This window comes from Shewanella halifaxensis HAW-EB4 (genome assembly GCF_000019185.1).
Lineage (GTDB): Bacteria > Pseudomonadota > Gammaproteobacteria > Enterobacterales > Shewanellaceae > Shewanella > Shewanella halifaxensis.
This window is the reverse complement of the sequence record NC_010334.1, coordinates 1,959,739-2,017,409: the sequence shown is the minus strand read 5'-3', so window position 1 is coordinate 2,017,409 and position 57,671 is coordinate 1,959,739. Positions and strand designations below refer to the sequence as shown.

49 protein-coding genes (1 of these 49 running past the window's edge) are annotated in these 57,671 nt (G+C 44.8%); 24 read left to right on the top strand and 25 right to left on the bottom strand.

Annotation, left to right across the window (positions count from 1 at the left end):
- Positions 1–749, top strand: the 3' portion of a protein-coding gene (locus tag SHAL_RS08705) for a Na+/H+ antiporter family protein (RefSeq protein WP_012276785.1). Its footprint begins 571 nt before the window's first position; 749 of the gene's 1,320 nt are visible here — the last part of the coding sequence; its start codon lies beyond the left edge, outside the window; the stop codon is at positions 747–749.
- A gap of 111 nt (positions 750–860) precedes the next feature.
- Here the strand turns inward: SHAL_RS08705 and upp are convergent, their stop codons facing one another.
- On the bottom strand, positions 861–1,487 hold the full coding sequence (gene upp, locus SHAL_RS08700; RefSeq protein ID WP_012155802.1) for a uracil phosphoribosyltransferase: 627 nt from the start codon (positions 1,485–1,487) through the stop codon (positions 861–863).
- Positions 1,488–1,708: 221 nt separating this feature from the next.
- On the opposite strand from upp, the gene purM reads away from it, so the two are divergent.
- The 3 genes from purM to kch all read left to right on the top strand — a co-directional run bounded on the left by purM (position 1,709) and on the right by kch (position 5,279).
- Positions 1,709–2,749, top strand: a complete 1,041-nt coding sequence (gene purM, locus SHAL_RS08695) for a phosphoribosylformylglycinamidine cyclo-ligase (RefSeq protein WP_012276784.1) — start codon at positions 1,709–1,711, stop codon at positions 2,747–2,749.
- Positions 2,749–3,393 (top strand): phosphoribosylglycinamide formyltransferase, encoded by a 645-nt coding sequence (purN, locus tag SHAL_RS08690; RefSeq protein ID WP_012276783.1) that lies wholly within the window; start codon positions 2,749–2,751, stop codon positions 3,391–3,393. Before purM ends, purN begins: the two co-directional genes overlap by 1 nt.
- A 671-nt stretch (positions 3,394–4,064) precedes the next feature.
- On the top strand, positions 4,065–5,279 hold the full coding sequence (gene kch / locus SHAL_RS08685; RefSeq protein WP_049763872.1) for a voltage-gated potassium channel protein: 1,215 nt from the start codon (positions 4,065–4,067) through the stop codon (positions 5,277–5,279).
- A gap of 215 nt (positions 5,280–5,494) precedes the next feature.
- Here the strand turns inward: kch and SHAL_RS08680 are convergent, their stop codons facing one another.
- Positions 5,495–7,033, bottom strand: a complete 1,539-nt coding sequence (locus tag SHAL_RS08680) for a DUF1254 domain-containing protein (protein WP_012276781.1) — start codon at positions 7,031–7,033, stop codon at positions 5,495–5,497.
- A gap of 135 nt (positions 7,034–7,168) precedes the next feature.
- Entirely contained in the window at positions 7,169–9,010 is a 1,842-nt protein-coding gene (locus SHAL_RS08675) for a tetratricopeptide repeat-containing diguanylate cyclase (protein ID WP_012276780.1), read from the bottom strand.
- A 500-nt stretch (positions 9,011–9,510) separates the two neighbouring features.
- Here SHAL_RS08675 and SHAL_RS08670 point away from each other — a divergent pair, with 500 nt between their 5' ends.
- From SHAL_RS08670 to asnB, 3 genes are all read left to right on the top strand, one after another.
- Positions 9,511–10,257: an HAD-IIA family hydrolase gene (locus SHAL_RS08670; RefSeq protein ID WP_012276779.1), complete on the top strand. Its 747-nt coding sequence runs from the start codon at positions 9,511–9,513 to the stop codon at positions 10,255–10,257.
- Positions 10,258–10,549: 292 nt separating this feature from the next.
- The gene (locus SHAL_RS08665) at positions 10,550–12,208 is read left to right on the top strand and encodes a M28 family metallopeptidase (RefSeq protein ID WP_012276778.1); all 1,659 of its coding nucleotides are present in this window, start codon (positions 10,550–10,552) and stop codon (positions 12,206–12,208) included.
- A gap of 540 nt (positions 12,209–12,748) precedes the next feature.
- Positions 12,749–14,413, top strand: coding sequence for an asparagine synthase B (gene asnB / locus SHAL_RS08660; RefSeq protein WP_012276777.1), 1,665 nt, complete (start codon positions 12,749–12,751; stop codon positions 14,411–14,413).
- A 134-nt stretch (positions 14,414–14,547) separates the two neighbouring features.
- Here the strand turns inward: asnB and SHAL_RS08655 are convergent, their stop codons facing one another.
- From SHAL_RS08655 to SHAL_RS08640, 4 genes are all read right to left on the bottom strand, one after another.
- Positions 14,548–14,892, bottom strand: a complete 345-nt coding sequence (locus tag SHAL_RS08655) for a 5-carboxymethyl-2-hydroxymuconate Delta-isomerase (protein WP_012276776.1) — start codon at positions 14,890–14,892, stop codon at positions 14,548–14,550.
- Between the two features lie 40 nt (positions 14,893–14,932).
- A complete protein-coding gene (locus SHAL_RS08650; RefSeq protein WP_012276775.1) occupies positions 14,933–15,283 on the bottom strand; it encodes a VOC family protein in 351 nt (116 codons plus the stop codon).
- A 160-nt stretch (positions 15,284–15,443) separates the two neighbouring features.
- Positions 15,444–16,151, bottom strand: a complete 708-nt coding sequence (locus SHAL_RS08645; protein WP_012276774.1) for a DUF445 domain-containing protein — start codon at positions 16,149–16,151, stop codon at positions 15,444–15,446.
- Positions 16,152–16,277: 126 nt separating this feature from the next.
- Positions 16,278–17,288: a 2Fe-2S iron-sulfur cluster-binding protein gene (locus SHAL_RS08640; RefSeq protein WP_012276773.1), complete on the bottom strand. Its 1,011-nt coding sequence runs from the start codon at positions 17,286–17,288 to the stop codon at positions 16,278–16,280.
- A gap of 171 nt (positions 17,289–17,459) precedes the next feature.
- Here SHAL_RS08640 and SHAL_RS08635 point away from each other — a divergent pair, with 171 nt between their 5' ends.
- From SHAL_RS08635 to SHAL_RS08625, 3 genes are all read left to right on the top strand, one after another.
- Positions 17,460–20,573, top strand: a complete 3,114-nt coding sequence (locus SHAL_RS08635; protein WP_012276772.1) for a DUF748 domain-containing protein — start codon at positions 17,460–17,462, stop codon at positions 20,571–20,573.
- Positions 20,574–20,768: 195 nt separating this feature from the next.
- A complete protein-coding gene (locus SHAL_RS08630; RefSeq protein ID WP_012276771.1) occupies positions 20,769–21,413 on the top strand; it encodes a Type 1 glutamine amidotransferase-like domain-containing protein in 645 nt (214 codons plus the stop codon).
- 88 nt (positions 21,414–21,501) lie between these two features.
- The gene (locus SHAL_RS08625) at positions 21,502–21,858 is read left to right on the top strand and encodes a glutathione S-transferase N-terminal domain-containing protein (protein WP_012276770.1); all 357 of its coding nucleotides are present in this window, start codon (positions 21,502–21,504) and stop codon (positions 21,856–21,858) included.
- Positions 21,859–21,955: 97 nt separating this feature from the next.
- Here the strand turns inward: SHAL_RS08625 and SHAL_RS08620 are convergent, their stop codons facing one another.
- Positions 21,956–22,507, bottom strand: coding sequence for a YbhB/YbcL family Raf kinase inhibitor-like protein (locus SHAL_RS08620; protein WP_012276769.1), 552 nt, complete (start codon positions 22,505–22,507; stop codon positions 21,956–21,958).
- A 288-nt stretch (positions 22,508–22,795) separates the two neighbouring features.
- On the opposite strand from SHAL_RS08620, the gene SHAL_RS08615 reads away from it, so the two are divergent.
- A complete protein-coding gene (locus SHAL_RS08615) occupies positions 22,796–23,476 on the top strand; it encodes a hypothetical protein (protein ID WP_223296259.1) in 681 nt (226 codons plus the stop codon).
- 32 nt (positions 23,477–23,508) lie between these two features.
- Here the strand turns inward: SHAL_RS08615 and SHAL_RS08610 are convergent, their stop codons facing one another.
- The 5 genes from SHAL_RS08610 to SHAL_RS08590 form a co-directional block, all read right to left on the bottom strand.
- The gene (locus tag SHAL_RS08610) at positions 23,509–24,318 is read right to left on the bottom strand and encodes a RecX family transcriptional regulator (RefSeq protein WP_012276767.1); all 810 of its coding nucleotides are present in this window, start codon (positions 24,316–24,318) and stop codon (positions 23,509–23,511) included.
- Between the two features lie 164 nt (positions 24,319–24,482).
- On the bottom strand, positions 24,483–24,890 hold the full coding sequence (locus SHAL_RS08605; RefSeq protein WP_012276766.1) for a CBS domain-containing protein: 408 nt from the start codon (positions 24,888–24,890) through the stop codon (positions 24,483–24,485).
- The gene (locus tag SHAL_RS08600; protein ID WP_012276765.1) at positions 24,887–25,237 is read right to left on the bottom strand and encodes a P-II family nitrogen regulator; all 351 of its coding nucleotides are present in this window, start codon (positions 25,235–25,237) and stop codon (positions 24,887–24,889) included. The genes SHAL_RS08605 and SHAL_RS08600 overlap by 4 nt, the downstream gene beginning before the upstream one ends.
- Positions 25,227–26,012, bottom strand: coding sequence for a DUF1538 domain-containing protein (locus SHAL_RS08595; RefSeq protein ID WP_012276764.1), 786 nt, complete (start codon positions 26,010–26,012; stop codon positions 25,227–25,229). Before SHAL_RS08595 ends, SHAL_RS08600 begins: the two co-directional genes overlap by 11 nt.
- 56 nt (positions 26,013–26,068) lie before the next feature.
- The gene (locus SHAL_RS08590) at positions 26,069–26,803 is read right to left on the bottom strand and encodes a DUF1538 domain-containing protein (RefSeq protein ID WP_012276763.1); all 735 of its coding nucleotides are present in this window, start codon (positions 26,801–26,803) and stop codon (positions 26,069–26,071) included.
- Between the two features lie 697 nt (positions 26,804–27,500).
- Here SHAL_RS08590 and SHAL_RS08585 point away from each other — a divergent pair.
- From SHAL_RS08585 to trpA, 6 genes are all read left to right on the top strand, one after another.
- Complete coding sequence (locus tag SHAL_RS08585) at positions 27,501–29,093, top strand: anthranilate synthase component 1 (RefSeq protein ID WP_012276762.1); 1,593 nt, start codon at positions 27,501–27,503, stop codon at positions 29,091–29,093.
- On the top strand, positions 29,090–29,704 hold the full coding sequence (locus tag SHAL_RS08580) for an aminodeoxychorismate/anthranilate synthase component II (RefSeq protein WP_012276761.1): 615 nt from the start codon (positions 29,090–29,092) through the stop codon (positions 29,702–29,704). The genes SHAL_RS08585 and SHAL_RS08580 overlap by 4 nt, the downstream gene beginning before the upstream one ends.
- A gap of 1 nt (position 29,705) precedes the next feature.
- Positions 29,706–30,782 carry an anthranilate phosphoribosyltransferase gene (trpD, locus tag SHAL_RS08575; RefSeq protein WP_012276760.1) on the top strand — a complete coding sequence of 359 codons (1,077 nt, stop codon included), beginning with the start codon at positions 29,706–29,708 and terminating at the stop codon, positions 30,780–30,782.
- Position 30,783: 1 nt separating this feature from the next.
- Complete coding sequence (gene trpCF, locus SHAL_RS08570) at positions 30,784–32,223, top strand: bifunctional indole-3-glycerol-phosphate synthase TrpC/phosphoribosylanthranilate isomerase TrpF (RefSeq protein WP_012276759.1); 1,440 nt, start codon at positions 30,784–30,786, stop codon at positions 32,221–32,223.
- Between the two features lie 104 nt (positions 32,224–32,327).
- Positions 32,328–33,587, top strand: coding sequence for a tryptophan synthase subunit beta (gene trpB, locus SHAL_RS08565; protein WP_012276758.1), 1,260 nt, complete (start codon positions 32,328–32,330; stop codon positions 33,585–33,587).
- Positions 33,580–34,389 carry a tryptophan synthase subunit alpha gene (gene trpA, locus SHAL_RS08560; protein ID WP_012276757.1) on the top strand — a complete coding sequence of 270 codons (810 nt, stop codon included), beginning with the start codon at positions 33,580–33,582 and terminating at the stop codon, positions 34,387–34,389. Before trpB ends, trpA begins: the two co-directional genes overlap by 8 nt.
- A 90-nt stretch (positions 34,390–34,479) precedes the next feature.
- On the opposite strand, the gene SHAL_RS08555 is transcribed toward trpA, so the two are convergent.
- The 8 genes from SHAL_RS08555 to SHAL_RS08520 form a co-directional block, all read right to left on the bottom strand.
- Positions 34,480–36,285, bottom strand: coding sequence for an aryl-sulfate sulfotransferase (locus tag SHAL_RS08555; protein ID WP_012276756.1), 1,806 nt, complete (start codon positions 36,283–36,285; stop codon positions 34,480–34,482).
- Between the two features lie 196 nt (positions 36,286–36,481).
- On the bottom strand, positions 36,482–36,790 hold the full coding sequence (locus SHAL_RS08550) for a hypothetical protein (protein WP_012276755.1): 309 nt from the start codon (positions 36,788–36,790) through the stop codon (positions 36,482–36,484).
- A 761-nt stretch (positions 36,791–37,551) separates the two neighbouring features.
- Positions 37,552–38,769, bottom strand: a complete 1,218-nt coding sequence (gene nqrF, locus SHAL_RS08545; protein WP_012276753.1) for an NADH:ubiquinone reductase (Na(+)-transporting) subunit F — start codon at positions 38,767–38,769, stop codon at positions 37,552–37,554.
- Positions 38,770–38,827: 58 nt separating this feature from the next.
- Positions 38,828–39,436, bottom strand: a complete 609-nt coding sequence (gene nqrE / locus SHAL_RS08540; protein ID WP_012276752.1) for an NADH:ubiquinone reductase (Na(+)-transporting) subunit E — start codon at positions 39,434–39,436, stop codon at positions 38,828–38,830.
- Positions 39,437–39,444: 8 nt separating this feature from the next.
- The gene (locus SHAL_RS08535; protein ID WP_012276751.1) at positions 39,445–40,068 is read right to left on the bottom strand and encodes an NADH:ubiquinone reductase (Na(+)-transporting) subunit D; all 624 of its coding nucleotides are present in this window, start codon (positions 40,066–40,068) and stop codon (positions 39,445–39,447) included.
- A 3-nt stretch (positions 40,069–40,071) separates the two neighbouring features.
- The gene (locus SHAL_RS08530) at positions 40,072–40,842 is read right to left on the bottom strand and encodes a Na(+)-translocating NADH-quinone reductase subunit C (RefSeq protein ID WP_012276750.1); all 771 of its coding nucleotides are present in this window, start codon (positions 40,840–40,842) and stop codon (positions 40,072–40,074) included.
- A 143-nt stretch (positions 40,843–40,985) separates the two neighbouring features.
- Positions 40,986–42,200 (bottom strand): NADH:ubiquinone reductase (Na(+)-transporting) subunit B, encoded by a 1,215-nt coding sequence (locus SHAL_RS08525; protein ID WP_012276749.1) that lies wholly within the window; start codon positions 42,198–42,200, stop codon positions 40,986–40,988.
- Positions 42,200–43,561: a Na(+)-translocating NADH-quinone reductase subunit A gene (locus SHAL_RS08520; RefSeq protein WP_012276748.1), complete on the bottom strand. Its 1,362-nt coding sequence runs from the start codon at positions 43,559–43,561 to the stop codon at positions 42,200–42,202. Before SHAL_RS08520 ends, SHAL_RS08525 begins: the two co-directional genes overlap by 1 nt.
- A 586-nt stretch (positions 43,562–44,147) precedes the next feature.
- Here SHAL_RS08520 and SHAL_RS08515 point away from each other — a divergent pair.
- Together SHAL_RS08515 and SHAL_RS08510 are read left to right on the top strand one after the other, a co-directional pair.
- On the top strand, positions 44,148–45,659 hold the full coding sequence (locus tag SHAL_RS08515; protein WP_012276747.1) for an NfeD family protein: 1,512 nt from the start codon (positions 44,148–44,150) through the stop codon (positions 45,657–45,659).
- 18 nt (positions 45,660–45,677) lie between these two features.
- A complete protein-coding gene (locus SHAL_RS08510) occupies positions 45,678–46,454 on the top strand; it encodes a slipin family protein (RefSeq protein ID WP_012276746.1) in 777 nt (258 codons plus the stop codon).
- A 135-nt stretch (positions 46,455–46,589) separates the two neighbouring features.
- Here SHAL_RS08510 and SHAL_RS08505 read toward each other — a convergent pair whose 3' ends face one another.
- The gene (locus SHAL_RS08505; protein WP_012276745.1) at positions 46,590–47,852 is read right to left on the bottom strand and encodes a dicarboxylate/amino acid:cation symporter; all 1,263 of its coding nucleotides are present in this window, start codon (positions 47,850–47,852) and stop codon (positions 46,590–46,592) included.
- A gap of 580 nt (positions 47,853–48,432) precedes the next feature.
- On the opposite strand from SHAL_RS08505, the gene SHAL_RS08500 reads away from it, so the two are divergent.
- The 3 genes from SHAL_RS08500 (at position 48,433) to SHAL_RS08490 (ending at position 50,422) form a co-directional block, all read left to right on the top strand.
- A complete protein-coding gene (locus SHAL_RS08500; RefSeq protein ID WP_012276744.1) occupies positions 48,433–48,876 on the top strand; it encodes a universal stress protein in 444 nt (147 codons plus the stop codon).
- A 326-nt stretch (positions 48,877–49,202) separates the two neighbouring features.
- Complete coding sequence (locus tag SHAL_RS08495) at positions 49,203–49,634, top strand: GFA family protein (RefSeq protein ID WP_012276743.1); 432 nt, start codon at positions 49,203–49,205, stop codon at positions 49,632–49,634.
- 362 nt (positions 49,635–49,996) lie between these two features.
- On the top strand, positions 49,997–50,422 hold the full coding sequence (locus SHAL_RS08490) for a hypothetical protein (protein WP_223296257.1): 426 nt from the start codon (positions 49,997–49,999) through the stop codon (positions 50,420–50,422).
- 188 nt (positions 50,423–50,610) lie between these two features.
- On the opposite strand, the gene SHAL_RS08485 is transcribed toward SHAL_RS08490, so the two are convergent.
- From SHAL_RS08485 to SHAL_RS08475, 3 genes are all read right to left on the bottom strand, one after another.
- Entirely contained in the window at positions 50,611–51,414 is an 804-nt protein-coding gene (locus SHAL_RS08485) for an ATP adenylyltransferase family protein (protein WP_012276741.1), read from the bottom strand.
- Between the two features lie 399 nt (positions 51,415–51,813).
- A complete protein-coding gene (locus SHAL_RS08480; protein ID WP_012276740.1) occupies positions 51,814–52,542 on the bottom strand; it encodes a DUF2971 domain-containing protein in 729 nt (242 codons plus the stop codon).
- 152 nt (positions 52,543–52,694) lie between these two features.
- The gene (locus SHAL_RS08475) at positions 52,695–54,044 is read right to left on the bottom strand and encodes a DUF6602 domain-containing protein (RefSeq protein WP_012276739.1); all 1,350 of its coding nucleotides are present in this window, start codon (positions 54,042–54,044) and stop codon (positions 52,695–52,697) included.
- Between the two features lie 322 nt (positions 54,045–54,366).
- On the opposite strand from SHAL_RS08475, the gene SHAL_RS08470 reads away from it, so the two are divergent.
- Together SHAL_RS08470 and SHAL_RS08465 are read left to right on the top strand one after the other, a co-directional pair.
- Positions 54,367–55,329 (top strand): integron integrase, encoded by a 963-nt coding sequence (locus SHAL_RS08470; RefSeq protein WP_012276738.1) that lies wholly within the window; start codon positions 54,367–54,369, stop codon positions 55,327–55,329.
- Between the two features lie 1,141 nt (positions 55,330–56,470).
- Positions 56,471–57,433: a TerC/Alx family metal homeostasis membrane protein gene (locus tag SHAL_RS08465; RefSeq protein WP_012276737.1), complete on the top strand. Its 963-nt coding sequence runs from the start codon at positions 56,471–56,473 to the stop codon at positions 57,431–57,433.
- Positions 57,434–57,671: the final 238 nt, after the last annotated feature.

Here is a 57,671-nt window from a genome sequence, read left to right as displayed (position 1 = left end):
TCCCTCCTGCGATGCTGCTACCGGCTTTGGGGATGATTACAGGTCTGCTTTTCGCGGTATTTGTCACTTACCGCAAACCACGAGAGTATAAAGAAGAGTTAATCCTGCAAGCGGAGCCTGAAGAAGGGCTCAACAAGCGTAATATCGTTATCGCTGTCATTGCAGTGCTTTCAACCTTAGCGACGCAGCTTTTTACTGGCTCGATGATCTTTGGTGCATTAATTGGTTTTATTATCTTTAGCTTCTCTGGTGCGCTAAAGCATGTCGCCGATCAGGATGTATTTAACCAAGGCGTGCGCATGATGGCTAATATCGGTTTTATCATGATCTCAGCAGCCGGCTTTGCTGCCGTGGTAAAAGAAACTGGTGACGTGATGAACTTAGTTACTTCCCTAAGCGATATTATTGGAGATAATAAAGCGCTTGCGGCCTTCTTGATGCTGATTGTTGGACTGTTAATCACCATGGGAATTGGATCATCATTTTCAACAATTCCAATTATTGCCACTATCTATGTGCCATTAGCACTGAGTTTTGGCTTCTCTGTACCAGCCACAATAGCATTAGTGGGCACAGCTGCAGCATTAGGTGATGCGGGCTCGCCAGCATCAGACTCAACTTTAGGTCCAACCGCGGGTCTTAATGCCGATGGTCAGCATGACCATATGAAAGACAGCGTTATCCCAACCTTTATCCACTACAACATTCCACTGCTGGTATTTGGCTGGGCTGCAGCCATGGTGCTTTAAGTTCTTAACTAGAAGTTCTTAACTAGTTTCTAGGCTAAGCGCTAGGAAAGATGAAAACAAAAAAAAGGAGCCATTTGGCTCCTTTTTTTACAATACGATTTTGACTAAAGTTTATTTAGTACCGAAAATCTTATCACCCGCATCACCAAGACCTGGCAAGATATAACCTTGCTCATTTAGGCAGTCATCGATAGACGCAGTATAAAGCTCAATGTCTGGATGCGCTTTCTCTAGAGCTGCAACACCTTCTGGCGCAGCAACAAGTACTAGCGCTTTAATCGCTGTACAGCCGCGCTCTTTTAGCAGGTCGATTGTAGAGATCATCGAACCACCCGTCGCAAGCATTGGGTCAACCACTAACGCAATACGTGAAGGCATGTCACTGGCTAGCTTTTCAAAGTATGGAACTGGCTCAAGAGTCTCTTCGTCACGGTAAATACCAACAACAGAGATACGCGCACTAGGAACGTGCTCTAAAACGCCATCCATCATACCAAGACCGGCACGTAAGATAGGCACTACAGTGACCTTCTTACCCTTGATCTGTTCAATTTCAACAGGACCATTCCAACCATCGATAGTGACCTTTTCAGTTTCAAAGTCAGCCGTTGCTTCATATGTTAGTAAACTGCCCACTTCTGCCGCTAATTCGCGAAAACGTTTGGTACTGATGTTACCTTCGCGCATTAATCCAATTTTATGACGGACTAAAGGATGTTTAACTTCAACGACTTTCATCTTGTTCTCCTGATTTTCTAACGTATTTTTCACGGTAAATTTTAACGATTTTAGTAGATTTGTCCGCGCAGGCAAACTTAAAGTTTCAAAAAGGCGGTAAATCGTGAGCTCTGTCGCTAAGTTTATTGAAAAACTTAGCTTTCGACGCTACCCACAAGCTGATAGAATGACGCCGCATAAAATCCTATAACAATCTATACCCGTACCCGAAGAGGATCTCCGTGAGCACTCCTACTACCCCACTAAGCTATAAAGATGCAGGCGTTGATATTGATGCCGGAAATGCACTAGTTAACAACATCAAGTCAGCAGTAAAACGTACCCGCCGTCCAGAAGTTATGGGCAACTTAGGTGGTTTTGGTGCCCTTTGTGAGCTACCAACTAAGTATAAGCATCCAGTACTGGTTTCTGGTACTGATGGTGTTGGCACTAAGCTACGCCTTGCTATCGACTTTAAAAAGCACGATAACGTTGGTATCGACCTAGTCGCCATGTGTTCAAATGATCTCATCGTTTCTGGTGCAGAGCCTCTGTTCTTCCTTGACTACTACGCGACAGGCAAACTCGATGTTGAAGTTGCTACTGCCGTTGTTAAAGGGATCGCTGAAGGCTGTGTGCAATCAGGCTGTGCACTTATCGGCGGTGAAACGGCTGAAATGCCAGGCATGTATGAAGGCGACGACTATGACCTAGCAGGATTCTGCGTCGGCGTAGTAGAAAAAGAAGAGATCATCGACGGCACTAAGGTGCAAGACGGTGATGCACTTATCGCGCTTGCTTCAAGCGGTCCTCATTCAAATGGTTTCTCACTTATCCGTAAGGTATTAGAAGTGAGCAAGGCAGACCCTGAACTCGAACTTGCTGGTAAGCCACTAATAGATCATCTATTAGAACCTACAAAAATTTATGTAAAGTCACTGCTTAAATTGCTTGAACAACATGATGTTCACGCAATGTCGCATATTACAGGTGGTGGATTCTGGGAGAATATCCCACGCGTACTACCTGAAGATTGCAAAGCGGTGGTTAACAGCGACTCTTGGCAGTGGCCTGTTGTATTTAACTGGTTGATGGAAAACGGCAACATTTCTGAATTTGAAATGTACCGCACCTTCAACTGCGGCGTTGGTATGGTTATCGCCCTACCAGCAGATAAAGTCGATTCAGCCTTAGCGTTGCTAAAAACAGAAGGCGAGAACGCATGGTTAATCGGAAACATTGCCAAGCGTAACGGCGAAGAAGAGCAAGTGGAGATCCTGTAATGCCCCAGAGTTGTCGCGTTTTAGTATTAATTTCAGGTAATGGCAGTAATTTACAAGCCATTATCGATGGCTGTGATGATAACCTGCAAGCCGATGTGGTTGGAGTGATCAGTAATAAGCCCGATGCCTATGGATTGGTTCGCGCCCACCAAAATGAGATTGATACCAGCTGCGTGATAGCTCACACAGGCGAAACAAGACAAGAGTACGACGCAAGACTACTGAATGCGATTGAAAAGTACCAACCCGATCTTATCGTGTTGGCTGGCTTTATGCGTATTTTAAGTGATGAATTCGTTCAGCGTTTTGAAGGCAAGATGGTTAACATCCACCCTTCTCTCTTGCCTAAATACACAGGATTACACACTCATCAGCGTGCTATTGACGCAAAAGATACAGAGCACGGCGCAAGCGTGCACTTTGTGACGCCTGAGCTCGATGCTGGCCCTGTCATCTTACAAGCTAAAGTGCCAGTTTATGAAGACGACACCGCAGATACATTAGCTGAACGTGTTCATGAGCAAGAGCATGCCATTTACCCACTAGTAGTTAAATGGTTCAGTCAAAACCGACTCGAAATGGTTGATGGCGTTGCCCAGCTTGATGGCCAAGTATTAGCAATCAATGGTTACGCTGCGGACTAATCTGTTTCAGAAAATGTAGCTTCGTAAGAAAGGCACCTATGGGTGCCTTTCTTGTTCCAGATTTTTAAATCTGCGCGAGACTAATACCAATCAGTATAAGAAGTTGATCTACTCAGAGCGTTTTTGGCAAACTAATTCAAGGCGAATAACTGAAAGAATGGTTATTCCCTTGTGAAGCTATTCAACGCAGAAGTAGGTAGCCAAAAGCGCTCCAGAATGGCGAGTTTTAGCGGCTCTGATGCTGTGACTCTTAAGGAACAAGAGGGAGCTTAACCGTAGAACAACTATGCTCTTCACTCGTTGCAAGCAACATGGATGTTGTGAATGTCATTAATGCACGACTATATGGATATAGGAGGTAGAGTAACGCAGGAGCAGTTACCGAGGAGCAATTAATGACCTTGCCTCATAACCGCTAAACTCTCGCTGAGCGACCAAATCTTTATATTGATTGGTATAAGGCTTACCAGCTTTTGATTAAGTATGACCGCTCCATTTTAAACGGTGAAAACATCTGTTAATCTGGTAAGATTAATCTAATTAAGAAACTAAACCTGCAAATTCAGACATTTATTCTATAATCGTACACAAAGCTATTACGATAACACCGCGCACGGCACATATATGTAACATATGCGATAATCTTTTAGACAACCTAGGCTGAGTTCGTTTTGATAACATTCAATGAGTGGCGTCATAAAAGTCTGCTGATATGGCAGCATCAGCGTTACAAGCTCAGTGCTATCACTGTACTACTTAATAGCTTGTTGATATTTAAAACTGTTTACGGAATGTCGGCTCAGGTGTTTAGTCCGAAGCAAATCCCACACCTGGCAGATATTAATTTTACAGTACTCACTAATGCACCTTGGTTCATGCTTGGGGTGTTTTTACTGCTGAACTCTATCGGTTTACTGTTTCGTGCACGTATCGCTTGGGTTATGAGCCTTGTACTGCTCCTAACGACCTTAGTTTTTACTGTACATTATTACCCTAATCTTCTGCTAAATATCGTTTTCTGTAGCTTCAGCATTATCTTATTATTGCTCCAAAGTCGTGATTTCAACCGCAGCAGTGCAACCGCAGCGGGGATTGTCTCTGTGATTAGTTTTGTCATTCTAATCATCTACTCGACATACGGCAGCTTGTATTTTGGTGACGGGTTTTCGCCCAAAATAACCGACTTGAGTATGGCATTTTATTTTTCCATGGTAACCATGACCACTGTTGGTTATGGCGATATCCTACCCGTGACTGAGACCGCAAGACTTTTTACTATTTCGATGATTATTGCCGGAATTGCAGTATTTGCCACATCCGTAAGCACTATTTTTGGGCCTTTCATTAGAGATGGTTTAAGCAAACTTATACAGGGAAAAAAGCACACTATGAAAAGAGCCGATCACTTTATTGTTTGTGGTACTTCCGCCATGGCGACAAATACCATTATTAAACTGCATCAGCGCGGATTAGCCGTCACAATTATCACGGTAAGACCCAGTGATGAGTTTGAAATAATTGAGCAAAGTCTGGAGGGGAAATTTGATATTATCTCCGGCGACAGCAGCGATACCGCCGTGCTAAAACAGGCTGGTTTAGAGCAGTGCCGTGCTATTTTAGCGCTAACGGATAATGATGCTGATAATGCCTTTATCGTATTATCGGCTAAAGATTTAAGCGCTAATGCTAAAACAGTCATCATAGTCAACGACAGTAAGAATTTATCTAAAATTCAGAGGGTTCAACCTGATGTTTTATTGTCACCACAACTGTTTGGTAGTGAAGTACTGGCACGCATGCTAAATGGTGAAGCGATGGATAATAATGATTTAGCAGAACTGTTACTCAATTCAGCTCACGGCATACCATCAAAAAATGATTTGTAGCTCTCAGACAAAATCTTAGAACAAGCAATTTATTGTTGATAAAGCCTCTGTCTCGGCGTTACCCATTAAACATACGCCTTGAAAATAACCCCAAGTTGACACTACAACTTGGGGTTTAGTTTTTAGGCGTTAAGAGTTAAAGCTTAAGCTTTATCGCGTAGTGTTCAGCCTTTAAAACCTTGTTAGCTCTTCTACTTAGCTACTTAACTACTTAACTACTTAACTTCGACAATATCACCGGGTTGCCAGCTCTTATCAAACCAAGGTTCCAAGGGACCATAGAGACGCAATAAGATAAACCAGCCTTTATTGGGTACCGTTTGGATCCAGTTACTTTCTTTCCCCTCTGGAGCTTTTGGACCGAAGTAAATATCCACTGAACCATCGGCGTTTTGCGTTAAATTATCGCGCTGATTATTACGACTTGGGAACGGCTGCCCCGTCTGCAACTCCGAGCGAGTTTGCGTATCGTAAGCGACCACCGACCAGAAGTTCTTTGCGGGTACATTGGCAGGAATATTCATTTTATAGTTCTTGCTGCCGTTCAGGTACGCCGAATCTTTTGACTTGTCCAACATGGCATATTGAGACCCCTTGCCAATAAGCTTAAGCGCCATTGCTGGTGTATTCACGGTCGCCATATAGAAGAAGTAAGTACGGGCATCTAAATTACGCCCGCCCTCGCCATCATCGATTAACCAACGATAATCACCGCCAATAAAGGCGGTTTTCCAAAGTCGACCAGGGTAAATATAGGCCGCTTCATCTCTTGGCTGGAACATCAACGCTCTTGCAGTGGCATTACCGATTGCAACGCCGTCAGTCAGTAGCGTTGTCATGTGTTCATCTGGCGAAAAAGGCTTACCCTTTTGAATACCAATACTCGCCATCAAGCCGCGAAGTTCAGGGTCGATAAATGACACTGGCTCCTTCTCAAGCACAGGCTGGATCTCTTTGAAGAAATGAAAATCATTGGCATGAACCGTATTAAACTCCAGCCCACTTCCAGACTTAAACACCATCTTCGGCTGCGTGCTCTTTTTAGCAAGTGGGTAGATTTTAAGATGCTGTTTAAACGCTTGGACTGCAGAGTCAGTCTTACCGTCTTTTAAAAATCCTCGTGCAATAAACCAGTTGGTATAACTCGTTGACTCAGAAACAAAGTAGCCATTTGGCACTTCGCCTTTGTACCCTGGAGGTAAAATCAGGTACTTACCACCTTTACCTTTATCTGGGCCAACAATTCCCATATCGGTTACAAAGCGAAAAAAAGCATCGTTAACGGTTGTAGGGCCCATTCCTACAGGCACCTCAACCACTGTCGGTCCGTCACGCTCGAGATCTAAAAATGCTGAGGCGTAAACCGTGTCGGTATTGCCCGTTAAGAAGAGTGGATTTGAGTCCATCAATTTATTAAACAGTAGCACTTGGTTTGATTGAGTGATCCCAAGATTTTCATGTCCAATCCGCAGTGCTTCCACCGAAGCCATAGGGATCGCATTTAAAAAGGTTTCGGTAGCACGAATAGTATTAAGGTTGTCATAGATTTTGCGGCTAGTTTCAACACTCGGCGCACCATCATGGAACTTCAATGTGCCAATACTTGTCTCAACCTGACTGGGAGTCATAATGCTATCGGGGATCTTGTTGTTATAGCCAGGTGTGGGAGCTTCTGCCGCCACTAACGGTGATGACATTCCTAACAGTAGAGCGATAGATGCTACGGCTGACTTGAGCTCATGTTTGGTATTCATTATCTTCCTTATTTTTATTTCACGCTTATTCCTTCAGCTTACAGACTAAAAGCTGAATAAAAGCTGGTCAATACAAACTTTGTCCCGAAGCTAGCTAAAGCACTATTACTTTATTATTGATCTTCAATCACTTCCCTATGTGAACGATGCTTCCTTAGCGAGTACCACACAATTGCGTCCTTGCCTCTTAGCGAGATAGAGCGCCTTATCGGCACAATCAAGCACAAACTGCCAAGACTCGACTAAGGTTCGCGCATCTAATGGCTGCCCCACCCCAACCGAAACCGTCAAGTGCAGTTGCTGCTCTTGCACCTCAATGATGGCATCAGCTACAGCCTGACGAATACGTTCAAAATGGTTCGATAGTGCTCGCACAGATTGAGGACAGGAAACGTCAGGCCAGCTAAGCAACAAGATAAACTCTTCGCCACCCCAGCGAATAAGTAGGTCATCTTCACGAATGTTGCTCTGGATCAGTTGCCCGACTCTAACCAATACCTCATCACCCACGTCATGGCCATAGGTGTCATTGACCCTCTTAAAATGATCAATATCGATAATCGCTAAACACATTCTCATATTTTGGAGTGTTGGCAGTTGTCCTTGCTGTGCTAAATAGTCTAAGAAATAACGGCGGTTATATAGGCCCGTTAAGCTGTCGAGGTTGGACTGTTTATAAAGCTCACGATTAGAGCTTTGTAAATTCTTATTATCGTTTTCCAATCCATAGCGTTTTTTAATCAACAGGGAAATGGAGATGATGGCGACGAGAATAACAAAGAACAGAAACTTTTCACGAAGATGCTGCTCCGCAAGACGGGCTTCGTGGGCATCATTTTCAGCCGTTAACACTGCGAGTTCTTGCTGCCGATACTTCTGTTGATAACTTTGACTAAGATTAAGGCTTAACTTTGCCCGCCTATCAAACAGTAAGGCTTTATCTTCTTCACTCGCTTTGCGCTGATAGTTCAGCGCCGCTTTGTAATCACCGATTGCCTCATAAGCCAGTGCGTATGTATTGAACGTATCAGCTAAACCGGAGCGTACTCCTATCTGCTTATACAGGGCCTCGCTATATGCAAGTGATAACAAAGCCTCATCGACTCGACCCAGCTTAACTAAAGCCTTTGCCACTATTCGACTACAGTCACTTTCAAACAGTGGGTATTGATTAGATGAGGAAATTGCAATGCACTCTCGTCCGACATCCACGGCCTGCTGATATTGCTCTGTAGAGAAAAAGAAATGAGCCCAAGAAGTTTTAGCGTTCATTATCACTCGCAAATTTCCACTTAATTCAGCGTTTTTTCGTGCGGCAATTAAATAAGGCTCACTCTCTCTAACCCTACCTAATCGCTCTAATATAAATGCGGCATTGTTACTAAAGGCACTGAACTGCTCATAGCTACCACCATATTGGTCAACATGTGCCAGAGCCTCGTTATTTGACTCCCAAGCTTTATCCCACTGTTCTAAATCGACATAGATAATCGCTACATTAGATAGCACCTTGCTAACATAAGGGTCGGCTGGCTGTAATCTAAAAATATCTAGGGCTTTTAAATAATACTCAAGTGCGACATGGTACTGATCTTGGAAGTAGTAGAGCGCGGCCTTAGTGTTATAGGCTCGTCCCGTGAGATGGTGAAAACTTGCCAGTGTTGACAAGCGTATCGACTCATCAACCAGTGCTAAACCATCATCAAAGCGACTCTGCTTCGCCGCAAAAGTCGCCTGCCACATCTTAGACTCAGCAATCAACCACCCTTGTTGCTTTGACTTTCCAACGGCCTCCATACTTTCTAGGGCTTGCTCTGCACGCTGAGGCTCACCACTAGAGAGCTCAATATCATGTAATATCCGATAGTAAGCAAAGGCATAATAGGCATCTTGCTCAGCTTGATCTTTAGAGATAAGACGGTTTAATTGTTGGCGTTTGAACTCAGCATCGAGGGTTTTATCCTCTATCAGAGCCAAGATTGCTTGTCCCTGACTAAATTTCTGAATTTTTATGAAAGGAGAAAACTCAGCTGATTAGCCGAGCATGAATAGAATGACATTCCAATAAAAACAATAAACGCAATGATCTTTTCCATAAGAGTATCGCTGATTCTATTTATATGACTGTACTACAAGCCGCTAGCCAAAAAGCTAACACCGACAAAGCAACCATCTAGCAATCACTTAAACCCGTTCACCAGTGACTCACTACACAATATCCCAAAAACCAACAAGGTCAACAAAATAGCAGCGAATAAATGTTTAGGCTTATTTTACAATATCTCTAAGCGGTCTTTACCAAATCTATTTCCTGAGATTAACACTCAACAGTTCCTCACAAAATGCTACAAAACTTTCAATTTAAACGGTAAAAAATTTTTATCTAAATTGATACCCAAAAGCATTGTTTTTCCTCTCCATTTAGCATTAGATAAAGGTCACTTATGCGGCAAACTAATATGAAGTAAGAGAGTCAAATGAAAAATGTTATTTGCGATATCGATGGAGTTTTACTGCACAACAATCAGCTTATTCCTGGTAGTGATAAGTTTATTCACCGTATACTCGAACAAGGAAACCCCCTTGTTGTTTTGACCAACTATCCAGTCCAAACAGGCAAAGATCTGCAAAATAGACTCGGCGCTGCAGGACTCAATGTTCCTGAAGAATGCTTTTATACCGCGGCTATGGCAACGGCTGACTTTCTTAAACATCAACAAGGGACTAAGGCCTTTGTGATTGGCGAAGGCGCATTAACTCACGAGCTGTATAAAGCAGGCTTTACCATCACCGATATCAACCCAGACTTTGTTATTGTCGGCGAAACTCGCTCCTACAACTGGGACATGATCCATAAGGCTGCGAAATTTGTCAGTGAAGGTGCACGCTTTATTGCCACCAACCCCGATACCCATGGCCCATCTTTCAGCCCTGCTTGTGGGGCATTATGTGCGCCTATTGAACGCATCAGCGGGAAAAAGCCTTTCTATGTGGGTAAACCTAGTTCTTGGATTATTCGATCGGCACTAAACCATATTGGTGCCCATTCAGATAATACACTGATCATTGGTGATAACATGCGTACAGATATTCTTGCAGGCTTCCAAGCAGGACTAGAAACCATTTTGGTAACCAGCGGTGTGAGTACGCTTGCCGATATCGAAAAGGAACCCTTTAGGCCAAATCATATTTTTAACTGCGCTGGCGATATCGACATCATATAATCCCAATAGTACTAAACATGTGATTGGTATAACTAATTACGTTTTCAAATGTAGTGGGAACCTTTAGTCTATATAGGCCTAACGAGCTATAGAGTTTACCTTCTACATTTGAATAAAATCATATTCCTCATTGTTAATTAACCACGCAATATTAAGTAACACTTTTGCAACCAGATTCTTACCAAACCTTCTTGTCACTGGGGACTACTTTCCATCATCATGTCTAACAGTTGATAAATTTTGCTCCATAATCGCTAAAAATAGCCCAAAACAACAATAATAGGACCAATTTATGCGTTCAATTTTACCTCTTTGCGCACTCGCCATGCTGAGTGCTTGCAGCCAACACTCAGGCAATATTAACGACCCAAGCGACGTCCGCTTCGATGAAAACCGTTTCCGTCAAGATATTAAAACCCTCGCTTCAGATGAGTTTGAAGGTCGCGCCCCGACCACCAAGGGGGAGCAACTGACGCTGGACTACTTAAGTGCTGCCTTCGCGAAAATGGGACTTAAAAAACCTAACGGCCAAGATTACCTCCAGACTGTACCAATGGTGAGCTATACCGCATCGGAATTGCAGACTATTCGCTTAGGCGAACAGCAATTAGAGCACCGAAAAAATGTGGTGTTAGGCAGTCGCCATGATATTGCAAGGGTCGATATCAACGAGGCACCGCTGGTATTTGTCGGATACGGCATTAATGCACCAGAGTACCAATGGAATGATTATCAAGACATAGATATGCGCGGCAAAATAGCGGTGATCCTCGTCAATGATCCAGGCTTTGCACGGCAAGATTCAGGCAAGTTTAACGGTAAAGCCATGACCTACTATGGCCGCTGGAACTATAAGTTTGAAGAAGCGAGCCGCCAAGGAGCCCTCGGTGCGATTATTATTCACGATACCAAACCAGCCTCATATCCTTGGTCTGTCGTGGAAAACAGCTGGACTGGCGCTCAACAAGATTTGGTTCGCAGCGCAAACGAGCAAAAAGAACGGGTCAAAGTCGAAGGTTGGATCAGCTATGATGTCGCGACAGAGCTATTTGATAAATCAGGTTTATCATTAGTGACCCTTTCTGACCGTGCAGCGGCCAGCGCCATCAATCTACCACTCAACCAAACCGCATCGATTACCTTTGAGAATAAGACTGAGTATGCCAATAGCTACAATGTGGTAGCCACCTTACCCGGTAGTAGCCGTCCAGATGAACATATTCTGTTTACCGCTCATTGGGATCATATTGGTGTAGATGCCAGCAAAAATGGCGACCAGATCTACAACGGTGCGTTAGATAATGCCTCAGGGACCGCCGGTATATTGGAAATTGCGCGCCAGTTTGCTGAGCAAGCTAAAAATGGTCATCCTCTTGCTCGCTCGGTGACCTTTATCGCCACTACAGGCGAAGAACAAGGCCTGTTAGGTTCTCGCTATTACGCTGCAAATCCTATCTATCCACTCGATAAAAGTGTGGCGGTATTTAACTTAGACAGCACCAATGTTTACGGTCGTACCACAGATTACACCATTGTAGGCAAAGGAAAATCTGAACTAGAAAACTATCTAGTGGATGCCCTCAAGACACAAAACCGCACCGCTAAACGCGAGAAATACCCTGAATCCGGTGGATTTTTCCGCTCCGATCATTTCAGTTTTGCCAAAGAAGGTATACCAGCGGTATTTGCCGGTGGCGGCAGTGAGCCCGTAGATGAGACCACCGCACAATACAAGGCACAGATGAAACTGAAAATGAAAGGTTGCTATCACAACGTCTGCGATGAGTATCGTGAAGATTGGGATCTATCAGGGGCACTTGAAGATCTGGCCATCTTCTACCAAGCCGCTTCGGTATTAGGTAATAACCACGACTGGCCCGGCTATTTCAAAGGCACTGAGTTCAATACACTGCGCCCGGCTAACGAACAGATGCAACAAGCGAGTAAGTAAAAGCTCTGTAGCAAAAAACAAACCGCTCACCATCTGAGCTAGTTGATATTCTTAATGAGAGAACTCATTACAGGCTCAATGATGAGTTAAACTAAAATTTGTCCCAATTCATCGTTTCCAACCAGCCGACTTGCGACCCACTTGTTGGCTTTTTTTTCACTCTTTTTGGCTATCTTTTTAGCCGTTGTTTTGATAATTCATTTTTGCAGTCGATATCTATTATGTATATATCGGCTTTCTCTGGCCTATTTTCAGCTAAAAACCCGATATTTATCGTAGGATTTATTTAAGCTGTTTTTAATCCACCGCCATTACGAATTCATTAACTAAGCCTATCGATACTCCCACTGGTTTATTAAAAGCTCAAAAACACCCAGTATAAATTACATAATAATCATTTTATAGAATTAAAAGCGCACTTTTAACTAGGTAAAAAGCCGCTTTTGTAGAGAAATCATCAAAAATAGATTTGAATTGTTGAGCTTTCAATGGCAGATTAATACTCAATTGAGTTTAAGACAGAATTTTTTGGAGTGACCTATGTGTTCAATTTTTGCAATTTTAGATATTCAATCTGACGCGACGCCACTGCGTCAAGTCGCTCTAGAGATGTCCAAACTACTGCGCCACCGTGGTCCAGATTGGTCGGGAATATACAGCAGTGACAAGGCCGTTTTAGCCCATGAGCGTTTAGCTATCGTCGATATCGAACACGGCGCACAGCCATTACTTAGCCAAGATGAGAGCATTGTTTTAGCGGTTAATGGTGAGATCTACAACCACAAGGAGCTAAAAGCCGAGCTGGGTGACAAATACAGCTACCAAACAAACTCCGATTGCGAAGTGATCTTGGCGCTATATCAAGAATACGGCACTGAATTCTTAGATAAGCTCAACGGTATTTTTGCCTTCGTACTTTACGACAAGGCGCGTGATACCTATCTCGTCGGTCGCGACCATATGGGAATTATCCCGCTCTACACCGGCCGTGATGCAGAAGGTAACTTCTATGTTGCTTCTGAGATGAAAGCACTCATGCCAGTATGTAAAACCGTAGAGACTTTTACCCCTGGCCACTACCTCTCAAGTGAGAAAGGTGAACTGACTCATTATTATCAACGTGAATGGCGTGAATTTGCAGCAGTACAAGATAACCCTGCCAGCGCGGAAGATGTTCGTATTGCATTAGAAGCCGCGGTTAAGCGTCAATTGATGTCTGATGTGCCTTACGGTGTTTTATTGTCGGGTGGACTTGATTCATCGGTAATTTCAGCTATTACACAAACCTTTGCTAAGCGCCGTATCGAAGATGACGGCGAGAGCAACGCTTGGTGGCCACAGCTTCACTCATTTGCCGTTGGCCTTGAGGGTGCGCCTGACTTGATTGCCGCAAAAAAGGTGGCTGATGCCATTGGCACTATCCATCACGAAATCACCTTTACCTTCCAAGATGGTATCGATGCGATTAAAGACGTGATCTACCACCTTGAAACGTATGACGTCACTACCATTCGAGCGGCGACACCTATGTACTTGATGGCACGTAAGATTAAAGCTATGGGCATTAAGATGGTGTTATCTGGTGAAGGTGCCGATGAATTGTTTGGCGGTTATCTTTACTTCCATAAGGCGCCAAACGCTCAAGCTTTTCACGAGGAGCTTGTGCGTAAGCTAGACAAACTGTATCTGTTCGATTGTCTACGTGCGAACAAGGCGATGGCGGCATGGGGACTTGAAGCGCGCGTACCTTTCCTAGACAAAGAGTTTATGGATGTGGCTATGCGCACTAACCCAGAAGCAAAAATGTCCAAGAACGGCAAGATTGAAAAGCACATTTTACGTGAAGCTTTTGAGCACAAACTGCCTAAAGAGGTGGCTTGGCGCCAAAAGGAGCAGTTCAGTGATGGTGTAGGTTACTCTTGGATCGATGGTCTTAAAGATCACGCCGCGCAAAAGGTAGACTGTCTGCAATTGGCCAACGCTAAGTTTAGATTCCCATACAACACGCCAGAAACGAAAGAAGCCTACTTCTACCGTACTTTTTTTGAGGAGTTGTTCCCACTACCAACTGCCGCAGAAACCGTACCAGGTGGTAAGTCGGTAGCTTGCTCAACCCCAGAAGCACTAGCCTGGGATGAAAGCTTACAAGGGCTCATCGATCCATCTGGCCGCGCGGTGCAATCTGTACACGACTGCGCCTACTAATCAGTATAACGCTCTGTTTAATATACTATAGCCACTCATTTGAGTGGCTATTTTCGTTTTCGAAATGAGCATGTTCGAGGATTAAATACGTTAACCAATAAACTCCGGTAATTTGCTCAAACCTGGCGTTGCAATCAATTTAGAGCCTTAAAATAATGCTGCTGTTTTATATCTATCACCTCTATAGTTACGCTAGTCACAGTCGCAGTAATCAATGAGATCGCATTATACACTCGCTCAAGTAGCAGAGATTTTTGCTCATCGCTGCGACCCGGCATGATAGCAATATTGAGATGGATGAAACTTGCCTCATTAGACTCGCCCACTTTGAAAAATTCACAGCGATGTGCACGGGTTTTGATAGCCTGAGGCTCAAACAGCTCTGATTCAGTTAAGCCTCTATGGCAGGCTGCAACTAAAGCCTCAATCGATAACACATCGGTTAATGGCGCAGAATATTCAATCGTACAATGGGGCATAGGCAGCTCTCGTTGCTAGTGATAAGGAAAAGATAGGAGCTTATTCAGACCAGACGGCATATTCATTACCATTAGGATCGAGAAAGTGGAATCTACGTCCACCAGGAAAAGAAAAGATGGCTTTGCAAATATCCCCTCCCGCTTGCACCACATTAGTTTGTGACGCTTCGAGATCTTTGGAATAAATCACAATTAATGGGCAGCCAGAGTTCGTGGTGAACGACTTGTCACTAACAAAGAAGCCCCCCGTTATGCCCACATCGACAAAGCAGCTGTAGTCTGGACCGTAATCGATAAACTCCCATCCAAAGACTTGATTGAAAAACGCCTTAGTCTTATCGATCTCCTTAACCGGGATCTCAAGGTAGTTAATACTATGGTGCTGATGCATATGTCACTCCAGTGAATCTTATTCGATAAACATGTGTTCAGAGATTAAAGCACATTCAACTGAAGATAACAGTACCCAAGCTAAGCTCGATAACCTAACGATTCACCCAAAAAAAGGGAGCCTAAGCTCCCCCATTCCAACTCTTTTCATCGTTAACCATTTAGCCTTGAATTAGCGCCGCAGCTAAACCTATTAAGCCGCCAAATACGCCGCCCCACACCACTAGCCAACCTAAGTGTTCACGGATCATCTCTTGTATGATTTCTTTCACAAGTTGCGGTGTCAGCTCATCAAGTCTTTGAGTCACAATCTCCTCAACTTTGGCACGCATATCGGCAATCATATTTGGCTGTTCAAGCTCTTCTTTAACTAATGCATAAAAATCATCGCTTTGCGCGATCTCACTTAAGGAACTTTTCATTTTTTCAATAAAAGGTTCACGCAGTGGTGTAATCGCATCAGTGCCACCGAACATGGCGAGCATGCCGCCTAGAGAGGACTGCGCAACCGTGCTCAAGAGGGCGTCAAAGGCTGGTGATAAATCCAATTTTTCAATAACGGGTTGTAGATTTAGCTGCTTTTCAACGCCACCGTCACCCGATAAAAAACGATCGATATTTTCCTCGGTAAAGAACTGCTTCATCATTAAGTGCGCAATCGCAGCTTTAAATTCTTCAAAGCGTGAGGGTATAACGCCAGAGCCGTATAAACCCGGTACTTTTTCAAACAACATATGGATGGCTAACCAGTTAGTCACCGCTCCAGAAAGTGCAAATAGCCCAACAGTTAAAACTATTGGTAAAGCAAACAAATAACCAACAGCAACAAGAATGGCTGCAATTAAATTAGTGATAACACTCTTATTCAAGCTAATTCCCCAACGCAAGATTAAAAACGCGCTATGGTACCAACCAAGAAAGACCTGAGGCAATAGCCTTAATCATGCAGATTTGATCTCGATTAGGCTAACGATAACATTCAGTCAGTGATTGAGTTAATTTTTTCCTCCACGTGCTGCCGCGCGCAAATCCTTATACTCAAACGGCAAAACATGAATATTGGTATACTCGAACCCATCTAAGAATGCTTGTTGCTGCGCTTGATTAACCGCTAACGGTTCACCACAAAGGAACACTCGACAGTCTCGACCAATGGGATGCTGCTGTGCAGCAATATCTGCCGCTTGACCATAAGTACAACGACTGGGAAGCCTCTGTTCACTCTGTGCCTTTGAGGTGATACAGGCTTGATAATTGAATTGCTTGTTTGCCAGTGACAACTTTAATAATGCCGAATGTAAATAAAGATCTTGTATATACCGAGCATCATGGTACAGATAAATATCACCTTGGTGATCCAGCGCTAACGCGTGCTCAACGATCCCCACAGCCGCTCCTATACCACTACCATGACCAATAAGAATAAGCTTATCTGTTTGATATTCAGCCTTATAAATACATTGCCCCAATGGTCCCTGCACTAAAAGCTGCTCTCCCACACTGGCAGTGCCAAACAACCAATTACTAAATTGGCCATTATGTTTTCGCGTGATGTGCATCTCGATAAGATTACCTTCTAGGCATTTAACGATAGCGTAACTGCGAGTTAGCCCATCAAAACGGCGCAAATTGATATATTGCCCCGGCAAACTATCGAGCCGTTCAGATAGCTTAATCACTAACTTCATGAGGGAATCGCTGACAAACTGACGCTCAACTAATTGCGCAGAGATAAATAAATCCTGCTCCAAAACAGTTTTTAGCCTCAATCCATCCTTAGGAATACATTGGCATGCACAAAGGTAGTCATTGGCTTTCAATCTCGCATTTAAACCACGCTGCGCCCCAGGCGATAACTCACCGCCAACATGCTGTACTAAGCAGGTTTTACAGGTACCCTTCTTACATGAGTAACTGATGGCATTCCCACTACGAATTAGCGTATCCAAAACTGATTCATTCAGTTGAGATTCAAAAGTTTGTCCATCTAAAAAAAATCTGCTCATTAGCTAATAATTTCATTAAAAATTCTAAAAAATATTATGATACCGCAATCATTTCCGTGATAATGACGCTAAAATTAGTAGGGCGAGTATCGACTCTTATCAATCATTCTTAAGTTTGATTTTTATTAACATGATAACCACTCTGCCATAATTAAATCGACAAAGGTTAGTATGTCTTTTATCAAAAAATTGCTTCAGCCTGTGCTTAAGGGCTACCGTCAGCGTCCAAAGTACCAACGCCTGCTCATAATATCCGCCGCGATATACCTCACCTTTACTGCAATTCTAGGCCTTTTAGTTCCATATATCCTTGTAAAGCAAGCACCTCAGCAGTTATCAGCATTATTGCAGCGCCCTATCACTCTCGAAAGCGTTAAGATCAACCCCTTCACGCTTGAGGTTGCTATTGATAAGTTTCAGCTGCTCGAAACAGACAACAAGCCCTTTGTCAGCTTTCAGCAATTAAGCTTTGAATATCAATTTTGGAACTCAGTATTTAATACCGCATTTAGTGTCGCCGATGTCACGTTAACGGCACCAGCGATAAACGTTGTGCGAGTCAAGTCCCCTCAAGGTTTGCGATTTAACTTTTCAGACATTATAGACTCTTTAGCAAATCGGCATACAGAAGAGAGTGTATCAGACTCAACATCGTCTGCAGGTATACCTCACTTTATGGTCACAAATCTGGCCATCATTAATGCTAATTTGAGCTTTGTTGATCACGTAACAAATAGCCAATTGCACTACCCTAATTTAAACTTCAACGTAAAATTTTTCGATTCTAAACATGCAATAAAATCGACACTTGAAAACCTTGGTGACGAGCAAAAAACTAATCACTATTCAGCACACGTTACAGGCCGTAACGGGGGAGTCATCGCCACTCAAGGTTTAATACAACTATCTCCTCTGAACATCGTCGGCGATGCGCAATTAACTAACATCCAACTGCCACAGTTTTGGTCATTTATCTCTAAGAAATTTGCACCAGAGCTAACGTCTGGACGTTTGAGTCTATCGAGCAATTATCAACTCCAGATGCAAGACGATAAATTCGAAGTCACCACCGACCTAGGGCTAGTCCAGCTCGATGATGTTAACTTTGATTACCAGAAACAGTCGATAATCAAGCTGCCCATGATTGCCCTTAAAGGCATAGCCTTCAATCTCCAACAGCAAACAGTTACTGCAGAAACCTTAGATACTAATGGCTTATTGCTTAATGCTAAAATCAATAAAAACGGCGTCGATCTTGCTGCGCTGTTTACCCCATTAAGTGAAACTGCCACCTCAGCGCAAAAGGCTGAAGCAAACCCTACAACGCAAACCCTAGCCAACAAAAACAACAATCAAAGCCAAGAGCAAAGCAAGCCCAGCTGGAAGGCCGTACTTAAGGGGATCAATCTTAAGGATTATCAAGTCAACATCACCGAGCAGCTGGTGACTAAAAACACTCTTTGGCAGATAGACGACATTGACCTCACCACCGGTGCAATAGAGGCCTCCCTTGCCAAGCCCATAGACTATCAACTGTCACTCAACATCAACCAAGAGGGGATAGTTAAATCTAGCGGCAGCATAGATACATTAAAACAGTTAGTGAATGCCAAAGTGTCTATTGCTGAGTTTGCCCTGCCGCAAATACAAGACTACCTAAAACCTTATGTGAATATCGTGCTTAAACAAGGTGATTTCAATACTCAAGGGGAGCTGGTAATCGATGCCAAAACCGAGCAGTTAAGCTATATCGGCAACTTAAGCATTAACGATCTCCTCATTAAAGATACGGTACAGAAAAAAGAGCTACTCAAATGGAAAGGTCTAGCCATCAACCGTGTAGCATTTGATAAGGCAGCCAACCGCCTCGATATCGACCATATTGCCCTAAACCAGCCCTATGGTCGCATCATTATCGCCAAAGATAAGAGCACCAATATTGGCGATCTGATTGTTAAATCTGCTGCAAACAAAACAGACAAAAAGGGTCAAGAGACCAAAGCGGTCACCGCCAGCGCGACGACTAAAGATACTGATGACAAAGCATCGGCTAAGCCATTGGCATTAACTATCAACAAAATCACTTTTAAAGATGGCTCAACCTTCTTCGCCGATAACTCTTTAACGCCCAGTTTTGCGGCGAGTATTGTGCATTTAGACGGTAAGATCAGTAAGCTCTCTTCAAACAGTAAGCAAACCGCATCGGTGGATATCACAGGTAAAATCGATCGCTACGCGCCTGTCACCCTAAAAGGCGATATCAATCCATTACTGGAACAGCCCTACTTAGATTTAGACCTTAGTTTTAAACATCTAGAGCTTACCTCAGTCAACCCATACTCCGGCACTTATGCAGGCTATTACATAGATAGAGGACTGCTATCATTAGATCTCAACTATAAACTCGATAACAGCCAGCTCGTCGGTGAAAATCACTTAGTCATCGACCAACTAAAGCTTGGTAAACCTAGCGATAGCAGCCTAGCCACTACCTTACCAGTCACCTTAGCTATTGCCCTACTGCAAGACAGACACGGTGTGATTGATTTAGGCCTGCAGGTCTCTGGGGATGTTGACGACCCAAGCTTTAGCATCGGCAGCATAGTGATGACCGCCTTTACCAACGTGATCACCAAGGCCGTAACCGCTCCGTTTAGTCTGCTCGCTAATTTACTTGGCGCCGATGAAGGGGAACTCGATAAGATCAATTTTGCAGCAGGGAGCGCGACTCTTGATAGTAAAGAGCAAGAAATCTTAGACAAGTTGGCCAAAGGACTGAATGACAGACCTATGCTGACCCTCAATATTGAGGGAGGCGTTAACATGCTTAAAGACAGTCACGCGCTCAGCGAACTGCAGCTTAAGCGCAAAATCGCCCAAACCGCTAAGCTTGATATCACAGCACTTCCGGCAGATCTTTCACCAAGTAGCTTTCCAACATCAGGGCCACTATCAGATGCACTCATTAAACTCTATGAAACTGAGTTTGGTAGCTCGGCTGAAGCGGTAAAAGATAAAATAGCAGCAGAACATCAAGGGAAAGAGAAGCTAACCGATGAGCAGTTATCTCAGCGCTGGCACATTGCTTTGTATAATTTTACCTTAGGCGCTCAGCGCATAGACGAAAATGCACTTGGTAAACTAGCTCAACAACGTGCAACCACAGTGAAAACCTACTTGATCGAGAAGAAGAATATCGCACCACAAAGAATATTCCTGCTCGATAGTCGAGTGGAGCTTAACACTGGCGCTAGCCAAGCCTTATTAACCTTATCCGCTAAGTAACTTATCTCAGGACGAAACACACAAGCCACAGAAGGCACACTTATGTTAGTGTGCCTTTTTATTCTTAAAAATAGCGTCTTTTCTACTTTTGTCATTAAACTGAATTAATACTAATCAGTATAAGCTCACGCACAAGTAACCATGGAAATATGGATTTAATTCATCTCGCTAGTAAAACGTTCAAAGGAGTGGACTATGAAACTCGCACTACTGAGTGACCCAAGTACCGAAAATGGCCAAATGGCGCTTAATGTATTACTCCAATCGCTCGTAAAGATCGATAAACACTCGCCGCTAAGAGTTGGCTATATTGCATCTCAGCCCGACCCACAGCGAGAGTTCTTTCGACAAGTTCAGCAAATGTATCAAGTGCTCGGCGCCGAACTCAGCGTTTACCTCGAACTAGAGGCAGGATTTTCTCAAAGTGCTCTTGATCACTTATTGAGCTGCGATGCCATTCATCTATCTGGTGGCGATACTTACCGTTTTTTAAAGGGCCTTAAGCATAGAAAGCTACTACCTGTGCTACGCCAATACGCTATCAATGGCGGCGGCCTTATCGGCGTCAGCGCTGGGGCTATGATAATAACCCCCTCGATTGCCAGTGCCAGTCTCTGTGGCGATATCAATCACTGTGAACTCGATGATTTAAGCGCACTCAATCTCGTGGACTTTATGTTTACTCCCCATATTAACCCAGCTCTGCTGCAAAGCGATCGCTTTCAACAACAGTTAGCACCATTCAAGCAGCAACTCTGTTTATGTCCAGATGATGCCAGTCTCCTATTAATTACAGATAAAGTTGAACAACTCGGAGCTTGTCAGTGGCATTTGCTGTAAAAATGAAAAGTGTTCTTTGCTCAATGCTTTCAACCCTGTAACACTTGAGTTAAAATCTGCACGAGTATCAATACATCAGAGGTAGTTAATGTTTATTATTCGTTGGGTATTAGGCCGTATCATTTTGTTTTTAAACTTTGTTTTTGCGCCTAAAAAACTAAAGCGTCCACAAGAAGAGCAACAAAGAATCGACAGCACAACCAGCAACATGACTATTTACGAGTATAAGGCGTGCCCATTTTGCGTTAAGGTTCGTCGCTCACTACGCCGCCAAGGCTTAAACATCATCACACTCGATGCTAAGCAAGAGCCGCATAAGAGCACCTTGTTAAATGGTGGTGGAAAGCTGCAGGTTCCTTGCATGAAGATTGAAGAAAATGGTCAGTCGACTTGGATGTATGAATCATCAGAGATCATCAACTTCCTCGATAAAAAATTTGCATAAGCAAAACCTGCTTTAAGCAAAAGGCAGCATTCATATGCTGCCTTTTCATATTAATTTAACCCGACTTCACTCTATCTCAGGCCCACGCAGCGATAAACTACCTAGCATTCGTCGGCGCAGTCAGTACAGCCTTGCCTAAAAGGTGCTGATAGATATTATATCCCGCCAGCGCAGCAGTTCCATTTTCTGGCAATTCTAGATGGGCAACATCTAATGCATAAACAGTGATTTGGTAATTATGCGGCGCAGCTCCTTCAGGAGGGCAGCCACCACCAAAACCTTTAAAGCCGAAGTCATTAGAGACCATACTCGCCCCTTTAGGAAGATTAGCCCCTCCCTTTAGACCCGAGTTAGCCGGCAAACTCTGAGTGCTTGCAGGCAAGTTAACAACCATCCAATGCCACCAGCCGCTACCAGTTGGCGCATCAGGATCATACATTGTCACGGCAAAACTTTTGGTCCCTGCAGGGACGTCATTCCAACTGAGCTCTGGAGAGATATTCTCTCCTGTACAGCCCCATTGATTAAATAACTGGGCATTTTTAAGTGTCTTTCCTTCTGTGACATTTGTACTATTTAGCTCTATCGCCTGACTGGAAAATGCAAATAAACTACATGCAGCTAATAACACGACTTTATTGAATCTCATATATTCTACCTATATTGATTTGATTAATGTCTACGTCCCTATGCTATAAGCATAGTAGAAAAAATGATAGCGAACTTACAGATTAAATCGCTACATTACCCTAATCAGCAAGAATAAAACCGCAATCTAACATATACTTCACTGATATTAACCTGCGCCACAACGGTGCGGCAGTATCTTTAGCTGCACAGGAAGGCATCCGAAATAGTGATTACTTGACGGAAACCAAGCTATGTATTATAGCTTTAAAAAGGACGAATTTCGGTACTCAAGGATGGAGTAATCAATTTGAAATGTTCAAAAAAAGGTTCTTGCCAATTTCCCTGTAATGGCAAGCTTCCGCCACGTTTTGATTGCTATATCGCGCTTGGCATAGATAAGGTCATGGAAGCCAACGCCTTACCTAATGATATCGGAACCAAAATAGCCTCATCACTCATCGAAAACTTAGATGCGGCCAACTTCTGTGGCCAGGTTCATCGAAACCTTCAACATATATCGCCGACTAGAGAACGAATACTCGATCGACTCATCGTGCATAAATTTGAGGAGTACTACGCTCAGGTTATTGAGATGATTTCAGGAAAAAAGCATAGAGCTAGGCGCATTGGCGAGTTATTTGATGTTATTCCTCGAGGAGAGTGTCTGGATCTATTCTTATCTTTGATCAAAGAACACTGTATGGGTACGGAGCAAATAAGAAAATACACCCAAGACATAGACTTACTAGCACTGAGATTTTCCGAACAGACCGGGATCCAATGGGAGCAACTATATGCTAGCGATGAATATGAAGCCTGTATGTCAGGGTTATTTTCGATAATTTTCCACCACCTTATCGATAGAAGCGTCCCCATCCCCGCACTAAATACAAAGCTAAATGATAAATATCAAGCCGAAAAGATCAATAAACTACTACGCCATATGAGCAAGTTGTGGTTGAATCAACATCATGACTACTCAATATAGGCGTTTATCCAGCAAGGCCTTTGTCTATTACATTACCCATCATCGAGCCTCATCGCCTCTTTGATTTCATCACAGCTAAAGCCTTTACGAGATAAGTAAGCGTAGGCTTTGGACTTTTCTTTATAGTCCGATAAGTCATAACGCTTTTTAGCCAGCTCACCTTTGCAGCTTTGATAAAAATCGACATCTCCTGCGTTCGTCAATTGGTACAAGGTGTCTTCAAAGTCGCTCAAGTCAATCAGTCGCTGCTTAAGCTCCTGCTCTATCAGGGTTTGACCTTTGCCTTTATTATATAACTTGATTATTTCACGGCTTAAGTCGACTCTATCCGCCTTGACGGCCAATTTACTGCGTAGCGTGTCACGCATCGGATGCAGCGATAAGGCGTGCTCAATCTCAACTCGAGAAAAACCTTTTGCGGTCATCTGAGCGTAGACTTTCTCTTTATTGGTACCATGAAAGTTATCATATCGACCAAGGAGTCTAGACGTTGCCATCTCTAAAGTATCGACATTTTGCTCATCCATCACCCGCTCTATCGCGCTATCAATCTCGCTAACTGATACGCCGCGCCGTTGTAACTTGCGCCTTATTGCGCCAGCCCCCAGCTCATGGCTAAAGGCCAGCTCGCAATAGCGTACTGCAAAGTCAAAATCACTTTTTAGATAGCCACTTTCTATCAGCCTCGCGATTACAGTATCGATCCACTCTTGGTTTTCGGTTTTTCGCTCAAGCTTGCTGCGAATCTCATTAATGGTGAAGTCTTGCTGACTCAAATGCCAATAGGCACTATTGAAAACATTATCGATGGTTTTGGCTTGACGTAGTGGCGGGCGCAGCATAACGAATTGAACTTAAATTAAAAGATGAACAGAGCCAGTGTAGCAGAATACTGCTCTCTTAAAGAGTAAAGTGTAAGGAATAAGAGGGAAGAATAAGCCTGAGCTAACAACTTAGTAGTAAGAGGCGCCGAGTTATTGCTAACTCTGCGCTCATTTTCAAAAGGCTAGCCCACCTTATTGATCATGCCTTTAAGCACTATATCGTGGTAACTCACCAATCCGGCTATCTTACCGCTCTCTATCACAGGCGCCTTAGTAATGCCGAAACGCTCGAATAGCCGAGCACTGTAACGCACATCCATCGTGCCGGGTACACATAGCACTGGCTTGACCATGATCTCATAAACGTTGACTCTCTCGGGGGATCTATCCTGTGCGAGCACCTTCTTGGCAATGTCACTCATCAGTACCATGCCGAACTCATCATCTTCATGGCGCTTATTAACAAACAGCACGTTTACCCTGCTTTTCACCGCGTGGTCAATAGCCTCGGCCACGGTTTGCAGGCCATCGATCATGGCATAATCTTGACTCATGACATCATGATTTCTTACCAGATTTTCAGTCTTCATATTTGATCCTCAATATCATGAGTTAGTTTTTGTACTTGGTGGGCAACCCCTACGGCGTCTTCCACATCAATTTGAATGGCAATACCTTTACCCGAATCGCTGTCAAAACCGCCGACTTCACTAACGGTTTCTAAAATAGCTCGGCATAGGTGCTCTTCAACCAGTAGCAGCACCACATCACGCTGCACGTCTAACGACAGCCCCATAAAGGTTTTCTGTTTATTCAGTCCCTCACCGCGCGCATGATTAATCACTGTCGCCCCCGTCGCTCCTTTACTGCGAGCGGCATCGAGAATAGAGTCGGTACAGGCGTCGTCAATAAACACCAAGATCAGTTTAAAGCGCATTATCTCGCTCCTTTTGGGTTTTATTCTTAAGTTCCACTAGCTGGGCATAGCCCATCACAGTGATCATCGGAAATAAACTGGCAAAGGCGATGAGCCCAAAGCCATCAATCAGCGGGTTACGACCATCGACATTCGTGGCGAGCCCCAGACCTAACGCCGCCACTAACGGTACGGTTACGGTGGATGTAGTCACTCCGCCCGAGTCATAGGCCAGTGGCACTATGGTCTTAGGCGCGTAAAAAGTCTGGATCACCACCAACACATAACCAGCCATGATGTAATAATGAATAGGGTCGCCCACCACGATACGAAAACAACCTAACGAGATCCCGAAGGCGACACCGATCGCCACCGAAATTCGTAGTCCCTGAATGCTGATAGTGCCACCGGAAACCTGATTGGCTTTAATGGCAACTGCAATCAAAGAAGGCTCGGCAATAGTTGTACTGAAGCCTATCGCCGCCGCAAAAATGTAGACCCAATAGTAGTCCTGCCAGCCATTGACGGTATTTTCTAGATCGTCTTCATGGATAAACTCATGGGAGGTGAGCTGCTCAGCCATACTCTCACCAATCGGAAATAATGCCATCTCAAGACCCACTAAGAAAAAGCTTAGCCCTAAAATGACATAAACAAAGCCAGCGGCAACGCGGCGCCAGTTCGCCACGGGTCTTTTCAGTACGCCAAGCTGAAAGCCAAACAGAATTATCGCAATGGGGACCACATCACGTATGGTGATCAGCAAGGTATCAAGCAGTTGCTGCAACATATCCATTAAAGCACTCCTATTAAAAGCACTGGCATTAAAGCACTCCCATTAAAGTACCAGCATTAAAGCACCAGCATTCCGTAGATAAGCACAAAAATCATCGGCATTAAGCTGGCAAACGCTATCAAGCCAAAACCATCAAGCATAGGGTTACGCCCCTTAATCACCGTCGCTAAGCCCACACCAAGGGCGGTCACTAACGGCACGGTAATGGTCGACGTTGTCACTCCCCCCGAGTCATAGGCGATACCTATGATGTTTTCTGGGGCAAACGAGGTCAAAATCATTACGATGACATAACCTGAGATAATCAGGTAATGAATAGGCCAGCCTTTTAAAATTCTGACCACTCCAAGTAAAATAGCCAGCCCGACCGATAGTGCTACCGTGAGTCGCAATCCCAAAGCGTAATCATCCATAGACTCTTCAGTAGGTGTTATCGCCCCCGCTTCTGCAGCAACCTCTGCCGCCTCATTGGCCACCGCGGTTAATGCAGGCTCAGCTAACGTGGTACCAAAACCAAGAGAGAAAGAAAAAACAACCAGCCAAAAAACACTACCTTTACGCGCTAAGGCATGTGCTAAAGACTCACCGATGGGAAACAGTCCCATTTCGAGACCAAATACAAAGAAGGTTAAACCGACAACAATGAAGACAAGACCGATGAGAATCGACAACAGATTATCTGGCGCTTGCTGTAGAACAAATATCTCAAAGAAGCAGACCACCAAGATTATCGGGATCAGATCTTTAAAACTACTAAACAAGGCTTTGAAAAGCTGATTAATTGAAGCCATAGTCACTCCTTTGGGGCCACATTTTCAGTGTGCCAAAACCAGCAGAAACCGCAACAAACAATTAACATGCGTTACAGTAAGTTTGAGCTAGATCAAGCATATCCTAGCTGACACGCGCAATGGTGTACGTTTGCGAACCAGAATATAGAGAAAAGCTTAATCAAAAACGCCCACACAACATTTTACATAGTGCTTGTTCGTTTCTACATTGGTGCATTATCACGTGCAAAGTTTAATTAACAGGCCAAGCGCTACAAACACTCAAACTCAATTAAGCTGACTTTTAGCAAGATCCACTCAAAAAACATTAAAACCACGCCATAAAGATAAAATGAGAGAAATATTTTCACTATATTGGTGAAAATCAATCAAAAACAGAAATATTCGATTGACAGCTTTCACCCGTAAATGTTTTTATATAGCCACTGAAACAAACAAGATGAATTTTAAATGACACAGTTTAATACTTTCCAAAACATCAATTGGTGGTGGCACTTCCCAAATTAGCGGGTGGTGTGGAACTGTGTGCTCAGAAAACTGAGTCAAGATTCAACAAGAAAGCCCGCATACACTGCGGGCTTTCTTGTATCTAAGCGATAATAAAATAAGCAAGAAGATAGAAAACTCGCAGCGGCAGGCTAGAAAAGTGAGATAAAACAATGAACAATGCATTACCCTACAAGGCAGGAGCATAAGCATGGAACACACTATCGCTAAGGTTATCACCCAAAAAGAAGCGCTGGCGTATCATGACGATCCACTTAGTCTATACCAGGATGTGACTCAAGATGCCCCTCACACCATGCTGCTAGAGTCGGCTGAAATAGACAGCAAAGATCACCTAAAGAGTATCGTATTAACTCACGCAGCAATGATGATCCGTTGCAGTGGCTACCAGCTTGAGTTTAGCGCGTTAACAGACAATGGTAAGACACTACTCGCGCCAATCAAGTCCTTTTTCGAGCAAACTTTTCTGGCCACGGAAATTAACCATATTAATGGATCAAGCCTAAGCCTAACGCTACAAAAAGAGTCTAATCAACTCGATGAAGACGCTCGCCTAAAGTCAACCTCTCCTCTCGATGGCCTGCGAGCGCTAGTTAAGCACATTCGCTGCGATGAAAGCCCCGAGTTTGAAGATCTGTTTCTAGGTGGCGTACTCTCCTATGACTTAATCGATACCGTCGAGCCACTGCCAAGCGTGCCAGAAGGCGATAACACCTGCCCTGACTATCTATTTTATCTCGCCGAAACCTTAATTCTTGTGGATCATCAGCTACAAAGCGCCGAAATTGTGACTCACCAATTTGTGCTGCCAGGCTACAACAGCTTAAACAAGCACTCAGACAAGAGTGCGGCACAGCTTGCAACCCGCATGAGCAAGCTGCAACAAAAGTGTCATTCACTCGCGCCCATTGCCGAGCTACTAGGTGTCGATGCCGAGACTCAGGTTAATATTTCAGACAATGACTTCAAAGACACGGTCAACAGCCTAAAAGAGCACATCGTCGCTGGCGATATTTTCCAAGTGGTTCCATCGCGCAGTTTCAGCCTACCTTGCCCCAATACATTAGGTGCCTATCGCGCACTAAGGCTGACAAACCCAAGCCCTTACATGTTCTACTTTCGCGGCGATGACTTTACCTTGTTTGGCGCCTCACCAGAAAGTGCCCTTAAGTATGAGGCGAAGAGCAATCAGGTTGAGATCTACCCGATTGCCGGAACACGTAAACGTGGCAAAACCGCCAGCGGTGATATTGATTTTGATCTCGATAGCCGTAACGAGCTTGAACTGCGCCTAGATAAAAAAGAGCTGTCTGAGCACATCATGTTGGTGGACTTGGCTCGCAACGATATCGCTCGCATCAGCCAAAGTGGTACTCGCAAAGTACCTGAGCTACTAAAGGTGGATAGATACTCCCATGTAATGCACCTCGTTAGCCGCGTCACAGGCCAGCTTCGATCCGATTTAGATGCACTGCATGCCTATCAAGCTTGCATGAATATGGGCACCTTAACTGGCGCGCCAAAAGTGAGTGCCGCTCAGCTGATTCGCGGCGCTGAAAAAACACGTCGTGGCAGCTACGGCGGTGCGGTCGGTTACCTCAATGGTCTTGGTGATATGGATACCTGTATTGTAATCCGCTCAGCCTTTGTTAAAAACGACATCGCCTACATTCAAGCCGGAGCCGGCGTGGTATTTGATTCAGACCCTCAGGCGGAAGCCGATGAAACCCGCCAAAAGGCACAAGCGGTTATTTCAGCCATTAAGATGGGAGGTGGGCTATGAAAATCTATCTGTTAGATAACTTTGACTCCTTCACTTACAACCTAGTCGATCAGTTTAGAAGTCTAGGCTACGAAGTGGTGATTTATCGTAATGATGTCGATGCTAACTTTATCGCTGACAAATTGTTAAATGAAACCGTACCCGCTGCGCTTGTGCTGTCCCCAGGTCCTGGCGCGCCCCATGAAGCGGGCTCATTAATGGCCTTGATTGAGTGCGTTGCAGGCAAAGTGCCTATGCTGGGTATTTGCCTTGGTCATCAAGCCTTAGTGGAACATTACGGCGGCAAAGTGGAACGCGCCAGACAAGTGGTTCATGGTAAGGCAAGCCCGACTTACCATAACGGTACCGATATCTTTGCAGATCTCCCCTCACCACTTCCGGTTGCTCGTTATCACAGCTTAGTCGCAACCCAAGTACCCGATTGCCTAGAGGTCATTGCGACGACTGAGGATATGCCAATGGCAATTATCCACAGACAAGATAAAGCGGTGGGCTTTCAGTTTCATCCAGAATCAATTTTAACCACCTTAGGTAGCCAGCTATTAGTACAAAGCTTAGATTATCTTTCTCGCGCATTAGCTAATAACAGCCACGATAACGAAAAAGGATAAGATGATGAGTCAAACAAAAATCACTCACTCCACAATTAAATCTACTGAAGCGCTTATCGAATCCCTTTACCGCGGCGAGAGCTTATCTCGACAAGACGCTAAGGCACTTTTTAGCCAGATCATTCAAGGCGAAATGAATCAAGCCACCATGGCGGGCATGCTAGTTGCAATGAAGATGCGCGGCGAAACTATCGATGAAATATCTGGCGCAGCCGATGCATTAAGAGCAGCCGCCAAAGACTTTCCAACACCGAGCAAATCAACAACTAACAAAGGTATCGTCGATATCGTCGGTACAGGCGGTGATGGTCACAACACCATCAATATCTCCACCACTGCCGCTTTTGTTGCCGCTGCAGCGGGAGCCAATGTCGCTAAGCATGGTAATCGCAGTGTATCGAGTAAATCGGGCTCGTCAGACTTACTGGCGCAATTTGGCATCGATTTAACCATGGAGCCAGAAACCGCCCGCGATTGCTTAGACGAGTTAGGGCTGTGCTTTTTGTTTGCCCCTCACTATCACGGCGGTGTCGCCCATGCAGTGCCAGTGCGCCAAGCGCTTAAAACCCGCACCCTATTTAATGTGCTTGGGCCGCTCATTAACCCATCACATCCTGACTTTATGCTACTAGGCGTCTATAGCCCAGAGCTGGTAGCGCCCATCGCGCAGGTGGTTAAAGCCCTTGGCATTAAGCGTGCTATGGTGGTTCACGGTAGTGGCCTCGATGAGGTGGCACTGCACGGTGATACCTTAGTGCATGAGCTAAAAGATGGCGAGATCAATGAGTACCGTATCACCCCCGCGATGCTTGGCGTCCCAAAGGCAGAGCTTACTGATTTAGAGGGCGGTGCACCTGAAGAGAACGCAGAGTACACCCGCGCCATACTTAAAGGCACAGGCAAAAACGCCCATATAAATGCCGTCGCCATAAATGCAGGCTGCGCTCTGTATGTAGCTGGCATTTGTGATGACATAAAATCAGGCACGGCCTTAGCATTAGAAACAATAAAAAGCGGTAAAGCCTACGAATTATTGACCCAGTTTGCTAACGCTAGCCAAGCTGGCAAAGGAGCCTAATGTGAGCACGGATCTACGAGAAACAACGGTGGCCAAAGAAAGCAACGTATTAACTAAAATTGTTGATTCCAAAGCGGCTCATATCGCGTCACTGAAACAACGCTTTCCTGAGGCAAGCCTTACACCTAAGCTGTCTGATAGAAGTTTGTTTGATGCGCTTAACGCCCCAAATGCTGGGTTTATTCTAGAGTGCAAAAAAGCCAGCCCATCGAAAGGCTTAATCCGTGATGTATTTGATGTCGATGCGATTAGCGACGTCTATAACCGCTACGCTGCGGGTATTTCGGTATTAACCGATGAACAGTTCTTCCAAGGTGATATGGACTATATTCCACGAGTGCGTGCTCGCGTCACTCAGCCTATCTTGTGCAAAGACTTCTTCGTCGACGAGTATCAGGTCAAACTTGCCGCTCATCAGGGCGCCGATGCGATTCTATTGATGCTATCGGTACTGGATGATGCAAGATATCAAGTACTTGCAACCGAGGCGGCTAAGTATCAGCTGGATATCTTGACCGAAGTGAGTAACGAGGCAGAGCTGAGCCGCGCCATTGAGCTTAATGCTGCCATTATCGGCATTAATAACCGCAATCTTCGCGATCTATCAACCGATCTTGCTACCACAGAAGCGCTGGCGCCGCATATCCCAGCTGACAGAGTGGTGATCAGCGAATCGGGCATTTATAACCAAGCCCAAGTTCGCCGCTTGAGCCCACTGGTTGATGGCTTCTTGGTGGGTAGCTCATTGATGGCCGAGGAGGATCTGGACCTTGCTTGCCGCACCCTGACTTTTGGCCACAACAAAGTATGCGGCCTGACCCGTATCGAAGACATGCTAGCTGTCGCCAAAGCTGGCGCCGTCTATGGTGGACTCATCTTTGCGAAAAAGTCTCCACGAGCGGTGACAGCCGAGCAGACACAAGAGCTAGTCAAACAGCTAAAACAGAGTGGTACTAGGCTCAATCTGGTTGGAGTATTTGTCAATGAAGCGGTCGATGTTATCGCAAAGCTCGCCGTCGATTTAGATCTATTTGCAGTGCAATTGCACGGTAAAGAAACCCACCTTGAAGTTAGCCAGCTAAAGGCGATTTTTGCTGAGCTAAACTGTCAAACTCAAATATGGAAAGCCGTTGCGGTGAGTATCGATGCTGAGGGTAATAGCGGCGATGAACTTGTTATCCCCGAAGGCATTGATCGAATCGTATTTGATAGCAAGTCAGACAACCAATTTGGCGGCACTGGCCAAACCTTTGATTGGCAAAAGGTACTGCCAAACAGAAGCGCAGCCTTGCTCGCGGGCGGCTTAAGCCCAGCCAATGCCACGCAAGCCGCTGCCCAAGGATTTTACGGCTTAGACTTTAACTCCGGCCTTGAGCAAATCCCTGGTATTAAAGATTTAGCCAAAATCACTGAGGCATTTAAGTTATTACGCCAATATTGATTATGACGCCTTGTTTAACCTAAGACTAGGCAAGTAAAAACAACAGAATATCGCCACAAACTAAGAACAGATGTGGCAACAAATTGAAGATAAAGGATAATACAATGAGCAAGTTAAATCCCTACTTTGGGGAATACGGTGGTATGTACGTTCCACAAATCTTAATGCCAGCACTTAAGCAGCTAGAGACCGCATTTATTGAAGCGCAAGAAGACGAAGCGTTTCAAGAAGAATTTACCGACCTATTAAAGAACTATGCGGGTCGCCCAACGGCATTAACGCTAACCCGTAACTTAAGCCCTAACCCACTGGCTAAGATTTACTTAAAGCGTGAAGACCTACTTCATGGTGGCGCCCACAAGACCAACCAAGTACTAGGTCAGGCGCTACTAGCAAAGCGCATGGGCAAGAAAGAGATCATTGCCGAGACGGGCGCGGGTCAACACGGCGTGGCAACGGCACTTGCCTGTGCCCTGCTCGGTCTTAAATGCAGAGTATATATGGGCGCCAAAGATGTTGAGCGTCAATCACCTAACGTATTTAGAATGAAGTTAATGGGCGCAGAAGTGATCCCGGTAACCTCAGGCTCTGCCACCTTAAAAGATGCTTGTAACGAAGCGATGCGTGACTGGTCTGGTTGTTATGACAAGGCCCACTATCTACTTGGCACCGCTGCGGGGCCTCATCCATATCCTACAATAGTACGCGAGTTCCAGCGCATGATTGGCGCTGAAACTAAGCGTCAAATTCTTGAGCGTGAAGGTCGCCTGCCCGATGCCGTTATTGCCTGTGTTGGCGGTGGTTCAAATGCGATTGGTATGTTTGCCGACTTTATCGATGAGCCAGAGGTTGCCTTGATTGGGGTTGAGCCTGCAGGTAAAGGCATTGATACGCCAATGCATGGCGCGCCACTTCATCATGGTAAAACGGGGATTTTCTTCGGTATGAAAGCGCCACTGATGCAAGATAGCGAAGGTCAAGTCGAAGAGTCTTACTCTGTATCGGCAGGCCTTGATTTCCCATCGGTTGGGCCGCAACATGCGCACCTTGCCGCCATTGGCCGCGCAACTTACGAGTCGGCGACCGATGATGAAGCACTGGAAACCTTCCAACTGCTCGCCCGCTGTGAAGGGATTATTCCGGCACTGGAATCGGCTCACGCAATCGCTTATGCGGTGAAGTTAGCCAAAGAAGCCACCAAAGAGACCCTATTAGTGGTTAACCTATCGGGCCGTGGTGACAAAGATATCTTCACCGTTGCGGACATTCTTGAGCAACAAAAAGTTGAGCAACAAAAAGTTGAGCAACAAAAAGCTGACAATCAGAATACAGAGAAAAACAATCAGGAGAGTGGCAATGAGTAATCGTTATCAGGCAGCCTTTGCCGCCCTTAATGAGAAAAACCAAGGCGCATTTGTGCCGTTCGTGACCTTAGGCGACCCATCACCTGAGCTATCGCTCAAGATCATCGATACCTTAGTGGAAAACGGCGCCGATGCCCTAGAGCTAGGCTTTCCATTCTCAGATCCACTAGCCGATGGTCCGGTTATTCAAGGTGCAAACCTGCGCGCATTAGCCGCAGGCACCACGCCATCTCAGTGCTTTGAGATGCTAGGCACTATTCGCGCTAAGTACCCAGAGCTACCTATCGGCCTGCTTTTATATGCAAACCTCGTGTTTGCCAACGGCATCGATAAGTTTTACGGCAAATGCCAAGCCGCTGGCGTCGATTCGGTATTAATTGCCGACGTACCAGTCGAGGAAGCCGCGCCTTTTATCGCATCAGCCAAGGCCCACGGCGTGTGCCCAATCTTTATCGCACCGCCTAATGCCGATAGCGAGACCTTAAAGCAGGTCAGCGAAAAAGGGGAAGGCTACACTTACCTGTTATCACGCGCGGGTGTTACTGGCACAGAATCGAAAGCGGGTATGCCAATTGGCGACATTCTCAATCGCCTAAAGGAGTTTAATGGTGCGCCGCCACTACTCGGTTTTGGTATTGCCGAACCTTCGCAGGTCAAAGCGGCCATCGATGCGGGCGCAGCTGGCGCGATTTCAGGTTCTGCGGTGGTAAAAATCATCGCAGCCAATAAAGACAACGAACAAGCCTTATTAAGCGCTCTCGGTGAATTTACCCGCAATATGAAGGCGGCAACGTCTCGCTAAGTAGTCGAACGACAGATAAAAAAATAGCGCCTAGGGCGCTATTTTTTTGGTTGATCCGTCATCGAATATTCTTAATCAATGACTTATTAACTACTTAAGCATCTCATTGACGCGAATAACCTGAGCGCGATAACCGGTGGCAAACATATCGTGGCTATCGATATTAATGCGTACAGCAGGCTCAGTTTCACCATATCGATGCTCAACCAGAATTGATTGCACCTTACCTGTGGTGTCATCCATCTTCAGGTTACCGTAACCGCCGCCTAGACCAAATAGACCGGCTGAGGCAAAGTAGCTCATCATGCTGTCTTTATCGGCTTGATATTTAACGATAGAGGTCACGGGTGAGTAACCTTCATAGCCAAGCTCATCCTTACCGTATTCCCAGACTTGCAGCACCGTCATGTTCTGCTCATCGATTTTATATTCCACCGAACGTGAGTACTTCTCAGTAGCAAACATAGGCTGGCCGAGATCGCGACCATCGCCGTTATCAAACACGGTTAGGGTACCTTTCTCTGGCACTAAGTAGGCGGTGTGTGATGTCCAGCTAAAGTCAAAATCTTTATCCTGACATGCGCCCTTCTCGTTACACCAAATTGGCTCACCATCTGGCGTAATAGGTTTAAGCAATTTATCTTGAAACTTCTCGCTCCAGCCTTTGCTAGCACTTAAGATCCACTTAACCTGTTTATCACGGCCAATCTTGATCACCGCCGATTGATGGCGCGAGCTAATGATGATGCTGTCGTCCTTTGGATCGTACTCGATTGAGTTAACATGAGCCCAGTTGCGACCCGTTGCCACGCCGTGAATATCACCATAAGGCGCGTTGGCCAAGTCTTCCTCGGTGGTTTGATGGCCCGCATCGTCAAGATTAATATTTAAACAGACCGCGCCCGCATCAAGTGACAGTAATGCCGCGTCACGCATTGGATCTAAGATAGTGTTTAGATCCCAATAGTCCACCAGCTTACCTGTGTTATCCACCTCGATAATTTGATCGCGAATCGTATTGACCAAGCGGCCATCTGAAGTACGGTAGTCTTTGGCAGCGGCGCGAATAAACACGTTTCCGTTGGCGCCCTCGATGCCTTCGTGAGAGGCATCGATAAAGTTACCCGGCAGATTATGCTCTGAGATCATCCGTCCCATAATCGACATCTTCTTCCAGCCTTGGCCTTGCACCCACACCATGTTGCCATCTTTAGTCACGTTCATGCCCATAGCATAACCCGCACTGTCAAAGCTTTTTGCATCATGAGTGGTATAGGGGTTCATATACCAGCGAATATCGCCCGCGGTATCGATAATGAAGAAGCCCGGTTTACCGTCCCACGAAAATGCACCTGGCGCATCAGCATTGTTATGCATCAGCGGCGCGGCTTTACCGTCGGCGTTAGTCCAGTTAACAAAGTACAATCTGTCTTTAAAATCAGCATCGACATGCTCAACTTCAACCAAGGGTGCCTTAGCCCACTGACTTTCTGAAAAACCCATATCGATATCGGGCGTTAGCATTTTATAATTGTGAGATTTACGCTCGCCGTTCTCAGTCCACTTAACGGTAAACTGATTCATAAACGCTGGATAGAGACCAAAAATGGGCACGCCGCCCTCATCCATCACGCGCATATCATCGACTTGATAAGTCAAGCTCACGCCATCTTCATCATTGGCATGCACGGTGACTTCAACCGCTGAAATGGTGTGCCCGGCTAGGGTCACTAAGGCCGTTAGCGGCGCATTTTCATAAGGATTATGAATAATATACCCTAATGGGGCGCCTTCGACAGGCTTAGGCTTCATGCCATCAATAGACGCTGCAACATGGACGCTACATAGACTAAGAGATAAGGCTAACGCAGGTAGCAGTAAAGAGGGTTTAGACATTTAATTGATATTCTCAGCGAGTCAAAAACTGAGGTGGATTATAATCAGCAAACACAATGAAAAATGTCAGGTAATTAACAATCTAGCGAGTTTATTTCGAGTTTGGATTACCGATCACGGTTTCACAATTTTGGCGACGGATAAGGAAACTTTCGCCACTCAGGCTTGTCCGCATGAGGAATGGGTTTCTCCCAGTTTAGTCAGCATCACTATCCATGGTGATATTGTGCTTTTTGGCATACCAGATTGCGGCTGGCACTTCGATAGTCAGGTAGATAATTAAGGTGAACCAAAACCAATTTGTTTCAAATATTAACAAGCTAAACTCATGGCCTGTTCCCCAATATTTAAGTCCCACCAGCGTTAATACAAATGCAGAGATGGCGATATCACACCAAAGCAAGCGATTAATATCACTGCCCGCAACTTTGGGGTAGATAGACAGATAACTCATCGCCACAACCACAGCAATAAGTGCAACAATCGATAATTCCGCCATAGCCATTAATTAAACTCCAAAGTCAAAAGTTAGTCAGAAAAGGCCAGCTAGCACCATGATATTTTATCCTTAAAAGTTTACCTCCTTTTCAATTCAGTGCATATCAGCACTTGCCATCAAAGCGTTTATATCCTGCTCCTCAATTTAACGATAATAATCTTAAGTACTGAAAGTAAAGAATCCACCTTCTGAAGAAGGTGGCTTTGCTATCTGTTGCAAATAAGACTCCCTAGAAGGGAGCTTTCCTATCGTGCTTTAGCAAGACGCCGTAAATATATCCCTATAGGCTCTGCTAAATCATCCCTGATTTAGAAGCTTGCACTGCACTTCTAGCAAGCTTAACTTTGTCACTGAGTCTAACGTGGATATGGTTAAATGAGCTTATAAGCCGTGTATCGCAGGGATGCGATAAGCGAGTCTCCATGGACACTTTCTATTCAACAAAAAGTCGGCATGCTAATAAGCCATTAAACATAGCCAACTCCATAACTTTCATTTGTTTTATTTCAGACATAGCCTCATTGATGATAACCACCTACTGAAGTAGGTGGTTTAGGGCTGAAAATAAAAACGCAGCCATGAGGCTGCGTTTGTAGTTATATCAAAGCTAACGACTAATCACCGAAGTCATCAAGTAAGATATTTTCAGGTTCGACACCTAGGCTTTCAAGCAGAGCAATCACCGATGAGTTCATGCATTGATGTAGGGCCACACATTGCTTTAGCCCTACTTCAATTTCACCTTTCAGATTGGTTCAGCCTTAGAACTAATCACCGAAGTCATCAAGTAAGATATTTTCAGGTTCGACACCTAGGCTTTCAAGCAGAGCAATCACCGATGAGTTCATAATTGGAGGGCCACACATGTAGAACTCACAATCTTCTGGTGCCTTATGATTTTTAAGATAATTCTCAAACAGCACGTTATGGATAAAACCGGTGTAACCCGTCCAATTATCTTCGGGGAGCGGATCAGATAGCGCCACATGCCAGACGAAGTTGTCGTTCTCGGCCGCTAGCGCATCAAAATCATCTTGGTAGAAGACTTCACGAGTCGAGCGCGCGCCGTACCAGAAACTCATCTTACGCTTGGTCTTAACCCCTTTTAGCTGGTTGAAGATATGTGAGCGCATCGGCGCCATACCAGCACCACCGCCGATAAAGACCATTTCGGCGTCAGTTTCTTTAACGAAGAACTCACCGAATGGGCCAGAGATCGTCACCTTATCACCCGCTTTCAGGTTAAAGATGTAGGACGACATCTTACCCGGCGGTACATTGTCACTCGGCGGCGTAGCAATACGCACGTTAAGCATGATGCGGCCTTTCTCGTCTGGGTAGTTAGCCATCGAGTAAGCACGAAGCACATCTTCATCGACTTTTGAAACCAGCTTAAACAGGTCATACTTTTCCCAATCATCACGATACTCGGCAGGAATATCGAAATCGGCGTATTTCACTTCATGGGCAGGGGCTTCAATCTGAATATAACCACCCGCTTTAAAGAGCACGTCTTCGCCCTCTGGCAGCTTAAGCAGTAACTCTTTAATAAAGGTCGCTTGGTTATTATTCGAGATCACTTCACACTGCCACTTCTTAACGCCGAAGATCTCCTCATCGACCTCAAGCTCCATATCGGTTTTCACCGATACCTGACAGGCTAGACGACAACCTTCTTTAGCTTCTTTCTTATTGATGTGGTCACGCTCAGTCGCTAAAATTTCACCACCACCTGATTTAACTTTCACTCGGCACTGACCACAGGTACCACCGCCACCACAGGCTGACGGGATAAAGATATTCTTTCCTGCGAGTGCGCCCAGTAACTTGTCTCCGGCTTGTGTCGAGATACTTTTCTCTACGTCACCATTAATACGAATGTTGACGTCACCTGTCGAGACCAACTTGCTCTTGGCGAATAAAATCACCATGACCAATATACTCACCACGAAGGTGAACATACCGATACCAATTGCCATTTCCATCGAATCTACCTTTTGTTTAATTCGTTTTCATTAAGGGGTTTTAACACTCAAAACACCGTTAAATAGAAATTCCGGAGAAAGCCATAAAGCCTAATGCCATCAAGCCTGTCGTAATAAACACAATGCCTATGCCCTGCAAACCTTCAGGGATAGCATGAAACTTCATGCGCTCACGCAGACCGGCTAGCATCACAATCGCCATTGCCCAACCAAAACCTGAACCTAAGGCGAATACGGTTGACTCAGCGAAGGTGTAATCACGGTTCGCCATAAAGATAACGCCGGCGAAAATCGCGCAGTTCACGGTCAATAGTGGCAAGAAGATACCCAGCGAGTCATACAGCGCAGGAATGTACTTATCTAAGAACATCTCCAAGATCTGCACCAAGGCTGCAATCACTCCGATAAAGGTAATAAGCTGCAAATAGCTTAAATCCAGCGCAGGGTAACCCGCCCACGCAAGCGCGCCAGGGGCTAAAACATTGGCGTAGATCAGCTGGTTAATCGGCACCGCAATGGTCATCACCACGATAACTGCGATACCAAGACCAAAAGAGGTTGAAACCTTTTTCGATACCGCCAAGAAGGTACACATCCCCATAAAGAATGTCAGCGCCATGTTGTCGATAAACGCGGCTTGAATAAACAGATTAATATAATGTTCCATATCGCCTCTTAACCTCGCTTACGTTGAATGACGTTGATTGACCAGATCATTAGGCCAATAAGGAAGAATGCGCTTGGTGGCAACTTAAACATCTCGTTCGCAAGATACCAGCCGCCATTCTCTACGGTTTTTAAGATCTCATGGCCAAACAAGGTGCCACTGCCTAAAAGTTCTCGAACGAAGGCTACACCCAGCAAAATTACGCCATAACCCATGGCATTACCTACAGCATCCACAACAGCTAAATGCGGCGGATTCTTCATGGCAAACGCTTCGGCGCGGCCCATGATGATACAGTTGGTGATGATCAAGCCAACGAATACCGATAGCTGACGCGATAGCTCATAGGCAACATCTTGCAGCACCATATCGACCACGATGACCAGTGATGCTATCACTGTCATCTGGGCGATAATACGCACACTGTTTGGAATGAGTGAGCGAATGCTTGAGATAATGAGGTTTGAGAACACCAATACAAAGGTTACCGCCAGCGTCATCACTAACGCGGTCTGCATCGAGTTACTCACGGCAAGCGCCGAACAGACACCGAGCACCTGCATCGCAACAGGGTTATTCGTAAAAATAGGCCCCGTTAATATGTCTTTAGTCGAAATAGTTTGAGTACTCATCCTTTATACCTCCGACGCTTTTAATTTTTTAAAGAAGGTTTCAAACCCTTCATGACCAAACCAGAACTGCACCGTTCGCTGTAGTCCACGTCCTGTCAGGGTTGCGCCACTCACAGCATCAACACCGTGAACGTCACCCTCTTTAGCGCCGCCTTTAACCACTTTAAAGGCCACTTTACCTTTGTCATCGAAGATCTGTTTGTTATGCCACTGAGAGGTCCACTCTGGATCGTTTAGGAAGTCACCAATGCCCGGTGTTTCTCCGTGTTCATAAATCACCACATTTTCGATGGTATTGAGATCTGGCTTAAGCGCTACAAAACCGTAGATCATCGACCATAAGCCTTTACCGTAAATCGGTACCACAATGCTGCGAAGCTTGCCGTTATCGTCAAACACCTTAAATACACGCACTTGATCGGCGCGGGATTTAATTTTTGCGGTGTCTTTCTTTGGCTTGCTAGAAGTATCAGGGTTGATCGCTGCCATGCGAGGATCAAAGTCCATCACATTAGCATTGCTATCGATATCACCAGTATCCAATGACACCAGCAGCGGCTTAACGTCTTTTTCAAATAACACTCTGAAATCTTTATCACCGCTAAGATCGACATCTGCAGCCAGTAACACATTTCGCATCAGCTCGTCACGCTTCTTGACTAACTTGCGCTCTTTAAGTACTTCTGCGGTACCAGTGATCATAAATGAGCACAGTAAACATAGGGTCACGGTAAAAATCATGGTGCCCATAAAAGAATCTTTCTTAAATGCCATTACGCTTTATTCTCCGTATTGACCTGACGATCCGCACTCTTTGGCGTCCGATGACATATTCAAATATCGTTTCCCAAATATTGGCAATTAACATCATCGGCATTGCCAATAATGACGCGCTGCCGCCTTGCTTCGAATTAGCTCTATAGTCCATGACGCTTAAGCCTCCGCTTGATGTTGGCTTTGGCGACCAAGTAATCGAAGATAGGCGCCCATAGGTTGGCAAACAAGATGGCAAGCATGATGCCTTCAGGCATTTTTGGATTCACCACACGAATAAGCACAGTCATAAAACCAATCAATAGGCCGTAAGCAAGCTTGCCTTTAGTGGTATATGAAGTGGTCACCGGATCGGTGGCCATAAACATCATACCGATAGCGAAACCACCCGTGACGAGATGCCAAGTCCACGGCATTGCAAACATTTCATTCTTGCTTGAGCCGATAAGGTTGAACATGATCGCAGTGACGATCATACCCAGCATTACGCCCGCTACGATCCGCCAGTCAGCTAAACGCGTCAGCACAAGGAAGCCGCCACCAACCAAAAGGGCTAAGGTGCTCGTCTCACCAATCGCACCCGGGGTAAAACCAAAGAAGGCGTTCCACCAGTTAGGGTCGCTAAAGGCATCGAACCAAGTGTAATCAGCAAAGCTCACCTTGCCCGCAGCGGCTTGCATCAAGGTCGTTGCACCAGAGAAACCATCAACGGCCACCAATTGGCTCACTGCCGTCACTTGTGATGGGTAGGCGAAATAGATAAACGCCAAACCTGCAAGCGCTGGGTTTAAGAAGTTGTAACCCATGCCACCGAAGACTTCTTTTGCCATGATCACGCCAAAGGTAATACCCATGGCCACCAACCAAAGCGGTGTCGATACTGGTAAAATCAAGGTAAATAGTAACGCGGTAACGAAGAAACCTTCATGCAGCTCTTGGCCGCGCACCTTGGCAAACACCACCTCCCAAAACAGACTGACAACCAGTGCCGTTAGGTAGATAGGCGCATAGAAACTCAGGCCATAGAAGAATAAACCGATAAAGCCAGTTTGCTCCGTCATGCCGCCAAAAATCAGGTTAAATGCAATAAGCTGCCACACATCAGCGGTTGCCAAGCCCGACGCAACAGCAATCTGAGCTTGAAGACCTATGTTATACATACCAAACAAAATCGCAGGTAATAGACATAGACCCACTATGGTCATGGTACGTTTAACATCAATGGCATCACGAATGTGCACCCGACCTTGAGTGCTGCGACCATGGGCTATCAGCAGTGAGCTTAAATAGCCCTTTACCGAGTTACCCGGCGCATAATAATCCTCTTGGATATCAGGCTTTTTATCTTGCTGACTCATTACCCTTCCCTCTCAATAATCTCTAAACAAGCACGTAACTCTTTACCAAAGTCATACTTGCCAGGGCACACAAATGTGCACAGTGCTAAATCTTCTTCATCCAGCTCTAATGCCCCAAGCGCCTGCGCCTCATCAGTATCACGTACCACTAGATCTCTCACCAACAAGGTCGGTAAGATATCCAGCGGCATGACGCGATCTAGCTGACCAAAAGCCATCATGGCACGCGCTGAGCCGCCAGTGTGGGTGGTAAAGTCGAACAGCTGCTTAGCGCCCTTAAGGCGTGATGTTACCGCGCGGGTAATGGAGAACTTAGTCGAGCCGCCACGTACCCACGGCAATAGATGATGTTTAGCATCCTCTTGCAGCACGCTAATTTGATTATGGAAACGGCCGAGGAAATCATGAGGCCCTTTTGCGGTATGACCCGACAACAGTGAGCCCGATACCACACGAGAGAAACCCTCTTTTAATTCGCCTCGAATGACTTCAGATAGCTGTGCACCTGCTTGCATACGAATAAGACGCGGATTGATAACGTCGGGGCCGGCCAATGCAACAACACGGTCGGAATAAAGCTCACCGGTTAAAAACAGTTTGCCGTAGGCGATAACGTCTTGATAGCCAAGGTGCCAAACTGGACGCTCAAGACTGACAGGCAAGACGAAATGAATATGGGTTCCCACTATGCCTGCTGGGTGTACGCCAGCAAAATAGTGATTGCTGACTTTGGGTAGGTCATGGCCTGGCAGTGGCTCACCTTGCTCTTGGCATAGGTGTACCTTTGCATCAGTCAGCTGACTCAACACCTGTAATCCTGCCGCAAACGCTTGCTCTTGTTCGCTAATAATCAGTCTAGGTTCGGCGGATAATGGATTGCTGTCCATTGCGCTAACAAAAATACCAGCAGGAAGGCTGTCTAATTGAGGGACTTTGGAGAAAGGGCGAGTACGTAATGCGGTCCACAAACCACTTTCAACGAGTTTGTCTTGTACGGCTTGACGACTTAATGAGTCAATATCTTTACATGCTGTAAAGTTTTTTGCCTCAGTGTCATCACATTCAATAACGATGGATTGGAAAAGTCTGCGTTCACCTCGGTTAATCGCAATAACTTTACCACTTGCGGGCGCGGTATAAATAACGCCGGTGGTTTTCTTATCTTCAAAGAGCGCTTGGCCCTTTTGAACATGATCCCCCACCTCTACAAGCATTGTTGGTTTCAAGCCAATGTATTCTTCACCGAGCAAGGCAACATGGGATGCCTTAGGACCATCATGGATCACTTGCGAAGGTTCACCGGCTATGGGCACATCTAAGCCCTTTTTTATCGTTATAACTTGGTTTGAGTAACCTGCCATCACTAAAATCAACCGTTAAAATTTTGGATGCACAATAATAAATGTTTGTTAACTAATATTCCAAGTCAAACTTCACACTTTGCTGCCAAAGTTGTAAGTTACCAACAAAAAAACTGCCAGCGGCCTACATTTCGTGACCGAACTTCAAAATCGTTCAGCTAAAGCGCAATTTATGTAGTTTTAATACGTAAACAATACAATAAATAGCCAACCAGAATAACAACAGCGGCATCACACTCCTAAATCGCACAAAACCCTATACTAACAATGGCATAGGTAACGCAGAACCCATGTAGACAGTATGGGTTCTGCCCTCATCCTTAACGACAAGCTATTGGAATAGTTAGTAAAATTACACAATAAAAATAACACTAACGTGGCTTGCTTTCAGTTGTACGGGCTATACATGTAGATATGTCATCTCATCTCGGCACTAAACACTCTCATAAAGGTTCACTTTTAACTGCTGTAAACCTCTCAATCCAATCGGTAATACAGTGAATGAACCACGCGGACGCTATCTGTAACGCTAAATAGCAAAAGCTACACTAAACTTAATTGTAAGCCTGAATATTGGTTACTCATTTTGCTATCAAACAGACTGCCCGCCTTTATATCGCAACTCCTGATTGCAGCTTTACTGCAACTGACATTTTGTTGCGGTTTAAGCTATGCCACCCCCACCCAAGAGTCAGCAATCACAGCAAGACCTCAAGTGTTAGTTCTCGCGTTTGAAGGCGCCATTGGTCCTGCGACTAGCGAATATTTAACCCAAGGTATCGAGCGAGCAAACGTAAACGCTGCACTAGGAAATGGCGAAATAGAGCTCATTGTTATCGTGATGGACACCCCAGGTGGCCTTGTCTCTAGCCTAAGAGATATCAATCAAAGCATCTTAAATTCCTCTGTCCCTATCGCCTGTTTAGTCGCGCCCCCCGGTGCGAGAGCGGCGAGCGCCGGCACCTATATTCTGTACGCATGTCATATCGCCGCCATGGCCGAAGCCACCACCTTAGGCGCAGCAACGCCGGTTAGTATTGGCCCAGGAAGTGCCCCGACACCTGCGCCAAAACAAGATCCAAAAGATGATGATAAGTCCGCTCCAGCCACGCCCAGCGCAATGGAGAAAAAAATCCTCAACGATTCCATCGCCTATATACGTGCACTGGCACAGCTTCGCGGCCGGAATGAGCAATGGGCGGAACTCGCTGTCAAAGAGGCTGCCACCCTCACCGCGAATGAAGCGCTCGAAATGAACGTCATTAATCTCATCAGCCCCGATGCGCCGCGGCTAGTCGCCGAACTGACAGGCTGGCAAGTTGAGATAGATCATCAACAACTGACATTGGCATTAGATAATGCCGAACTGCATTATTTAAAACCCGATTGGCGTAACCGTATTATCTCTACGGTTACCAATCCCAATGTTGCTTACATTTTAATGTTGATCGGAATTTACGGGATTTTGCTTGAGTTCTATAGTCCCGGAATAGGGATTGCGGGGATCACAGGTGCCATAAGCTTACTGGTTGCCTTATATGCGTTTCAGATGCTGCCCATTAGCTATGCTGGATTAGGTCTGTTACTACTCGGGATTGCTCTGATAACCATTGAGTCATTTGCTCCAAGCTTTGGCCTGTTTGGAATTGGTGGCATTGTCGCTTTTGCGGTTGGATCGCTATTTTTACTCGATACAAAAACCGATCATTTTGCGCTTTCTCTGCCACTCATCGCCGCGGTATCGGTCACCGTAACCTTAGGCTCCCTGCTAGTGCTTGGTACATTGTGGCGGAATCGAAAATCCCCCATCGTCAGTGGTGATGGACAAATTGTTGGCCAGCTTGCGCTGGTAACTGATGACTTTACATCGAGTATGCAGCTAACAAATGCATCTGATACTGATGTTGTTAATGTAACAGGCAATGCTCAGCCGACATATAAAGGCTTTGTGCTACTTCAGGGTGAGGTCTGGGCAGCAAGCTCACTATCACCACTAAAAAAGGCTCAGCAAGTCACCGTCGTCGTGCGTCATGACCTTTCACTGGAGGTTGAACTGTCTCCAGTTTCTAATCAACAAGTACTAACCAAGAAGTGCTAAATAGCTAAGGAGTCGAATATGGAACCCATTTTCGGAAATGGTAGCATCTTTATAGGCGTACTCACCTTCCTTATTGTCGGCTTGCTGGTCAGCATGTTTAAGATCTTAAGAGAGTATGAACGCGGTGTGATCTTCCTATTGGGCCGTTTTTACCGAGTAAAGGGACCGGGATTGATCATAGTGATCCCCATCGTACAGCAGATGGTGAGAGTCGATCTGCGTACCGTAGTGATGGATGTTCCAACTCAGGATGTCATTAGCCGCGATAACGTCTCGGTGCGCGTCAATGCGGTGATCTACTTTAGGGTGATCGATGCTCAAAAAGCGATTATCAACGTCGAGGATTATCTGCAAGCCACATCACAGCTGGCACAAACGACCCTGCGTTCGGTGCTCGGTCAACACGAACTCGATGAGATGCTCGCTAACCGAGAGATGCTCAACACCGACATTCAAGCCATTCTCGATACCCGTACCGATGGCTGGGGGATTAAGGTGTCCAATGTAGAGATAAAACATGTGGATCTGAATGAAACCATGATTAGGGCCATTGCAAGGCAGGCCGAAGCCGAGCGTACTCGTCGAGCAAAAGTGATCCATGCATCGGGTGAGATGGAAGCCTCGGCAAAACTGGTTGAAGCTGCCGAGAAACTCTCGGCTGAGCCCAACGCCATCTTACTGCGTTATTTGCAAACCCTCACAGAGATTGCAGGCGAGAAGAACTCCACCATACTGTTTCCACTGCCCATGGAGCTACTCAAGGGCGTATTAGGTCAGCAGGATAAAAAACCGTAGAGCCGAAAATGACTTTTCAAGGCGAGCGTCCTATCTAGCCTTTAAATACGAAAAAGCCCTCTATAAAGAGGGCTTTCTATTGTTAACTTAGCAGTTAACGGCTAAGCATTAACGACTGACGTTAGCTAAATAGGCTTAACTATTGGCGTTAGCCTGCTCAGCTGGCACTGGGATTTCAGTTTCTGGGTTAAACTTATCGATAACCACAGCACAAACCGCATCACCCGTAATGTTTAGCGTTGTTCTGATCATGTCAAACACACGGTCCAGAGCGAACAGTAGTGGTAGGCCTTCAATTGGAATACCAGCAGCAACTAATACCGCAATCACTAGGAATGATGGACCTGGAACACCCGCTTGGCCAATCGCGCCCAATGTCGAGGTGAATATGATTGCAACGTAAGCTGCAAGGCCTAGCTCTACATTGAACATCTGAGCGAAGAATACCGCTACTAGACCGTAGTAGATCGCGTTACCACTCATGTTAATGGTAGCGCCTAAAGGCAATACAAACGCGGCTGTCGACTTAGATACGCCTAGCTCTTTCTCACACACTTCGATGTTAACTGGCAGCGCAGCCATCGATGAAGCGGTAGACATAGCCAATGCTTGCGGCTTCTTCATCGCCGATAGGAACTTGCCAACCGGAACGTTAGAGAAGAACTTCACCATCAATGGGAAGAAGATAAAGCCATAGATTAAGATAGCTGCGACATAAACTAGGAATAGGTTCAACACCACAGTCAATGACTGGAAGCCAAAGGTACCTACAGAGTCAGCCATCAAGCCAAACACACCAATCGGGGCAATCAACATCACGATGTTAATCATCCAAATAAAGGCTTCAACGATAGTATTCAGTGCAGAAGTAATCGGCTTAGCACTCTCTGGATTAACTTTAGTCAGTGCGATACCGAAGAAGATACAGAACACCAAAATTTGCAGAATGTTACCGCCAGTTAGCGCCTCGAACACGTTCGTTGGGATCATACCGATAATGGTATCAGCCACACCAGGTAGTGCGCCCTGCTCAGCGGTTACCGCAGCGAGACCCGCAGTATGCTGTGAGAAGTCCATGCCAACACCTGGCTGGAAGAACTCACCCATAACAAGCGCTAAAGTCACAGCCAAAGCAGAGGTCGCCATGAAGAAACTGATAGTGCCAATACCGACTTTACCTGCCGATGGACCAGCGCCTAAGCTTGCTGCGCCCGCAATAATTGAAACTGCGACTAGAGGGATCACCAACATTTTAATCAAATGGATAAAAAATGTTCCTAGCGGAGCGAAGATAGAGGCATCTTCTCCCATCATCATACCCACGATCGCACCTAGGACCATAGCTACAACTACTTGGAATCCGATATTCTTATAAAACTTTTTCTTTTTGTTCAACACCCTAGCTCCATCACAGACTTATATTTTTTAAGTAGTACGAGTACCACTTTAATTCTTTGAAGTACGATAACACCCAGTGTAGGTTATTAATGTGATTCACTAACGAGTTATCATTGATTACGTCAAATAATAAGAAATATTCGACTTACATTGAACAATCCTCAAAAAAATGCGCCATTAAAAATAGAAAATGCATTTTTTAAAAACAAGTGTTACACACAATAGTGCCGACGTAACCAATAGCTAACCCACCCCAACAACTGAACAACATAACAGTATAAAATACCGACTACACCTGCTCTTTCTAGGCTCGGTAAAATAAACTCAACCCATAGTCGATACAAGCTTGTGCTTTTCCTAGTGCCTAGAAGCGGAGCGTCCTCGCAGTGAGCCTGCGAACGCCCTAGGATCTAGAGAGCTATTTCCTGCTACTTTCATAAGCTAGCAAGCTAAATTCTGTCTATTATTAAATATGTACTTATTATTAAATATGCACTTAGTCGCTTTATTCTTCCTCATTTAGGGAGTATATAGTGAGGTATAGATGATGTTTTACGCCTAATTATCACCGAGGTTTACTATGCGTACTCGCCAAATTTTATGCCCAACAGACTTTTCTGACACTGCATCCCACGCCCTAGGCTACGCCATTGAGATGGCAAACCTATATCAAGTGAATATCCGATTGCTACACGTGATGAGCAAACCCTATGGGGAGCACAACTATGGCATCGTAGTAGAGAGCAGTCAGGAATTGGAGACTCAACTTAAAGCCTATTCAAACGAAAAACTCGCTGCACTAGTAAAGGAGATTGAACCAAAACTGAATAAGACGCTGCAAGTTAAAACCGCCATCAGAAGTGGCGATACCTTTGCACAGATCCTAGAAGACAGTGTTGAGAACGACGTAGGCATGATCGTTATCGCGAGCCATGGTCATACCGGGCTGTCTCATATGCTTAACCCCAACGTATCAGAGGCACTGGCAAATAAGGCCAAATGTCCAGTATTAGTAGTTAAGTGATTATAAAGAAGGTCCTAGAATCTAGGAAAAGCAGGTAAAGCCAAGTCGAACAGGCATAGACGAACGCTGCGCTAAAGGGAAAACTAAAGAGGTTAAGCCTCAATGCTTTTTCCTTGAAGCGTAGCGTCCTAGCCTTTAAATCTTTATCAATGTAGGTCGGCATTTATGCCGTCAATTCTCGACGTAAAAATACCGCGGTGATGGGCTAAAGCCCAATCTACAATAGCATTCCCCTGAAGCGCAGCGCCCTACCGCTTAAAACCTAGTATCTAAGCCACTGATGTGTTTAGCTATCTGTATTCTTGGTAAAACTTTCAAGCAGCAAAATGACTAACATAAAAGAATCAACTGTTAAGCCAAGTCACCCGTTAACTGGCGGCTGTCTATGTAACAAGGTTCGATATCGCGTAACTGGTCAGCCCTTCGATGCCGACTTTTGCCATTGTCGCCATTGCCAAAAAAGTACCGGCTCAGTAGTGGGCGCATGGATGGATTTTAAACGGGAGCAAGTTGCCTGGCTTACTGAGCCACCAAAAGAATTTGCCTCATCCGAGCATGTTCGACGCGGGTTTTGTCAGCATTGCGGCAGCCAAGTAAGCTTTCGCGATCTGCGTTATGGCCAATATCTCACCTTAAGTATCACCACACTCGATGAACCAAACACCATCAAACCTAACTACCATATCTACACCGACAGCCAACTTGAATGGTTTAACATTCAAGATGACTGTCCAAGGTACGCTAAGAACCGAAGATGAAATGAAGGTTCTAGGCTTAGGTATTAGAGGTTCTGGGTTCTGGGCTAGGCAAAATAAATCAGAATTTTAACTGATACTAGGTTTGTCTTTTCCTAGGACCTAGAAGCGCAGCCCCCTAGCAGTGAGCCTGCGAACGCCCTCGTTGCTAACCCATGAACTGTAAAATCCTGTAATCTCACTGCTAACTTACTTCAATATACGTTATGCTGCCCCGTATAAACCAAAAACTAGAACAAAAAATCCCTATGCGCTTAACATCACGGCTTTCAAAGCATGCTTCTTCAAAGCTGATACTTTTAAAACTGCCACTTTCAAAGCTCACTCTTTCAAAAGCTGGAAGCATCAGATCCCGCCTGACGGCTTTGTCTATTATTACCTTACTGAGTACCTTGCTCAGTGCCTGTAGTAGTCAGCCCGATATCGAACCCGAAAAATTTGCAGGGCAAGTTAGCGACTCTTTTAGAACCGATATCAAGAGTAATGGCTTAAAGTTATTTACCTACCGCGCCATTCTCACTATGGCAACGCCGCAAAATCAGACTCTGCCACACGAGGTTCGCTCAAACCAGAAGAAACGCTCTCGCTCGAAGCAGCGTTATCAAGGGCCGGATTTAACAATGTGGACTGAAAAGATTGAGCACGGCTTGCAGCAAACCATCAAGATGACAGGCTATTGCAAAGAGGGATATATAGAGCTCAGTCGTACGATTCAGTATGATCGCGGCACTATTCGCGGTGAGTGCAATGATGGTGCCGATGAAGCGGATGTAGCCAAGTTTAATTCTTAAAAATGTTATTAAACAACTGAAAGGACAGCTTATTATCTCTGCCCTTTCAATCTGCTCTTTACCCCATTTCAACCAGCCCTTTAAAACTGTGCTTTAAAACTATACTTTAAAATAAGTAAGCTGCTTGGCTATGAATATCAGTATTGCAGTAAATATGGCTATGGCTATGGCTATGGCTATGGCTATGGCTAGAACGATGACTCTATTGGATAACCACAATCAGTCAAGAACTGTAAAAAGCCATACTCAGTTAACCAACAAAGCTGCTCCTCTGAGCTAACCAAAAATCGACCGCTATAACACAAGCCATGGCCAGAGACTGGGCCTACCACATTGGTGGAGCGTGGCACAATTAACATCCATCGCTGAGTCAGTAAAATATTATAAGGTAAACACTCCGCGACGCCGTCAGTCATGGTCGTTTTGTAGCGGCTAAACTTAATCATCGCGGCGTTATAATGCTGCATCAACAATTCGGCATCTAAGTGTTCAAATTGAAATAGATAATGCTTAAAGGGTAATTGGCCTGAGAGTATTGAAGCTTCTAATAAGATAGGCGTTTTAACTAACTGCATATGACGGTGCATTTGGCTAGCCCCGGCATCGTGCCCGGCATTAAAAAAACCCAGCGTATCGGCCGAAGAAAAGCCCTTAACCCATGCCTGAAAATCGACTAATCTCAAAGCCGATGTTTGCGAAAGATATTCTTTAGCACAGATCAATATATGCGGAGTGATAATCGGAAATTTATTCAGTAAACAGACATGTTCTGAACCGACCTCTCCAATGTAAAGTGAAGGATCATAGGGAGCAATAAAAGGATCATGTCTCGACACCAGTGGCTGATGCTTTTTCGCCATATTCTCTGTAACTATGTTGCCTAAATAGCTAAATCCATCTAGTTCAATTAATGTATCAGCATCTGTTAACGGCAGTAATACACCGGTTTGCACACCGCTCTCTGTTAGCTTCTCCGCTATTGTCCAAAGCATTTGACTCGATCCAATTCAAAAGGTTGCCGACTGAGAATAATCTATTCACTGTGATAAAAACAGCCGTTTTCGCTACTTTATCAAAGCCTAACCGCCCTAAATCACTTTGGGATAAAAGCGACTCACCACGAAAAAGGCGGAGACCACAAAGAAAAGCAACAGCTCAAGCAGTTTGAACTTTTTATCTTTACCTTCGTGCACTTCGTGAAAGCGCAGCGCTTCGTGGTTAAACGTGGCGTGGGAATCGAGCTTTGGACGAGCTATGCCTGCCCTAGATTATTATGCCTAACGCCCGCTTAACTTGCTGCCAACTGCACCGCACTCAACCAGACCGCCGTAATAACAAAAGCCAACCCGAACCAAAAATGCCACAGGTTGGCAGTCAGGTTTAAGCGATTGTTAGGTTTGCGGGTTAAAAACTAGCTCGTATTTTTCATCACTAACCTCAGCAGTGTAGACATCAACATGAGGAAGGTGAGTTTCACAAGCTAAAATCAGCTTCTTTGCTTCACCTTTCGGCATATTGGCACCAATGTATATGGACTTATACGCTTCTTTGGGGATTTTAAATAAATATACAGGCTCATTAAACTGGCAATGTTTCCCATTAGCCCCCCCTAAATCGAGTAGTTTAAAGAGGCGTTCTTCCTCTTCATATGCCCAGTCAATAGATTTATGACAAAAAATCAATTCTTCATCATGTGTTTGGACTACCCTATTTTTACTATAAACAACCTTCTTTAATGCTGGTTCAAAGTCATTATCACCAGATTCTTTGAAAAACTCATGTTGCTCATCGAAGCCAATAGCAAATCCCGTGTGACTTTCACCGTAATGCGCCCACATCAACATATTGTGTACATTTCTAGACAGCGATAGAATCCCATATATTGAAGAGAAATACTCGGCAGTCATTCTTCCTTGAGTTGAAGGCTTTTCTAAGTAACGTCTTATATTGGCAACAGAAGGCAGCATTTTTTCATATTCATCATCTGTTGCTGGCTCATCAAGTTGCATTAACACCGATGACTCAAATGGATCATTTAAAGCTGTAAATTGTGTAAACCTGATTTCATTTTTACAAATCAAACTATCGATCCATCTATTAGACACATACTTAAAAAGCATCACTACTCCATGTTCAAGGAACTAAAATTTATATCTGAGCAACCTAACGCCCGCATAAACTGCGGAGCATGCGGGACGATTTTTTGCGTCCTTTATTATTGCAAAATATAGGACAGTTTGCCCCGTCAGATTTCATGCGCTTGTTAACCTTCTTAGCTAACACCCTCAACACTTGTAGCTCTTACTCTCACATTCTTCTTAACTTGCATGAACTCTTGGTTTTCCCCTTGCTTGTGATACACCACACGATAGGGAATTATCAGTTTACCAGACTCAACTTTTTGCCGAAAATCTTCGATAGATTTGCCTTCATCAATCGAAGCTTTGAGTGAAACTACTTTTTCAGCCTTACGTCCCACTGCTAGGTCAACTGTTGACTTAAATCCATCATCAGACACCGTCACAGGGAAGTTGCCTACGTTATCCAATGAGACAGTGAAATTAATCTGCGCTTCATCAGCGTTGTAAGTAACCGTAGGAATTTCACTATGGTTGTACTTTTTTATGCTTAGTCGCAAAAACGGCTTTTGGGGGATGCAGATACTACCCTGTATGCTTGCTTCTTTTAAAGGGAGTCTTTCAAATATTTGACCAAATGTTATTTGCTTATCAGGATCATAGTTACCGTCTAATAAATTTATCAAACGAATACAAAACTCAGAAAAGCCACTTCTAGACCACGAGAGGCTCAAAAACACATTATTACTTATGTGTCTGACCCCATAGCTTTTTGAAACTGCCCAATATTCACCAGTGTAAACGACAGTTGCTCCCCCACCACTCTCCGCGAATTGAGCGTTTCCGTTTTCGGTCATATAAATATTTAGATCATCAATTTTTTTAGCCAAAGGGAGTAAGTTATCTTCTGAGTCTGGTGCTTCGATTGAGTTTAATGAAATCACCCCTGTGGATGTGTCGTCAGACTCATACCTGAGTACCATTCCACCAATGAAGCCATGAGCGTTTACACCTTTATATAAATCCTTTATAAGGTTTTTTTTATTAACCTCAGACTCTTTGAGATCAACATAAATTACCCCGCTATGGTAAGTTGCTGGCAGCTGTTCTTTAAAAGAATTTACTTCTTTAAGCTTATCAATTGAGTCGACAATGGATTTCTTCGTTAACCTTGATTTAACTTCATACACAGCTACTACGTATTTTGCTGGGATCGCTAAATATTTACCCTGCTGGCTATTATCGTAATTGCCTTCCGTCCATAGGACTGGAGCTTCAAGAACTTGATATATGATAATGTCATAGTGATATAAGATCTTTGAATCATCATAAAGGTTAGGAATTATATAACCTGATGTAACAGCATATTTTTTAGGCAAAAATTCACTCAACCATTTTCTTAGATATGCCTCTACAGCATCTCCATGTGCAGTTTTAACTGGTCGATTTGCTTGTTGTTCATAGATTTTATCGAACTCATCTAGGATATCTTTTCTATTTCGGTGAAATTGTTTCCAACCATGTTGACCATAACAATCCTTCATCGATACTCCCAATTTCCTCAGAGAAGGTTAACATTTGTATAGTGCGCATGCGCGTTTACCTCATTAGACCAGCTAAAACGCGCACAACTAATTATCTGTATTTATTGATGAAAATAAAATATAGAACAATAACTTTTAGAGAAAACGCGCATGCGCGTTTATTAAACCTATTATTTAGATTAACACTAACATAAGCCATTGATGCTACTAGATAAATGTTTCAGCCTCAAGTGCAAGCGCACATAATTTACACAATTTTTCCCTGAAGAATCGAGTAAAGTAGATAATACTGTATAGATAAACAGTGAGCAGGTTATTTATCATGGCAGCTATAAAAAGTCCTTTTCTGACTCAAGTTCGTGAACATATGCGTATGCGCGGTTACAGTATCAAAACAGAAAAAGCATACTTGTACTGGATTAAAGCCTTTATCAACTTCCAGCAAAAGCGTCACCCAGAAACAATGGGACAAGCTGAAGTGACACAATTCCTCAGTTTTCTGGCTAACTCACGTAATGTTGCGATTAATACACAGAAAGTGGCGCTCAATGCTCTTGTGTACCTTTATCATAAGCATCTAAAGCAAGATCTAGGTGACCTGGGGTTTAGATATGCCACCAAACAAAGGCAGTTACCTATTGTGCTATCAACCGAAGAAGTTTCTGAGGTTCTTTGTCAGCTTAATGGGCGAGACCAACTTATTGTCCAGTTACTATATGGCAGCGGACTGCGGGTTTCAGAATGTTTAAGGTTACGTATTCAAGATATCGATCTAGCACGCTGCTCACTCACTGTCAGAAATGGCAAAGGCCATAAAGACAGACAAACCATTCTCAGTCAAAAATGTGCAATCAAACTACCTGCTTATATCGATGCTGCGCGTGCTATTCAGATTAAGGACAATACCTATTGTATAGGGCCATCTTTACCCAATGCGCTAGAGCGTAAGTACCCCAATGCATTTAGGCAAGCTGGCTGGATGTTTGTTTTTCCATCAACCACCACAAGTGATAATCCATACACTAAGACTCACTGTAGACACCATTTACATCAGAGTGTCATTCGAAAAGCACTTGCAGCTGCGGTGCGAAAAACCCATATCATCAAACGTGTCACTTGCCATACCTTCAGGCACAGCTTTGCCACCCATTTACTTCAAGCTGGGCGGGACATAAGAACTATTCAGGAGCTACTGGGCCACAATGATGTCAATACCACTCAAATCTACACTCACGTGCTTGGCCAACATTACGCAGGAACGGTGAGTCCGCTAGATAGTCTGTAACATGACAATCACTGAACCAAATAGGATTCAAAAATATATTAAGGAGAGGGAAACTCTGTAATCATCAAACTGCAGGTGCTAATTCGTTTTGGAACAAAAGTGAGTTAACAAACGCTAGCAATTAGGCTAATTCGAAGAGATTGATGGGCAGGTGTAGATGCGGCAGTGAGCTTCCAAAACATGGACGTTTTGGCTGAGCCCACAGGGATTGTGCTTGCGGCGCCTCACTGAAGTATCTGTACTTGCGTCACTCTCTGGCATCTTGCCACCACGACATTGGTGCCCCAACACATCCCCCCCGCTGGAAGCGATTGCAGCCAGCTTCACTCAAAAGCAAGCAAGCTTTGCGGCAAAAACGAGTTTGTAACATCTGAGCTTACTGCTAACTGTAGCCTTTCTTCGTGCCCTCGGTGTCCCAATAACATCCGTGTTTAACGGCCAGTTCGCTATCCCTAGCTCTCGTTTATTAGCACATGGCTTCGCCATATTCGCCGTGGTGATTAGCTTTTGTCCTAAAATGAGCTAACTTGCGTTGAACATATAGGTAAGTATGACTTTTCCCAAATCACTAATTTTACCACGAAGCGCTGCGCTTTCACGGAGGTCACGGAGGTCACGGAGAAAATCGTAGAGCAAAAGATCAAAATATTTGATGACGAGCCTTTTACTGTTGCTTTTGTTCTAGCTGTTGCTTTTCTTCGTGTAGCGTAGCGCTCCGTGTCCTTCGTGGTAAATGGATTTTGTCCAATAACATCTTAAACTGATCACTCTAAGACGTAACAGGACAACACTAAGTTAGAGCTAAGGCTCAAAAGGTAGATAATTGGATTAAGAAATTAATGGCAATCAAATAAGCCTACACTGGACCCACATATCTGCCCCCACATATCCAGATTATTTAACCAGTATTGCCATTTTTAGGTTCTCTCTTTAAATGAAAAGGACTAAGATGTCTGCGTTTTGGGGAGTAGTCACTCTGTCGCGCCGTCGTCATTCCGTTGCTTTTGCTTCCGGCCCGCGAGAACACATTAAATAATCTGTTTTGACAAGACCAACAACACGTATTTGCTTTTACTATTTTAGCTATGCGGTTGGTCAGGTGTATCCCACTTTTCTGTGCCATCCGCCTGTCGGAGGTATTATGTTCTTAAGTGAACTCTTTTCAGGCTATCAAGGCCTAGTCTTTCTCACTCTATTGATGCTTGGCATCGATTTATTACTCACAAGAGGCAGGATCAGTTTTCGTTCTGCCGCAGCTTGGAGTGTGTTCTGGTTTTCACTGGCTTTCTTGTTTGCTGGCGCTATCTACCTCTTTTGGCCAGAGATGTCGCCAACTAGCCCACTCTCTTCAAGCGAAGCTAGCACAGCGTTTATCACTGGTTATCTTCTTGAAAAGTCACTGAGTGTCGATAACCTATTTGTTTTCGCGCTAATCTTTGCTCAATTCAATGTACCAGACAAAAACGTCCCGCGGATCCTGATGTTAGGTATCGTGGGTGCATTAGTATTGCGCGGTATCATGATTTCAGTCGGCGCTCCACTAATAGCACAGTTCCACATGATACTTTATCTGTTCGGTTTCTTCCTGATTTGGACAGGTGTGCAAATGTGGCGTCAGCATGATCAAGAGAGCTCATCGTTTTCAGACAGTTTTGCCGTTCGTTTGGTGAAGAAATTTATGCGGTTCAGCCCTGACTATCATGGGAATAAGCTCTTTATCCGCGATAACATTGGGATATTGGCAACGCCAATGCTAGTCGTTGTCACGGTCATTGCGATGACTGACGTGATGTTCGCCTTAGACTCGATCCCTGCAATCTTTGCGGTAACACAAGAGGCTTACTTGGTACTTGCTGCAAACGTCTTTGCCTTATTAGGCCTACGTTCGCTGTACTTTGTTCTAGGTGGTATGTTGAGTAAATTTGCTTATTTGCATCATACATTAGCATTTATGCTGTGCTTTATTGGTACCAAGATGTTACTTATTGACACCCCGTTTGCTATCGCAACGTCTGTTTCTCTTGGGGTTATCCTAGCTTCGCTGGCAGTCGGAATTGGTGCATCCATTTGGAAGCAACACCAATTGGAAAAAACGACGTTATAAATCTATATAGCCAACTCGGCATAAGCTTTGGTATGTAAGTCTGAAAGATGCTGTAGGTAGGCATAATCACAAACTTCGATGACAAGGATGTCATCGCAGCAGCATCTGCACATAAGGTCGCTCTTTCACATCTGCCCCCATCGGGAACAGGGAACAGGGAAATGTCATCAAGCTTCATTCGAAGGCAAACATTAATGCCAATTTAATCTCACCAATTTTTGATAGAATCTTGGTGACT

Excerpts from the sequence above, each read along its gene's own strand:
- upp (WP_012155802.1), bottom strand. The coding sequence starts at position 1,487 with ATGAAAGTCGTTGAAGTTAAACATCCTTTAGTCCGTCATAAAATTGGA.
- purN (WP_012276783.1), top strand. The coding sequence starts at position 2,749 with ATGCCCCAGAGTTGTCGCGTTTTAGTATTAATTTCAGGTAATGGCAGT.
- SHAL_RS08680 (WP_012276781.1), bottom strand. The coding sequence starts at position 7,033 with ATGAATACCAAACATGAGCTCAAGTCAGCCGTAGCATCTATCGCTCTA.
- SHAL_RS08670 (WP_012276779.1), top strand. The coding sequence starts at position 9,511 with ATGAAAAATGTTATTTGCGATATCGATGGAGTTTTACTGCACAACAAT.
- SHAL_RS08665 (WP_012276778.1), top strand. The coding sequence starts at position 10,550 with ATGCGTTCAATTTTACCTCTTTGCGCACTCGCCATGCTGAGTGCTTGC.
- asnB (WP_012276777.1), top strand. The coding sequence starts at position 12,749 with ATGTGTTCAATTTTTGCAATTTTAGATATTCAATCTGACGCGACGCCA.
- SHAL_RS08655 (WP_012276776.1), bottom strand. The coding sequence starts at position 14,892 with ATGCCCCATTGTACGATTGAATATTCTGCGCCATTAACCGATGTGTTA.
- SHAL_RS08650 (WP_012276775.1), bottom strand. The coding sequence starts at position 15,283 with ATGCATCAGCACCATAGTATTAACTACCTTGAGATCCCGGTTAAGGAG.
- SHAL_RS08640 (WP_012276773.1), bottom strand. The coding sequence starts at position 17,288 with ATGAGCAGATTTTTTTTAGATGGACAAACTTTTGAATCTCAACTGAAT.
- SHAL_RS08635 (WP_012276772.1), top strand. The coding sequence starts at position 17,460 with ATGTCTTTTATCAAAAAATTGCTTCAGCCTGTGCTTAAGGGCTACCGT.
- SHAL_RS08630 (WP_012276771.1), top strand. The coding sequence starts at position 20,769 with ATGAAACTCGCACTACTGAGTGACCCAAGTACCGAAAATGGCCAAATG.
- SHAL_RS08625 (WP_012276770.1), top strand. The coding sequence starts at position 21,502 with ATGTTTATTATTCGTTGGGTATTAGGCCGTATCATTTTGTTTTTAAAC.
- SHAL_RS08620 (WP_012276769.1), bottom strand. The coding sequence starts at position 22,507 with ATGAGATTCAATAAAGTCGTGTTATTAGCTGCATGTAGTTTATTTGCA.
- SHAL_RS08610 (WP_012276767.1), bottom strand. The coding sequence starts at position 24,318 with ATGCTGCGCCCGCCACTACGTCAAGCCAAAACCATCGATAATGTTTTC.
- SHAL_RS08605 (WP_012276766.1), bottom strand. The coding sequence starts at position 24,890 with ATGAAGACTGAAAATCTGGTAAGAAATCATGATGTCATGAGTCAAGAT.
- SHAL_RS08600 (WP_012276765.1), bottom strand. The coding sequence starts at position 25,237 with ATGCGCTTTAAACTGATCTTGGTGTTTATTGACGACGCCTGTACCGAC.
- SHAL_RS08595 (WP_012276764.1), bottom strand. The coding sequence starts at position 26,012 with ATGGATATGTTGCAGCAACTGCTTGATACCTTGCTGATCACCATACGT.
- SHAL_RS08590 (WP_012276763.1), bottom strand. The coding sequence starts at position 26,803 with ATGGCTTCAATTAATCAGCTTTTCAAAGCCTTGTTTAGTAGTTTTAAA.
- SHAL_RS08585 (WP_012276762.1), top strand. The coding sequence starts at position 27,501 with ATGGAACACACTATCGCTAAGGTTATCACCCAAAAAGAAGCGCTGGCG.
- SHAL_RS08580 (WP_012276761.1), top strand. The coding sequence starts at position 29,090 with ATGAAAATCTATCTGTTAGATAACTTTGACTCCTTCACTTACAACCTA.
- trpD (WP_012276760.1), top strand. The coding sequence starts at position 29,706 with ATGATGAGTCAAACAAAAATCACTCACTCCACAATTAAATCTACTGAA.
- trpB (WP_012276758.1), top strand. The coding sequence starts at position 32,328 with ATGAGCAAGTTAAATCCCTACTTTGGGGAATACGGTGGTATGTACGTT.
- trpA (WP_012276757.1), top strand. The coding sequence starts at position 33,580 with ATGAGTAATCGTTATCAGGCAGCCTTTGCCGCCCTTAATGAGAAAAAC.
- SHAL_RS08555 (WP_012276756.1), bottom strand. The coding sequence starts at position 36,285 with ATGTCTAAACCCTCTTTACTGCTACCTGCGTTAGCCTTATCTCTTAGT.
- SHAL_RS08550 (WP_012276755.1), bottom strand. The coding sequence starts at position 36,790 with ATGGCTATGGCGGAATTATCGATTGTTGCACTTATTGCTGTGGTTGTG.
- nqrF (WP_012276753.1), bottom strand. The coding sequence starts at position 38,769 with ATGGAAATGGCAATTGGTATCGGTATGTTCACCTTCGTGGTGAGTATA.
- nqrE (WP_012276752.1), bottom strand. The coding sequence starts at position 39,436 with ATGGAACATTATATTAATCTGTTTATTCAAGCCGCGTTTATCGACAAC.
- SHAL_RS08535 (WP_012276751.1), bottom strand. The coding sequence starts at position 40,068 with ATGAGTACTCAAACTATTTCGACTAAAGACATATTAACGGGGCCTATT.
- SHAL_RS08530 (WP_012276750.1), bottom strand. The coding sequence starts at position 40,842 with ATGGCATTTAAGAAAGATTCTTTTATGGGCACCATGATTTTTACCGTG.
- SHAL_RS08525 (WP_012276749.1), bottom strand. The coding sequence starts at position 42,200 with ATGAGTCAGCAAGATAAAAAGCCTGATATCCAAGAGGATTATTATGCG.
- SHAL_RS08520 (WP_012276748.1), bottom strand. The coding sequence starts at position 43,561 with ATGGCAGGTTACTCAAACCAAGTTATAACGATAAAAAAGGGCTTAGAT.
- SHAL_RS08510 (WP_012276746.1), top strand. The coding sequence starts at position 45,678 with ATGGAACCCATTTTCGGAAATGGTAGCATCTTTATAGGCGTACTCACC.
- SHAL_RS08500 (WP_012276744.1), top strand. The coding sequence starts at position 48,433 with ATGCGTACTCGCCAAATTTTATGCCCAACAGACTTTTCTGACACTGCA.
- SHAL_RS08495 (WP_012276743.1), top strand. The coding sequence starts at position 49,203 with ATGACTAACATAAAAGAATCAACTGTTAAGCCAAGTCACCCGTTAACT.
- SHAL_RS08485 (WP_012276741.1), bottom strand. The coding sequence starts at position 51,414 with ATGCTTTGGACAATAGCGGAGAAGCTAACAGAGAGCGGTGTGCAAACC.
- SHAL_RS08480 (WP_012276740.1), bottom strand. The coding sequence starts at position 52,542 with ATGCTTTTTAAGTATGTGTCTAATAGATGGATCGATAGTTTGATTTGT.
- SHAL_RS08475 (WP_012276739.1), bottom strand. The coding sequence starts at position 54,044 with ATGAAGGATTGTTATGGTCAACATGGTTGGAAACAATTTCACCGAAAT.
- SHAL_RS08470 (WP_012276738.1), top strand. The coding sequence starts at position 54,367 with ATGGCAGCTATAAAAAGTCCTTTTCTGACTCAAGTTCGTGAACATATG.
- SHAL_RS08465 (WP_012276737.1), top strand. The coding sequence starts at position 56,471 with ATGTTCTTAAGTGAACTCTTTTCAGGCTATCAAGGCCTAGTCTTTCTC.